Below are 56,869 nucleotides of genomic sequence, written 5' to 3'. Positions count from 1 at the left end.
GCCATTTTACAGGCCCTATAGCTTTGCGTCCCAGACTTTCATCTGGTTTGCCGATCATCCTTATTAAGCTTTTATACGTATCCTAAAAAACTGGTTTTATTATACTACAGCGCTCTACTTTACACAAGAAAAAACATTACCGTTTTAACGCTTGAAAACACAAAAAAAGAGATTGCTCCAAAACAGAGAAAAATACTTTATCCCCACGAAAAAAAATCCCCGCTGTCTGACTGAAATCAGACAACAGGGATTTTTTATCAGATCATCCGATCGCTGCGATCACTTCTACCTCGCAGAGAACGTTCTTTGGCAGTGTCTTGACTGCAACACAGGAACGTGCAGGTTTATTTACGAAATATTTGGCATATACTTCATTAAATGCCGCAAAATCGTTCATATCTGCAAGGAAGCATACTGTCTTGATCGCATTCTCATAGCTGGAACCGGCAGCTTCCAGAACTGCTCCGAGATTCTTCATAACACGGTCAGCCTGCTCCTCGATGGTTGTGCCAACTACCTCTCCAGTTGCCGGATCCACCGGGATCTGACCGGATGTGTAAAGTGTATCTCCATGGATGATAGCCTGGGAGTATGGTCCGATTGCTGCAGGTGCTTTGTCTGTATGTACTGTCTTCATAATAGAATTCCCCTTTCATGAACATTTCGGATACTTCTCTGGCGGAAATATCCATCAGGATCTTGCTCAGCTGTTTTTTATTCTAACTCACAGATCACCCCTGGTCAAGGTCCATATTCAGATAATTATAAACAATACCGGAAATATCCCGGATATGCGAAACTGCATCCCCAGGTTTACAGTCTTCTGACATCACACAGAGGATATATGTAGTCTTTTCTCCATATACAATGGCGATATCATGCTGGTCCGTATCCGTTTCTCCAGTCTTATTTGCAATTTCCACGGACACAGATATCCCGCTGGGGATCTTAGTAGTAACCTGCTGGTTCAGAAGCAGGTTCAGCATAGCCTCCGAAGCTTCTTTCGATACACATTCTCCTTTATAGATCCGGGAAAGAAGCTCTGCGCAGTCTTTTACGGAAGTGGTGTTCCTACCACCGAGGCCGACGTCCTTTGAAGAGGACGGGCTTAAGATGTGCTGTACGGAAGTATCTGCAAATTTCTGTTCCGCAAGAAATCCATTTACAGCCTGTGCTCCGTCCTTAAAAACACCCGATGCTGTCTGCAGACGTACCAGCTCATTAAAGGATTCATTGTCACTGACTGTGATCATATTCCAGAGAAGGTCATTGACCTTTGTGGATACGAACGGATCTGTAACATCTTTTTTCATTTTTGCCGCTTCGTTCTGAAGGACTGCATCCATGTTGGCATAGGTCTGAGCCATGACAAACACTTTGATCAGACTGGCTGAGTACAGTGATTGACTGTTCTGTTCAAACTCCTGATCACTGGTCAGATCCTTTACATAAACGCTCCATGTACCCTCATAGGTTCCAAGAAGATCCGCAAGCCGTTTCTCAAGGCCATCCATTCCCAGATCTTTCGTCTCGACTTTTCCGGATTTATCCACGGAAAATCCCTCCGGAGTCTCTCCCTCTTCCTGGCGCAGAACGCCGTTTTCTCCGCCAAAATAATAATATCCGTCAAACATCTGTCCTGCAGCATTCATTTCCAGATAATGGATACCTGGATCTGTGACCATTTTTCCATATTCATCAAAATAATACAGCCCGTTGTATGTTGTTTTGTCCACCACCAGCTCATCCATATAACGTACCTGTGGAGAGGCGCTGAGTTTTCCCAGATTGTTTACCATATAACAGCCGTCAAAAGAAACTTCCTCACCGCTACCGTCTTTTGCCGGAGCCTTCAGATCGGTGATCTGGACCATATGCGAGTTTCCCGCTGTAAATTTACCGCTTTCGTCGTGATAATAATATCCATCAAAAACCGTTCCGTCGATCTCAAAATGATCAAAATAATACACTGCCGGAGTATTTTCTTTGGTTCCATCTTCATTCAGGCAGTAAAAGCCATTGCTTTTCAGAATATATTTCCCGCTTTCACCGGGAATTGGAAGTATCTGGGACTCCTCCGTAACAGAACCAAGGCTTCCCTGTGCCGTCTGCTGCACTGTTGTCGCAAAAACCGGCTGTGCGAGCATCACTGTGCTCAGACAAAATGCCAATGCTTTATATATTTTTTTTCGTCTCATATACTTCTTTCACTTTTCTTATGATCCTATTTTACAGTTTCTTGTCCTGATCCGGCATCCACACATTCCTCCAGTAATTTTCCAGATAAAGACTCTATAAGTATATCGGATTTCTCCGTTCTGTCAAGTAAACCTCTTCCAGAACGTCTCCACTGCACCTTCTACCGTATCCAGCCTGCAGCCTGTACGGTCCTGCCATTCCCTGGGAAAGATTTCCTGGTAATCCCGATCCCAGAAGCGGTCATCCAGAAGCAATATCACTCCTTTATCCTCTTTTGTGCGGATCACGCGCCCGGCGGCCTGAAGCACCTTGTTCATACCCGGATAGCGATATGCATAATCAAAACCACAGTGATTCTTTTTATCGTAATACTCTTTCAAGATCTCACGCTGACTGCCGATCTGGGGAAGTCCGGTTCCTACGATCACTGCCCCGATCAGACTTTCCCCTGTCAGATCAACACCCTCAGAAAAAATCCCTCCAAGAACACAGAACCCTACCAGGGTACCTTCCCGTTCCTGAAATTCCTCCAAAAATCCTTCCCGTTCCTGTTCTGTCATATCCGGCGTCTGACACACGCAGCGCACCCAGTCTACGGAAAATTCTTCCTCATAAACCTGCAGTACGTCTTCCATAAGACGATACGACGGAAAAAACACCATATAATTTCCCTGCCTCTGCCAGACACATCTGGCAATATATCCGGCGATCTTCCGGTATTCTGCACGATTTCTCCGGGTATACCGGCTGCTTACGTCGCTGCCGATAAGAATCCTGCGGTTTTCTTTTGGGAAAGGAGACTGCACATAAATCCCATAGGCATCACGGTCTGTTGTCAAAAGCTCCCGGTAATAGAGCATGGGAAACATTGTAGCTGAAAAGAAAATTGCACTTTTTCCTTTTTTCAGGTATTCTCCCAGATTTTCTGCCGGATTCACACAGAACAGCATCAGACGAAATCCTTCTTCTGCGCTGTTTTCGGTATATACTACATAATTTTCATCTACCAGCTCTGAAACATTTAAAAAATCACGCACTATAAAATAAAATTCCAGTATTTCCCTGCGTAGTTCTTCTTCCAGTTCTTTTTCCTCCAGTATTTCTTCCAGCTCACCTGATATCGTAAGAAATGTGATCGGCAGTACTCCGGGATTGGGCAGCACCTGATACCCTTTTCCTGTTTCCGCAAGATTCTCTTCCAGTTCCATCATCTGGCGATTTGCTTTATCCAGTGCTCTGGCCAGTTTTGAAAACCTCTTTCTTATCTTCTTTCGAAGTGCTACCAGACTCTGACGGGAAATACCGGCACTGTACATCTCTCTGCCACGTTCTACCAGATTATGTGCCTCATCGATCAGAAAAATATGATCCCCGGAAATATTTTCCCCGAAAAAACGTTTCAGATGAACATTGGGATCAAACACGTAATTATAATCACAGATGATCCCGTCTACCCAGATTGAAAGATCCAGACACATTTCAAAAGGGCACACCTGCCATTTTTCTGCATGAGCACGGATCACTTCTCTGGAATATACCTCTTCAGTGGTCCAGAGCTCATAAACCGCATCATTTACCCGGTCAAAATGCCCCTTTGCATAAGGACATTTCTCCGGTGTACATTCCGGAGTATCCTGAAAACACAGTTTTTCCTTTGCCGTGATCGCCGTTACCTTGAATTTCAGACCTTTTTCCCGCAGGATGTGAAATGCCTCCTGCGCCACAGTTCCTGTGATGGTTTTTGCGGTAAGATAAAAAAGTGTTTCACCTTTTCCCTCACCGATGGCGCGCACGGACGGAAAAATGGCAGACATGGTTTTTCCCACACCGGTAGGCGCCTGAACAAATAAGGTCTTCCCGCTGGAAACCGTATGGTACACACCACTAACAATATCCCGCTGCCCTTCTCTGTATGGAAACGGAAACTGCAGATCCTTCATGGATGCATTTCTCTCTTTTTTCCAGTTAAGAGAATATGCGATCCATTTGTGATAGGCATCCAGAAGCTTCTGATACCAGCCTTTAAGCTCCTCTATGGAAAAATCCTCACGAAATCTCCTGGTTTCTTCCGTCTCAAGATGAGCGTAGGTCATCTGAATGTGGATTTCAGAAATCCCTTCTTTTTCTCCCCAGATCATTCCGTAACACATGGCCTGGGCACGGTGGACAGGTATTGGCATGTCCATTGCCTGGACATTTCCGTAAGTCCCCTTGATCTCATCAATATAAACGGCTCCGTCCTCTGTAAAGATCCCATCTGCACGGCCCTCGACCTGAATGACCACATCGTCGTATTCACTTTCTTTTTTCAGAGAAACCTCTGCCTGATAATCGCCCTTCATACTCCGCTGTATCTTGCGGTGAAGCCTTCCGCCTTTTAACATGGCTTCCTTATCTCCGGATGTCCCACTGCTGTTATCCAGATCTCCGCTCCTCAGTATAAATTCCACAAGATTTCTGACAGAAATCCGCACTCTTGGTTTTTCCATATTTTCACTCCCGGCAGCTGCCGGAATTCCAGTCCGGCAGCTATTCTTTTTCCATGCTATACCAGGATTATACCATAAAATATGATCCGAAAGCTTCCCATAATAAAAAGGACGCATGTTCTGCTTTTCTTCTCATGAACTGCGCCCTTTTATCACCGTTTTTCTTTATTCATATTTCTCAACCTGCTGCATACTTGGAAAGAACACGATTAAAATCCTCATCTTCTCCGTAACACTTTACTGTCAGAGTCTTTGTCAGATCCAGACTCAAAAGTCCGAGGATCGACTTTGCATCAATGATAATACGGTTATAAAATACATCAATATCAAAATTACATCTGCTGGCTGCACTGACAAACTCCTGTGCACTTTTTTCATCCAGTTTGATCTGTTTCTCCATAGCTGACCGCCTGCCTTTCTGATTTTTTCATATTTCAGTTTTACACAAAAGTTAAGTTTTTGTCAATACTGTTTATTTCATATCAAACTTTTTTCGACACAATGTACAATATCTTTGTCTTTCCTTTGGAAATCCTGTTGAATTTGATTGTATTATTTTTAGATAAATCTTGGATTTTTCCAAAAAAATCCGCCGCAGGACGGTATGTTACACGTACTGCGGCGGTTTTAAATAAATCGGATATTCGGAATCCGCTTTGCTACTTCCTCATAAACAAAATCCGTTTCCGGATTTATATCAATCGGATATTCGAAATCCGCTTCGCTACTTTCTCATAAACAAAATCCGTTTCCGGATTTATATCAATCGGATATTCGGAATCCGCTTCGCTACTTCCTCATAAACAAAATCCGTTTCCGGATTTTGTTTATATCCGTGTCAGAACAAAAATATCGTAGATTGCTCTGACTGCTTTTTCGAAATCACGATTCTCTACACCGATGATGATATTCAGTTCACTGGAACCCTGGTCGATCATTTTTACGTTTACATTTGCATGGGCAAGAGCAGAGAAGATCCTTCCTGCAGTGCCTCTCTGGGATTTCATTCCACGACCAACAACTGCGATCAGTGCAAGGTCAGATTCCATCTCCACAAAATCAGGCTGCACCAGACGGTGGATACCTGCGATAACCTGCTGCTCTTTCTCCTCAAATTCGTCCTGATGAACATATACAGTCATGGTATCGATTCCGGATGGTACATGCTCAAAGCTGATTCCCTGATCTTCAAATACCTGAAGTACCTTGCGTCCGAACCCGATCTCACTGTTCATCATGGATTTCTCGATATTAATAGAGCAGAAGCCTTTCTTTCCGGCGATACCGGTAATAGTGAATTTCGGCTTCTTACAGGTGCTCTCTACGATCAGAGTACCTTTATCCTCCGGGCTGTTTGTGTTACGGATATTGATCGGAATTCCCTCTTTACGAACCGGGAAAATGGCATCCTCATGAAGAACAGTAGCTCCCATGTAGGAAAGCTCACGAAGCTCTCTGTATGTGATTGCCTCGATAGGCTCCGGATTGTGAACGATACGCGGATCTGTTACAAGAAAACCGGAAACGTCCGTCCAGTTCTCATAAATATCTGCATGGATAGCCTTTGCAACCAGGGAACCTGTCACATCAGAACCACCTCTGGAAAATGTCTTTACCGTGCCATCTGCACATGCGCCGTAAAATCCCGGAATAACCGCATGCTGGGATTTGCTGAGCTTTTTGGAAAGGAGTTTATTGGTCTCCTCCGCTTCCAGATTACCAGCTTTATCAAAACGGATCACAGAAGCTGCATCCACGAAATCATATCCAAGATATGCAGCCATGATCTTACCATTGAGAAACTCTCCTCTGGATGCCGCATACTGGATTCCTGCCTGTGCACGGAAATCCTCATCGATCTTCTTGAACTCCTCCTCAAGAGAAAGGCTCAGTCCGAGTCCCTTGATGATCTCATAATATCGCGCCTTGATCGCATTGATCTTCTCAGTGATATCCTCCCCTTTGGATGCTGCGTCATAACATCCATAAAGCATATCCGTCACTTTGATATCCTCGTCAAATCTCTTTCCCGGAGCTGACGGAACTACATAACGGCGGCTCTCATCACTGCGGATGATATCGCCCACTTTCTGGAACTGCTCCGCATTTGCAAGAGAACTTCCACCGAATTTTACAACTTTTTTCATGATAACACCTCTCACCTGTAATTTCGACTTCCAGCGCCGCCTTTTCACCATTCACTGCAACGCTTTACCACAGAAACCTACGGCTATTTTATTGAATAATTTGTAATTTTGCAAGCATTTCCGTAACATTTCTGCAAAAAAGTCAAATTATACAAGAGAAAAGTATCTCCTGACCTGTTTCTTATGCACAGTACTGCTTCAGAATGTTCTCGAGAGCTGCAGCGCTGCTTGTGTGACAGCGGCATACCGGAATGGATTTTTTCTTTGCTTCTTCTACTGCGCAGTTTACCATTTTGTGGGAAACGGTACTGGTGAACAGGATCATCAGATCCGGCACCCCGATCTTTTTCTTCATGGCTCCTTTTTCCTTGGCAAAAACTTTCGCCTTGCATCCGAAGCCTTTGCAGATATCCTCATACTGACATACCATTCTTTCATTACCGCCTACAATTACAACGCTCATAATTCACTCTCCTTTGATCTCTGAACTTTTATATGACTGTTTCAAGGTTATTTTAAACTAACTTTACTTTTAAAATATTGAGTTAGCACTTGCTAACTCATTTATTATAATACCATCTCACAAAAAGTTTGTCAAAGGTAATTTTAAATTCTGTCTGATTTTTTATATCCTGTGATCTCGCATACTGTAAGTATGCCGTTTTTTACCTGAAAATGAACATCCATTCCTGCAAAAGGCATTCCGTATATCCTCTCCGGATCTTTCTGGTAGGCAGGCCTCGGATCCTCTCTGAGCACGCCTTCCAACGCAGTAAGCTTATCCTCCGGAATCCTTGCCTTCCATTCTTCCGGGATCTCTACCTGCAGAAAATGCTGCTCCACCTTCGTCGCAAAGCCGCCCAGCGCTTCCGGATGGCAGTCTGCCACAGGCAGATATGGCTTGATATCATAGATGGGGGTTCCGTCCATCAGGTCCGCACCGGATACGATCAGTACAGGAGCTTCTTTGCTTTCCAGATCGATTTTTTCAAGCTTCACACAGGATAAGCCTACTGGATTGGGACGGAAGGGCGATCTGGTGGCAAATACGCCCATCCTTTCATTTCCGCCCAGGCGTGGCGGACGTACTGTAGGGGACCAGTTCTCACGGATCGACTGTGAAAACTCCCACAGCAGCCAGATATGCGAAAAATCTTCCAGTCCTTTTACCGCTTCCCGTACCCGGTATTCCGGTTCAAAAACAATACAGGCTGTCAGTTCTTCCACTCGACCGCTCTGACGCGGGATTCCGAATTTTGTCGGAAAATCACTTCTGATCCTTGCGATTATCTTCATATCCCTATTCTCCCTTTCACTTGCCAGATATACACCTCATGCGCCTGTTACATAATTCTGCTTTCAATGACTGTCATGTCATTTCCGTCAGATCCTCTTGTAGGCAACACAGTTTTTTTGCCGCTTGGCCTGATAGAGAAGCCTGTCCGCTTCCATCACTCCATCTCTGACCTTACAGCTTCCATATACACCTCCCACGCTCATGGAAAGCCGGATTTCTTTGTATTCCGGCACATCTGCCATTGCGATCTCTTCCCGGATATCTTCCAGCTTCTGCTGAAATACCTTTTCCGGAATTTCTTCAAACATCAGAAGAAATTCGTCTCCTCCATAACGCAGTACCACGTCATCTGCCCGCACATGCTCAAAAATCGTTCTGACAATGGTACAAAGCGCCGCATCTCCAGCTACATGGCCATAGCTGTCATTGATCTGTTTAAAATTGTCCACGTCGATCATAGCTATAGCCCCCATCTTATCCAGGGATTTCAGCTGTTCCTCAAAATATCTCCGGTTTCTGGCACCAGTCAGCGGATCTTCATATAATTCCCGGTTGAATCTGCTGATCTTATCGATCAGAGATCCGCTTCCATAAGCTCCCAGAAAGATCTTATCCGTCATTTTAAAGACCATTTCCATGACAAGAGGTGTCCCGTCTATAACCACATATTTGGCGATTACCTGATAAATGTCATCATTGACGAACTCAAATTTCGTCATTTTGTTTTTACGGGCAAAAACTTTGGCAGAAATACAGTTCTCACATCTTCTGCCTTTATTCCACACTGCAAAGCATTTATGTTCTGCTTCATAAGAGCAATCGTCTGAGCCAATATTTACCGGAGCTGTACGGCTAACATCCACCAGTCTTACAATGTCAAAAACCGTCTTCAGCATTTCTATTTCCATATTTACTTCCCGGGCAGTCATAAATACACCCTTATCTTTATCCATAGTATTTTCCTGCGTTTCTGAAATATTATATACATTCATGATAACATATTGCACATCAATTCACAATTGTATTTCATCGTCGTTTATGCTATTGTATAGTGTATAAGAAGTAATATTTTTATCAGGAGGTTTCATATGGCACAGAGACGTACAAAGATAGAAGTACTCAATGAGAAAATTTCCAAAGTAGATTCCAAGATTGCTGCCTGCACCGAAAAGATAGCAGCGCTGGAGGATGAAAAAACTGCACTGGCAGCTCAGCTGGATGAGATCCGCAAAGCTGAAAAAAAGGCAAAGGAAGCTGCTGAACTGAAACGTCTGCTCAAGCTGATGCAAAAAAAAGACATTTCCGTAGAAGATCTAGAAGCCATGATCTCCAGGGAAGCCTGAAACAGATCCTCAGCAAACAAAAAACCGGTTTACGAAGAATTTTTTCTTCCAAACCGGTTTTTTTTGCGATCTTTCTATGATACGATCTGTATATTTCTGCAATCTTTATATTCTTTGGAACAGCTTTCCGTCAGGATCACTGCTCCGTCAAATGAAAAGAACGTCACCGCACTGATCTGTCCGAATTTGGAGCTGTCAGACACTACGTACTTTTCCAGACACTGCTCCATGGCGGTTCGCTTTACCAGTGCTTCATTGGATTCCGGCGTGGTAAAGCCTTCTCTCTGCGTCATCCCGTTGGTCCCGAAAAAGCCCTTTGTAAAATGATAATTCTTCAGCATCTGCATGGCCTGACTTCCGATCACAGCTTCCGTAGATCCCTTCAGTTCTCCGCCGATCAGAAGCACACGGACTCCCATCTGAGCCAGAGCCCTGGCATGGGAAACACCATTGGTGACAAAAGTCGCCCTGGAGCCTTCCAGATGCTCCAGCATATATCCGGTAGTCGTTCCCGCATCCAGATACACAAAATCTTCCGGACGGATCAGAGCTGCCGCATAGACTGCGATCTTCTTTTTTTCTTCAATATTCAGCTCAACTTTCTGGGCTACGGTAGGCTCATAGGCATTGACAGTATGTTCCAGTGCCACCGCACCGCCAAAAACCCTGGTCAGCTTCCCCGCCTTGTAAAGCGCCGTGATGTCTCTGCGGACCGTAGATTCCGATGCATCCAGGATATCTTTCAGTTCTGTTACCGTAACACTGTTTTTTTCTCTGAGAAGGCCGAGTATGATCTCGTATCTCTGCTCCGTCAGCATTCCTTTTCCTCCTTCAAAAAAGACATCCCGATCGACCGGACCGGGATGCCTTCTGTTCACTCATTCTGAGATTACAGGTTCTCCTGCATGAATTTGCTTACTGCCTCGTATGCTGCATCCTCATCTGCACCATCGAATGTAAAGGTAACCTCATGTCCCTTCTTTACGCCAAGTCCCATAAGTGCAAGAAGCTTTCTGCACTCTACAGTCTTGCCGTCCTTCTCGATAGTGATCTTGGACTCGAAACCTTTTACAAGCTTCACAAGCTCTCCGGCCGGACGTGCATGGATTCCTTCGTTATCTGTTACTACATACTTGAATTCTTTCATTTCTTTATCCTCCAGTTTTCATTTTAATTTAAAAAAATTTAAGCAACTTTTTTCTTCAGTACCCCGAGAAGTACAGCTGAGATCAGAGTTCCCACAACCAGTGCGACCAGATACATCATTGCATTACCTACAACCGGGAATACGAAGATTCCGCCATGTGGTGCCATCAGTGTACAGTTGAAGAACATGGAGATTGCTCCGGCTGCTGCGGAACCGACGATACAGGACGGAAGTACATGGACCGGGTCAGATGCCGCAAAAGGAATCGCACCTTCTGTGATAAATGCAAGTCCCATAATAAAATTGGTCGGTCCTGCCTCACGTTCTTCTTTTGTAAATTTGTCTTTAAACAGCAGGGATGCGAGTGCGATGGCACACGGAGGAGTCATACCTCCCACCATAACTGCTGCCATAATGTCATAGTTGCCTGCCGCAATAGCTGCTGTACCAAATACATATGCTGCTTTGTTGAACGGGCCGCCCATATCAATGGCCATCATACCACCAAGAACCAACCCTAAAATTACTTTACTTGAATTTCCCATGCCTGTCAAGGCATTATTTAATCCTGTATTGATACCGCCCATGATCGGCTCTACAACGAAGGTCATACAGAGTCCCATAAGAAGTACACCAACAACCGGATAGATCAGTACAGGCGCTATTTTTTCCAGTGCTTCCGGAAGCTTATCACAAACCTTACGAAGTCCAAGGATCAGATATCCTGCAAGGAAGCCTGCAAGAAGTGCTCCGAGGAAACCAGATTTTCCGTTTGCCGCGATCATACCGCCCACAAGTCCAACTGCAAGTGCCGGTCTGTCACCGATGGCCATTGCAATAAATCCGGCCAGGATCGGAAGCATGAAACCAAATGCGGTTCCACCAATGTTTTTCAGAACAGCCGCTACCGGTGTGATGGTACCAAAGTTTGCTCTCTGGTCTGCAGGAAGGGAACTCAAATCTACACTTAAACCATCGATCAGGAATGCAAGAGCGATCAGAATACCACCGCCTACAACCAGTGGAAGCATATGAGATACCCCGTTCATCAGCTGCATATAGATCTTGTGGCCTGCTCCGCCGCCTGCTTTTGCATTTGAGGAAGAGCTCTGACTGCCTGCTGCTGCATGATATACCGGAACATCTCCGGAAATCGCACGTTCAACAAGCCGGTCCGCTTTGCTGATTCCATCTGAAACCTGACATTCGATGACTTTCTTTCCATCGAAACGATCCATGGGAACCTTGGCATCTGCAGCTACAATGATGCAGTCTGCCTCCCGGATCTCCTGATCCGTAAGTACATTTTTTGCTCCACCGGAGCCTCGTGTCTCTATTTTAATGAAACAGTCTTTCGCCTTTGCTGCTTTTTCCAGTCCCTCTGCTGCCATGTAGGTGTGGGCAATACCTGTGGGGCAGGAGGTAACTGCCAGCAGTTTAGCTCTGGCTCCTTCGGAACTTCCTGTATCTGCCAGTCTTTCATCAATATCTTTTTTCTCCTCATCGGCCTTGTCGATGATCTCCATAAATTCATCTACAGAACCTGCATTACGTAAGGATTCTGTAAAATTATCATCCATCAGCATTACGGAAAGCTTGCTGAGTACATCCAGATGAATGTTATCTTCTGTATTCGGTGCTGCGATCAGGAAAAGAAGGGTAACCGGCTCATCATCCAGTGCCTCAAATTCCACGCCGTTTTTTACTACCATGGCAGCAAGTCCCGGTTTCTTTACCGCATCACATTTTCCATGAGGAATAGCGATTCCCTCACCGATTCCTGTCGTACTTTCTTCCTCTCTTAAATACACCTGTTTCCGATAAGCTTCCCTGTCGCTGATCTTTTCACTTTTTACCATAAGATCTACGGCCATGTCCAGAGCTTCAGATTTCGTCTTCGGTGCAGCATCCAGTGATATGCTTCGTTTGTCAAGCAGATCTGTGATTCTCATCTTCCCTTCTCCTTTCTTCTTTACCCCTCTGTTACCTGTTCATATACTGCCTGAACTTCTTCCCTTGTGGCAAGATTTTCAGAAAATGCACTTGCACTTCCTGCGGAAATTCCCATATGGAATGCATATTCGTGATCCTGTTTTTCCATCCAGCCTGCCATAAAGCCTGCTACCATGGAATCTCCGGCTCCTACGCCGTTTACCAGTGTTCCTTTCGGCGCCGGTTTCTCAAACACCTGACCGTTTTCCGCTACCAGGACAGCTCCCTCACCGGCCATTGAGATCAGCACGTTTCTGGCTCCTTTTTCCTGGAGCTTCTTTCCGTAAGGGATCACATCCTGACGGTTCTTAAGCTCTACGCCGAAGATTTCTCCAAGCTCATGGTTATTGGGCTTCACCAGGAACGGATGATACTTCAGGACATTTACAAGAAGATCTCTCGTTGCATCCACAACGATCATCACGCCTTTTCCGTCCAGTCTCGCCATGATCTTCTCATACATATCATCCGGCATAGATGAAGGAATACTTCCTGCCAGAAAAAGCACATCTCCCTCTTTCAGTGTGTCAAGCTTCTTCATCAGCTCCTGAACCTTTTCAGCGCTGATCTCCGGTCCCATTCCGTTGATCTCAGTTCCATCAATAGATTTCAGCTTCAGGTTGATCCTTGAAACGCCTTCCGGGATCCTGATAAAATCAGATCTCACTCCCATCTCCTCAAGCTTTCTTACAATCTCATCTCCGACGAATCCTGCCATGAAACCAAGTGCTGTATTCTCGATCCCAAGATTCATCAGCACGGTGGAAACGTTGATTCCCTTTCCGCCCGGAAGCATCAGCTCAGAGCTTGTCCGGTTGGTAAGTCCGAGTTTAAAATCCTCCACGGAAACGATATAGTCCAGAGACGGATTAAAAGTAACTGTACAGATCATTTTTTCTCCTCCCATATCTTTTATCCTGCGGTTTTTGACCGCTTTTTGTTGTTTTTCATTTGTTGAACTCAGTATACTTCCAAAGTCATTCAAAGTCAATCAAATTATTTCGCAAAATTCATGAACGTTTTTGGTTGAGTTTGCACAAAAAACGTGCATCAACCTTAGCTCTCCCTGGTTAATGCACGTTTATCCCTGACTGTATTGGTCACTTTCATTCAAATTCCATCACCTTTCCTGAATGTGATAGTTTCGCAATAACATTTATCTGATTTGTTTCTTATTCGCAGTATCTCTGACCATCTTCCGATATCTTCTCATCAGCTCCCTTGTCACTTTGTCTTCCTCAAACCGGATTCCTCCGATCTGACGCACCGGCATGATTCCCATCAGGGAATTGGTGACAAAGCATTCCTCATACCATTTAAGATCCTGAACATAGATATAGGTTTCTTCCACCGCTTCCGTATCACAGAGATATTCACGGAGGATTCCCGGAAGAAGTCCGCAGCTGACTTTTGGTGTATAGATCACGCCTTTTCGCACAAAGAATACATTACTTACTGTCCCTTCCGATATCTGTTTCTTTGTATTCAGAAACAACCGTTCATCCATTCCTGCTGCTGTAGCATTTCGTTTTTCCAGGATACAATCTCCGTAATTCATGGTTTTGTGATATACAAGAGGTGATGTTTCATTTCGTTTTACCTTGCTGACATCCATGATAAAGCCTTTTTCATAATTCTCCGGCGTATAATGATTGGCACGAAGAGAATACACTGCATTTTCCTTTGTAAGCATAAGCTTCAGCGCACAGTGTTCCAGTCCGTCAAATTCTTTCTGCACCTCCGGGCGTTTTTTTTGTTCTTCCAGATATTCTTCGATCCTCCCGGCTGTGATCCCACGTACTGCCGGATCACCCAGCTTCAGGAAATCTGCCGCTCGTTCCAGTCTTTTCAGATGCTTTTCCAAAAGTATGGGGATTCCCTGCTCTATTCCTATGGTCTCAAACGCTCCCAGACCGAACTGAAAACATTCGTCTAAGGTTATGTTGTTCATTTCCTTTGACCTCCTTATGAAGTGTCCCTGTCAGATTCTCTGATCTGTCCACAGAGCCTTTCACTTTTACCGTTCTGTATGTTTCTCTACTGCAGTGCATCCAGGATTGCTTTCGCCTTCTGCAGAGTTTCCTCGTACTCAAATTCCAGATCTGACTCTGCTGTGATCCCGCCGCCAACGCCAAGGTGATATTTTCCGTTTTTATGAAGAGCTGTACGGATCACGATGTTGAAATCACAGCTTCCGTCCAGTGTCAGGTAGCCGATAGAGCCTGTATAAAGATTTCTCTTTCCGTGTTCCAGCTCGTCAATGATCTCCATGGCACGGTATTTCGGCGCACCGGTAATAGAACCGCCGGGGAATGCAGCCTCCAGAAGATCCATAACATTTTTTCCTTCTTCCAGTTTTCCTTCAATATCCGATACCAGATGAAAAACCGTAGCGTATGCTTCCACTGTAAAAAGCTCGGTTACCTTCACGCTTCCCGGTGTACATACCCGGTTCAGATCATTTCGCTCCAGGTCTACGATCATAAGAAGTTCACTCTTATCTTTTCCGGAATCCTGAAGCTCCCGACGGAGCATTTCATCTTCCTCAGATGTTACGCCACGTTTTCTTGTTCCCTTTATAGGACGGGTATTTACATGACGGTCTTTCATCTTCAGAAAACGTTCCGGAGATGCACAGACGATCTGATAATCTCCGAAATCCAGATATCCGCCGAAAGGAGACGGATTATTTTTCCGAAGATCATAAAAAACATCCAGAGGTGGTTTTTCGCTTTCAATGGTCAGCTGCTGCGTCATATTGGCAATATAGATATCGCCCTCTATAATATAGCGGATCATCCGATCTACTGCCTGTTTGTATTCTTCTTTCTCAAAGTTGGGATGAACCTGGATCCTGAATTTCTCACGGTGAGAATTTTCCGTGACCATCTTGTTTCCGGATTCCTTTTTTTTCCCTGTTTCCGATCCTTCCTGTTTCCCCGCCTCTGTAAATTCCCGGATTGCTTTTTCCATCGCTCTGATTTCTGCTGCAGCGTCTGCACTGATTCCGTTTGACACAAGATAGGTTCTTTTTTCCTGACAGTCTTCTATGATAAAACAGTCATAAAACGTCAGAACTGCCTCCGGAACAGTCACAAGATCCTTTTCTCCGGATGGTACTCCCATCTGTTTTCTTCCGTAATCATAGGAAAAATATCCTACTGCACCGGATACGATGGGAAGTCCGCTGTTATTTTTGTCTTCATGGGTATTTAAATATTCCCGCATATAGTCTTCAAAGGTTGTTTCTGTTTCCGGCCTTCCGTTGATAGTAAAGTTCTCTCCGTCCTTTACCAGCTTCAGATACGGACATCTTCCGATCACAGAATAATGTCCCAGCTCATTGACAAGGGAGGAATCCAGAAACGCTGCTCCGGGTTCTCCCTCGTAGATCCGAAAAATGTCCACTGCCGGGATATATGGGGTCAGTTCTTTTATTCTTCGCTGATTTTTGTACATATTTTTACTCCTCCTTCTGAAAATTCTCCGCGATCCTGCAAAAATTCTCAAGAAGCTCATGTCCATATTCCGTAAGAACGGCTTCCGGATGGAATTGCACACCATAGATAGGCAATGCTTTATGGGAAATTCCCATAACAGCACCATCATCAGAAAGCGCATCCACCTGATACTCCTCCGGAATGCTGTCTTCCCGCACGATCAGGGAATGGTATCTTGTCACCTTGTATTTCTCAGGCAGGCCTGCAAACACTCCTGTTCCATGGTTGTGGATCTCTGTTACTTTTCCGTGCATGGGACACACGCCCTTTTCCACTACTGCTCTCGCGCAGTGGCCGATCACCTGATGGCCCAGACAGACACCAAGAACAGGAATCCTTCCCTGAAATCTTTTTACGGTATCTACGCAGAGCTTCGCATCCCAGGGACGCTTCGGTCCCGGAGAAAGGATGATTCCTTCCGGGTTCAGCTCCTCCAGCTCCTCCAGGGTGATCTCGTCGCAGCGTCTGACCAGGATCTCTCTTCCAAGTTCCTGAAAATATGCCTTGAGATTATAAACAAATGAATCGAAATTATCGATCATCACATACATGCTTTTTTCCTCCATATCAAGCAGATATTTAAGACTCTCTTTATCGTCTGCTCACAAAAAAAGGGATAACGACGGCATGCCAAAAAGACATGCACAGTCGTTATCCCCTTGCGGTCCGTAATCTGTACGTTCTAATATAAATTGTACTGCTGATTATTTCTGTTTCTTGGTTTCCTCATAATGATGGATGTCTGCCAGTACAGCGTTTACATCAAGTCCGTGTACCATACATGCCTCCTCAAGAGACTCACCGATAGAAGACGGACAGCCGATACAGTGCATTCCTTCCTGCATAAGAATGTATGCAATCTTCTCATCGTATGCAAGCATCTCGCCCATTGTTGTTTCCTTTGTGATTTCCATGATCTATATTCTCCCTTCTGGATCTGTAATCTTACCCGGAATCCCGGTTTCCTGGTTTTTTCCACAGTTATAATATCATTATAACTGTATCTTCCATAATTGCAAGCCTAAATTTATTCTTTTCATTTTCTGTATTATACCCACTCAGGCAGCAGTTTCCTTTTTTCCCCTGCTCCACTTTTTCATCACATAAATATAATACGGGATCAGAGGGATCAGCGCTGCAATCCATGCGGCAGGATCTGCCAGACATACACCTGCAAAACTTGTTTTTCCTGCAACAAACATAACGATCGCACTTCTTGCCGCCAGTTCAAACACACCGCCCAGCATGGGAACCAAGCCATATCCCAGTCCCTGAAGTCCGTTTCTGTAGAGGAAGATACTTCCAAGGAACGGATATGCCCAGAATACCGTATGAAAATAAGTAACAGAAACATTAATAACATCCGTCTGGGATTTGTCAATAAATAACCAAGTCATGTACTTTCCGAAAAAGAACATAATGATCATAGTGATCACACTCCAGATCAGGATCATGATCTGGGTATATTTCATTCCTGCTTTTACACGGTCCATCTTTCCGGCGCCCCGGTTCTGTCCTACATAGGTTGCCATCGTCGCACCAAAAGCTACAAATACAGTTGCAATGATATTCTGTATTTTTCCCGCAGCGGAAAATCCTGCCATATATACAGAACCGTAAATATTTACCGCACCCTGCACAATAATGGTTCCGATCGCTGTGATGGAAAACTGAAGTCCCATGGGAATACCAAGGGCCAGCAGATAACGGAAGCTGGTAAAAGAAACTTCAAAGTTTTCTTTCTTCAGATGCAGGATCGGGAACTTTTTGATAATATAGATCAGGCAGCAGACTGCGGAAATTGCCTGCGCGATAACCGTAGCATAGGCACAGCCTTCCACTCCCATCCCGATTTTTACAATAAACAGAATATCCAGGAACACATTGATCACTGCCGAAATGATCAGAAAATACAGCGGAGATTTTGAATCTCCAAGTGCACGGAGAAACGCTGCCAGTGAATTATATGCCGCTGTTACGATCAGGCCTGCATAAATAATTCCCATATATCCCTTCACAGATCCCATCAGATCCTCCGGTGAATTCATCAGCCGCAGAATCGGTTCATTCAAAGCCTCAAAGCCAATGGTCATCACAATGGCAAAGGCTGCTGCCAGATAAATGGACATAGCTACGTAATGACGCATCTTATCATATTGCTTCGCCCCGAACCACTGGGATACCAGAATGGCAAAGCCACTGCTCAGTCCGTTAAGCCATCCGGTAACAAAAAACATCAGTGAACCGGTGCTTCCGATTGCAGCCAGCGCATCTACTCCCAGGAACTGACCCGCAACAATGGAATCCGCAATGTTATAAAACTGCTGAAAAATATTTCCGAGACACATGGGAATCATAAAGCGGATGATCAGGCTCACCGGATTTCCCACGGTCATATCATTGGTCTTGTCCTTTGTCAATTTCAGTCCAACTCCTTTTCCACAAATATAACTATCTTTTATTTTTTAAAAACAATCAATTTACTGATCACATAATTCAATACGATCACAACCACCTGAGCAACAAGTTTCACTGCCATGCTGTTAAATCCAAGCCAGGTGATAAATACCGCAAGGATTGCTTCCTCCACAATCAGCGTAAAGAGCCGGCCTCCGAAAAACGAAGCCATCTGCTTTAAAAATCCGGCGGCGGAATCCACCTGCCCGTCGAATACCCATGTCCTGTTTGTAAAATACTGGAACAGTACGCAGACCACCCAGCAGATCACATTGGCGATCAGCGCATTCATGCCCAGGCCCTTATCCAGCCATGCATACAACGCAATGTTCAGAAAAAATGTGAGCCCTCCAAAGAACAGATACATCAGAACTTCCTTATGTTTCTTATAAAAAGGTTCAAATATATTCAGCACCGGAAGATGCATCAGTTTATCAAAAATGTCCTTCTTTTCCTCCACATCCATATCCTTTCTCCTATTCAGTTTAAGCCGTAGCTTTATCATATGTAAACTTATATAACATAGCAAAAAAAATCCCGAATGTCAACGCATTCCAGGATTTTTCTGTTTCTGTATTTGTATCAGAACTGCTCTTTCACTCTTCACTCAGGCCTTCACAGCCCAGCGCATCTTCGTGGATCTGGCGCGCCCATTCTGTGCACATTCCTGTGCGGAAGGACGGATCACATCTTTTGAATAGTCGGAATAGATGCCGTCTTTATAACCCTGCTTTAAGGCTTTCTTTACCAGCTTGTCCTCTCCGGAATGGAAGGTAAGGATTGCTACACGGCCGCCTGGCTTCAGCGCTCCGGGAAGTTTTTCCATAAAATCATAGAGAACCTCGAATTCCCGGTTCACGTCAATACGCAGTGCCTGGAAAACTCTCTGGCATGTTTTTTTCACCGTGTCTTTCCTCTCTTTTTCAGGAAGGAAAGACAATGTCTTCTCAATGACTTCACGAAGCTTCGTAGTGGTATCTATGTGGTTTCCTCTTCGGATCTCATCTGTGATGGCCTTCGCGATCTCCTCACAGTACGGCTCATCGGAATTCTCATCCAGCATTCCGGCAAGCTCTTCTCTTGAAATGGTATCCAGACGCTGTGCTGCGCTGATCCCGGTTTCCTGGTTCAGCCTTAAATCCAGAGGACCATCCACCTTAAAGGAAAACCCTCTCTTGGGATTGTCGATCTGCATAGAAGACACCCCAAGATCCGCAAGGATAAAATCAAAGCCTCCAACTTCCTCTGCGATCTCATCAATGGTGCAGAAATTCTGGAGTTTAATTGTCAGGATATCTTCTCCGAATCCCTGCTCTGCCAGACGTTTTCTTGTCTTGGCAGATTCTTCCGGGTCCACATCCGTGGCGTACATGTGTCCCTGACCTCTCAGACATTCCAGCATGGCCTTTGTATGCCCACCGTAACCAAGTGTAGCATCAAATCCAACCTGTCCCGGCCTGATCTCCAAAAAATCAATGATCTCTTTTACCATAATGGAAATATGCATTCCAGCCGGTGTGTTTCCCTTGCTGATCACATGTTCAATGGTATCCTTATACTTTTCAGGCTGAAGCTCTTTATATTTCTCCTCGAATTTCTTCGGATATTTTCCTTTATATCGTACACGTCTCTTATGAGGTGTCTGTGATTCCTGATTCATAAAATTCTCCTTATCCTCCGGCTTTATCTGCCCTGTTTCTTTCATGATACCATGAATCCCATTTTTCGTAAACCGTCGGAATACTTCAAAAAATATCATAAAGAAAAAAAGCCTCTGACAATCTGTATTTCTACAGACTGCCAGAAGCTTTATATATGCTCAGACTGAAACTTCAGCCTGAAATGTATTCTTACTTATGCGTTCTTCTTAGCGATTGCTGCCTGTGCTGCTGCAAGACGAGCGATCGGTACACGGAACGGTGAGCAGGATACATAGTCAAGTCCGATCTCGTTACAGAACTCTACGGAAGACGGATCTCCACCGTGCTCACCGCAGATACCTACGTGAAGTTTCGGGTTAACCGGTTTTCCAAGCTCGATAGCCATCTTCATAAGTTTGCCGACACCTGTCTGGTCAAGCTTAGCAAATGGATCGTTCTCGAAGATCTTAGCATCATAGTATGCGTTAAGGAACTTACCAGCATCATCACGGGAGAATCCGTATGTCATCTGTGTAAGGTCGTTTGTACCGAAGCAGAAGAAGTCAGCCTCTTTAGCGATATCATCAGCTGTAAGAGCTGCTCTCGGGATCTCGATCATAGTACCAACCTCGTACTCAAGGTCAGAACCTGCTGCTTTGATCTCAGCATCTGCTGTCTCTACAACGAATTTCTTAACATATTTAAGCTCTTTGATGTCACCAACAAGCGGAATCATGATCTCCGGTTTGATGTTCCAATCCGGATGATTCTTCTTAACGTTGATAGCTGCGCGGATAACAGCGCTTGTCTGCATCTTAGCAATCTCTGGATAAGTAACAGCAAGACGGCATCCACGATGTCCCATCATCGGGTTGAACTCGTGAAGGGAAGCGATGATTGTCTTGATCTGCTCTACAGTCTTGCCCTGAGCATCAGCCAGTTTCTTGATGTCCTCTTCCTCTGTAGGAACGAACTCATGAAGTGGCGGATCAAGGAAACGAATTGTTACAGGATTTCCTTCAAGTGCCTCATAGAGTTTCTCGAAGTCTCCCTGCTGCTCCGGAAGGATCTTAGCAAGTGCTGCTTCTCTCTCCTCTACTGTCTCAGAGCAGATCATCTCACGGAATGCATCGATTCTGTTGCCCTCAAAGAACATATGCTCTGTACGGCAAAGACCAATTCCCTCTGCACCAAGCTCACGAGCTTTCTTAGCATCAGCAGGAGTATCAGCGTTTGTACGAACTTTCATTGTTCTGTACTTGTCAGCCCATCCCATGATACGTCCGAACTCACCAGCGATCTTAGCATCTACAGTCGGGATAAGTCCATCATAGATGTTACCTGTTGTACCATCAATGGAGATTGCATCTCCTTCATGGAACTCTTTACCAGCAAGTGTGAATTTCTTGTTCTCCTCATCCATAGCGATATCGCCGCATCCGGATACACAGCAGGATCCCATACCACGAGCAACTACAGCTGCGTGAGATGTCATACCACCACGAACTGTCAGGATACCCTGAGCAGCTTTCATACCTGTGATATCCTCTGGGGATGTCTCAAGACGAACAAGAACAACTTTCTCTCCTCTTGCAGCCCACTCAACAGCGTCCTCTGCAGAGAATACGATCTTACCGCAAGCAGCTCCTGGAGAAGCACCAAGACCTTTACCCATCGGTGTAGCAGCTTTAAGAGCAGCTGCATCGAACTGCGGATGAAGAAGTGTATCAAGGTTACGAGGATCGATCATTGCAACAGCCTCTTCCTCAGTTCTCATTCCCTCATCAACGAGGTCACAAGCGATCTTAAGAGCAGCCTGTGCAGTTCTCTTACCATTACGTGTCTGAAGCATATACAGTTTACCATGCTCTACAGTAAACTCCATATCCTGCATGTCTCTGTAATGTTTCTCAAGAGTCTCGCAAACCTGTTTGAACTGTACGAATGCTTCCGGGAACTTCTGCTCCATCTCGGAGATGTGCATAGGTGTACGAACACCAGCAACTACGTCCTCGCCCTGTGCATTGGTAAGGAACTCACCGAACAGACCGTTAGCACCTGTAGCAGGGTCACGTGTGAAGGCAACACCTGTACCACAGTCATCACCCATGTTACCGAATGCCATCATCTGTACGTTAACAGCTGTACCCCAGGAATATGGGATATCGTTGTCACGACGATATACGTTCGCACGTGGGTTGTCCCAGGAACGGAATACGGCTTTGATTGCGCCTACCAGCTGCTCCTTCGGATCAGTTGGGAAATCAGAACCGATTTTGGATTTATACTCAGCTTTGAACTGGTCAGCAAGCTCATGCAGGTCAGCAGCTGTAAGCTCAACGTCCTGCTTAACACCTCTCTTAGCTTTCATCTCATCGATGAGCTCCTCGAAGTATTTCTTACCAACTTCCATAACTACATCAGAGTACATCTGGATGAATCTTCTGTAGCAGTCCCAAGCCCAACGCTCATTGCCTGATTTCTCAGCAAGAGTGTTAACAACTTCTTCATTTAAACCAAGGTTGAGGATTGTGTCCATCATACCTGGCATAGATGCTCTCGCACCAGAACGAACGGATACAAGCAGAGGATTTTCTTTGTCGCCGAATTTCTTACCGGTAACTCCTTCCATCTTGGTAATTGCTTCCATGATCTGAGCCATGATCTCATCGTTGATGGATCTGCCATCCTCGTAGTACTGTGTGCAGGCCTCTGTTGTGATTGTGAAGCCCTGCGGTACAGGAAGACCGAGGTTTGTCATCTCAGCAAGGTTGGCACCTTTGCCGCCCAGAAGATTTCTCATAGTAGCATTACCTTCTGTAAACATGTAAACCCATTTTGCCATTTTACATTTTCCTCCTAATTATTGTTCTTTAAAACATAAAAAATGTATGTTTTCTACGCACATAATTATTTTATAGATTTATCCTTCATTAGTCAAGGTTATTCTTCCAAAAAACAGCAATTTCTCTTGTGAAATATGACAGATTTTCCAGTTATATTTTTCACAGATTGTATTTTTCTCGTTATCATCTGAAAAATGTGCTAAAATAGAAAAAAACATGCAGCAATTCCGAGGTAATATTACCCGAATGCTGTCATACAGGAGGTTTATCATGACACGAACGATTGAAAATAGCTTTCTTAAGATTTCCGTTTCCGATCACGGTGCTGAACTCACCGGCATCTATGACAAGACTAATGACAGGGAGATCCTCTGGCAGGCAGATCCGGCTTACTGGAAACGCCATGCGCCTGTACTTTTTCCCAACGTGGGACGTAACTACAAAGATATCTGGCGTCTGAACGGAAAGGAATATCCTTCCAGCCAGCACGGCTTTGCAAGAGACAGCGATTTTATCTGCACGGATATCACCGATACTTCCCTTTCCTTTGTCCTTAAGTCCTCTGAAGAAACCCTGAAGGTTTATCCGTTTGCTTTCGCTCTGAAGATCACCTACACTCTGAAGAAGCACGACCTGGAAGTATGCTGGGAAGTAGTTAATAATGATTCTGAAACTATGTATTTTACCATCGGCGGCCATCCGGCATTCCGTGTTCCGGTACGTGAAGGCGAATCCCAGAGTGATTACCGTCTTGCTTTTGAAGGCCTGGACACTCTTACCTATCTCCTTATCGATACGTCTGTAGGAACAGTCCTTGCTGACGAGCCACATACACTTTCCCTTGAAAACGGAACCTGTTCCATTGCTCCTCACATGTTTGATAAAGACGCTCTTGTTTTTGATAACGGCCAGATCCAAAAGGCCGGTATCCTCTTCCCGGACGGAACTCCATATCTGACACTTACCAGTGAGGGCTTCCCGAATTTCGGTATCTGGTCCGTACCCGGTGCTCCCTTCGTATGCCTGGAGCCGTGGATGGGACGCTGTGATGACTGTGGTTTTGAAAAGCCTCTTTCCGAAAAAGCAAATATCAATGTGCTGAAACCGGATGAGGAATTTATCAAGAGCTATCAGATCACCGTACACTGAGCTATGATAAAAAAAGATCCGCCATACATCGGCTTTTTCAGCTGTCTGTATGACGGATCCTTTTATTTATCTTACTGTCTCAATACGCTCTTATTCTCTCACAAAATGATACTGATAAGCTCTGTACTCCCCAAACTCTGCAGGAAGCGGCATTCCACCATGCATCAGAGCAGCTCCGGAATAGATCCTGCCGGTAGTCTGTTCCTTATAAAGTGCACTCTCATCAAGGCCGCGAAGCTGCACATAATTCACAGTCATATTTCCATGGATCTCCTCCATGACAACATTGAGCAGAACTTCTTCCTGAGAATTTCCAACGATCTCCCATGCACAGACCTCACTCTTAAACGGATCTGTCAGGCGATAGTACCGTCCGTTCTGGAGCAGTGGCGCATATTTACGGAATTCCCCGATCTGGCTGCGGACCTCGTCTTTTTCTTCCTCAGTCAGCTTCAGAAGATCCAGCTCGTAGCCGAAGGTTCCGGACATAGCAACCACACCTCTGGTATGTAACGGAGTGATCCTTCCTGTCTGATGGTTCGGCACTGCAGATACATGTGCTCCCATGGCCGATACCGGATATCCGAAGGAAGTGCCATACTGGATCCGAAGCCTGTCAATAGCATCGGAGTTGTCGCTGCACCAGATCTGCGGTGTGTAATACAGCATACCTGCGTCAAATCTTCCGCCGCCGCCGCTACAGCCCTCGATCAGAAGATCCGGATAACGGTTCACCATACGGTCCAGAAAATCGTACAATCCCAGGACATAATCATACATTACACGTCCCTGATCCTTGGTCATTACGGAAAAAACATCCATCAGGCTTCGATTCATATCCCATTTAACGTACTCAATATTGGCATTATCCAATACCGCACTGATCTGTCCGAAGATTCCATCAACAACTTCTTTTCTGGAAAAATCAAGTACCAGCTGATTTCTGGATCTCACTGGTTTTCTTCCCGGAATCGTAAGTGCCCAGTCCGGATGCTCACGGTAAAGATCACTGTCCTCAGAGATCATCTCAGGCTCGATCCAGATACCGAATTTCACTCCGAGGTCATTGACTCTTTTTACCAGTCCGCCGAGAGTCTCTCCAAGCTTCTTCTCATTGACATACCAGTCCCCAAGACCACTGTTGTCATCGTCACGTTTTCCAAACCAGCCGTCATCCAGAACCAGCATATCGATACCAAGGCTCCTTGCCTCTTTTGCCAGATTATATAAAGTCTCCCCTGTAAAATCAAAATATGCTGCCTCCCAGCTGTTTACCAGCACCGGACGAACCTCTGTCTTATATTTACCACGGCAGATATGATGACGGATGCAACTGTGCAGATTCTGAGAAAGACGGTTCATTCCCTGATCTGTGTAGCTTAAGATCACCTCAGGTGCATAGAAGGTCTCCCCGGCTTCCAGCGGATACCGGAAGCACTCCTCCTGTACACCAAGGAGCATTCTTGTCTGATTGTACTGATCTTTAAGAACCTCACCCTGGAAATTTCCACTATATACAAAGGACATAGCATAGCAGCCTCCATGATCCTCTGTTGTGTCCTTCTCCGCCAGGATCATCATCGGATTATACTGATGGCTGGATGTGCCACGGACACTGCCGATCATCTGACTTCCATGAGCCACCGGTACTCTCTGCAGATTCCGCTCCATGGCATGTCTTCCGTAAAAAGTAAGCAGGTCATAATCTCCGTAAAGAAAATCCAGTTCTGCGGACATCACCTTGTTCACATAGATCTTCTCACTGCTCTGATTGCGGATATAGACACTTCTTGTAATGATATCCAGTTCCGGAAGTACACCGTAAAGAAGCATGGCCTCCACGCCGGTAGCCGGATCCTCCAGTACGATCTCCAGAGTCTGTGCCTCATCATTATCTGCATAAACCGCCGGAAGCCCCGGAAGGCTGTATTTACCGTCACGGATAGTATAATTCTTGTAACGCATATCACAGCTCATGCTTCCGTCACCGTTTTCCAGCATCAGTGATGCACTGCGGAAATCTCCGTTTCCGTAGCAGGAAAGCTCCTGTGGAAGAGAGTCCATGGAATAGGTTCTGTCTGTTCCCGCATCATAGGGATTTCCGGAAAATCCTCTGTCATAGTAGGTCAGAAGATAATCCATGCAGCCTTCTGCCTTTTTACCATAATAGAGATGAAGAAGAAATCCGTACTGATCCACCTGCATCTGATATGTAGTCTCTTTTGTCTGTAGGGTAAACGTTCTGTCTTTCTCGCAGTAGATGATTCCCATATGTGAATCCTCCTTTTTCTTGTGTTTTTATTTTACGGCACCGTTTACAACACCATTTAAAATGTGCTTCTGGCAGATCAGATAAAACAGAAGGATCGGAAGCAGTGCCAGCAGATAAGAGGCAAACGCAAGGTTATAGTTTGTTCCGAACTGAGTCTGGAAATTCAGCTGTGCCAGGGGCAATGTGGTTCCACCCGTAGATCCGGACATGATAACCAGTGGAGTCATAACATCATTCCAGGTTCCAAGTGCTGTCAGAACTGCCACTGTGGCATGCATCGGCTTCATGATCGGAAAGATGATCTTCCAATATGTTTTCCAGGTGCTGGCTCCATCCACACAGGCAGCCTCCTCAAGGGCCATTGGAATGTTTGTCAGATATCCGGAATAAAGAAGCACGTTCATAGGCATATAAAATACCGTGTAAAGAATGATCACACCGACTTTGTTATCAAGGCCCATCTCAGCAGTCTGCTTTACAAGCGGCATCATCAGGATAGCAAACGGAACAAACATACCGCTCACTACATAGAGATAGATAAATTTATAAAATTTACTTCTCTTGTTTCTGGCTATAGCATAACCTAAAAGTGAATGAATTACAATAGCAAGAACCACTGTGATCACAGTGATCAATACACTGTTTCCAAGAGAATGCCAGAAGTCTGTTACCTCCATAGCTTCCCTGAAATTGGCAAGACTGAATTTCTCTGGCAGAGACAGGATCCCGGCTACACTGTTGGTCATCTCTGTCGGCTGCTTGAATGCGATCACAATTGTCATATAAAGCGGAAATACCACTGTGATAAGGCCAAGGATCAGAAGGATCGTTACCGGCCAGTTCGCTTTTTCTCTTACTTTCGTTTTCATTACAGCTGCTCCTCCTTTTTCCCTGTGATAGTCAACTGCACTGCAGAAATGATCACGATCACAATAAAGAATATAACCGCATTGGCACTCTGGAATCCAAACTGTCCTCCACTCATACCATTGTTATAGATCAGGTAAGAAATAGATTCTGTACTCTGTGCAGGACCACCCTTTGTCAAAGCCATGATCTGATCAAATACCATCAGGAAGTTTTTCACACAGAGAACCATGTTGATGCTGAAAAACGGAACGATCAGCGGGAATGTCAGGTAACGGAACTTACTGAATCCGGTAGCACCGTCAATAGCGCCTGCCTCGTATACATCCTCCGGCACTGTCTGAAGACCGGAAATGTAGATGATCGTATTCATTGCAATGGACTGCCATGCACACACGATCACGATGGCAACCCATGCCAGGCTCGTACTGGAAAGCATGCTGGAAGACAATGTTTTATTTCCGACCATCTTTCCGAATGCAGGCAGGATATATGTAAAGAAATAATTGAAAATATATCCTACGACCAGTGCGCCAAGTACATTAGGAATAAAATAAGCTCCACGCAGTGCACTCTTGAAACGGATCTTGCTGTTCAGTCCAAGTGCCAGGATCAGGCTGAGTACATTCGTTACGATAGTTGCCACGATGGCCAGCTTAAAGGTAAACAGATAGGAACCGCCAACACGGCTGTCTGTAAAAAGATCCTTATAGTTTCGAAGTCCTACCCAGTCATAGCTTCCATAGCCTTTAAAGTTCGTAAAGCTGTAGATCACACCCTTGATCAGAGGCAGTGTGTTAAAGCAGAAAAATAATGCCACGATCGGAATGGTGATCAGAAGAAAGGTCAGCTTTCTTCCACTCATAGATTTTTTTCCCATGATCAGTTCTCTCCTTCCCCGTTCTTCTCCTCATAGTCCTGTACTTTACGGATAATGTCACGGTTATATCTTGTCCAGTCTGTATCAAATTTTTTCAGGAATGCATCTTTATCCTTTTTCATCAGGAAGGTCTGGATCTGTGCATCCACAGCCATCTCTGTAGGATAATAATGATCCTGGTAGTCGGCCATCCTTCCCTCTTCTATGTATTCCTTCATACCATCCAGCGTAGAGGGAAGTGTGAAATCACCCTCTTTACAGGGAACTGCCTTCTGGTCATCCAGATATGTCTGTATATTCTCATCCTCAAGAAGGAAATCCAGCACTTCATATGCAGCTTCCTTATTCTCACAGTCATCCATCACACAGAACTGAAGGTCAACTCCGGAATTCAGTTTGTTTTCTGACGGATCATTGCTTGCCGGTGTTACAAAAGAATCAATATCCATATCCGGATTTACACTCTGGATCTGCGGGATCGCATAGCTTCCGATGGGATACATGGCAGCCTCCCCTTTTGCAAAAGCGGTGCAGGCTCCATTGTAATCATAGGCAAAGGGATCATCCGGTCCATACTGGATAAGCTCCAGCATACGGTCTGCTACTTCCTTATACTCTTTTGCAAAAGTAGTGTTTCCCTGGTTTACCTGGCGGCATACATCGGCTGGTGCAAGATCTACCGCAATAGAATTCCACGGTGCAAGACAGGTCCAGGTATCTTTAAATCCGAAATAAAGCGGCTGGATACCTGCATCCTGAATTTCCTGGCAAAGGCTCATAAATTCATCCCATGTAGTCGGGATCTGCCAGCCATGCTCCTTGAAAAGCTCACGATTGTAAAGGATTCCGGCGGCATTGGCCACGTAAGGAACCGCATAGACTCCGTCTTCCGGAACGAATTCCAGCGCTTTATCAATTTCTTTATATGCATCTTTGATCGAATCCAGTCCCTGATAATCGGAAATATCCATCAGCATATCAGAATCAATAAAATTGGAAAAGTTAACATCGCCTCCGATTCCAATGATATCCGGATTATCCTCACGGATAAATCTTGTCTTCAATACAGTCATAGCATCGTTTGGTGATTCGATGGTAAGATGGATATCATCATGAGTGGCATTGAATTTTTCTTCCAGTTTTTCAAATGCCTTAACCGCTTCCGGTTTATACTGCACAAGTTCGATCTCTGTCTTTCCGCTGTCCTTTTTACCTGTGCCGCATCCGCTCAATGTAACGGAAGCTGCCATGGTAAAGGCAAGTCCCATACAGAGGATCCATTTACTTCTGTTGCGCATCTTGTAATGCTCCTTCCTTTTCCTTTTATTTGATAAGTCGGATATCACCCATTTAACTGATATGGCTATCCGGGCTCTCCAATACTTATTCTCTGGTTTCTTTTTTCTGAAAGCTATTTTAACATAGCTTTATGCTTGCATAAATAGCAGTGTTTTTCTTGTTTTATACCAAAATGCAATTTTTCTCTGTCTTCATTAAAGTCATCTAGCATTTTGATATATTTTACGCCTATATCACTACTTTTATCTAAAATTAGTATATTCCGAATTTATCGAAAATCAACAAGTTTCTCGAGAAACTTAATTTTCTCACAAAGTTTTATCGATTATCCTCCTCTTTTTAGTATATTTTACAGGCTGTTTTTGTAATTGCATTTTTATACATATGTTGAAGTTCCCTGCTGTTTTAATATATAATGTTACTGAAACCAGACAAAATCATACGCCTAAAGGATAAAAATATGAATGACCTTCTCTTCTCCGTTTTTCCAAATGAAAACTTTGTTGATATCGGACTATACCAATACGGCTGGGAGCACTGCGCTCCGGCACATTCATTCGGCCCGGCCGCACGAAACCATTATATTTTTCATTATGTGATCTCCGGTACCGGAACTCTGATGGCAGACAATTCCGCAGGAGAGACCATCACCTATCAGGTAAAAAGCGGCCAGGGTTTCATGCTTTTTCCCGGTCAGATCAACACCTACATTGCAGATACCGACTTTCCATGGGAGTACACCTGGGTGGAATTTGACGGGCTCCGGGCAAAAGAGATCGTGGAAACTGCAGGTTTAAGTCCGGACCATCCGGTCTATCACAGCCACTCTGCAGATCTCCGCCAGAAAATGATGGAGGAAATGCTTTATATCAGCCATAATTCCCAGGAATCACCCTTTCATCTTATCGGACATACCTGGCTTTTTCTGGATTACTTTATGCGCTCTACTGAAACTGTCCGCATGAAACAGGATGGAAGTATCCGTGATTTTTATATCAAGGAGGCGCTCTCTTTTATTGAACAGAATTTCCAAAATGATATTTCCATTGAGGATATCGCAGCCTGCTGCGGCCTGAACCGAAGCTACTTCGGTAAGATCTTCCACGACACCATCGGACGTTCTCCCCAGGAATTCCTGATCAGCTATCGCATGACCAAAGCTGCAGAACTTCTTAAGATCACAGCCCTGTCTATCGCAGATATCGGAAATGCAGTCGGATATCCCAATCAGCTGCATTTTTCCCGGGCTTTCAAAAATGTATACGGAATGTCGCCAAGAAACTGGCGGATGAAAAACAGACTTATTGAAAAAAAGCCTCCGGCCAGAAAATAGCCGGAGGTTTTTTATTAAAAAATGTATTTACTTAAAATGTAAATTTATCAGCAAAGTATGCATCAAGCTCATCGATCTTCACACGTACCTGCTCCATAGTGTCACGGTCACGGACTGTAACTGCACCGTCATTCTCAGACTCGAAGTCATAAGTGATACAGAACGGAGTACCGATCTCATCCTGTCTGCGGTAACGTTTACCGATATTTCCACGGTCATCGTACTCACAGTTGTACTTCTTGGAAAGCTGCTGGTAGATCTTCTCAGCACCCTCGTTAAGCTTCTTGGAAAGCGGAAGCACACCGATCTTAACCGGTGCAAGTACCGGATGGAAATGAAGGACTGTACGGACATCGTTCTTCTCTTCATCCAGAACTTCCTCATCGTAAGCGCTGCAGAGGAAAGCAAGTACCATACGGTCTGCTCCAAGTGATGGCTCGATAACGTATGGGATATATTTCTGTTTCTTCTCATCATCAAAGTATGTGAGATCCTGGCCGGATACATTCTGATGCTGTGTCAGGTCATAATCTGTTCTGTCAGCGATTCCCCAGAGCTCACCCCATCCGAATGGAAAAAGGAATTCCACATCTGTGGTAGCCTTGCTGTAGAAGCTCAGCTCTTCCTTATCATGGTCACGGTAACGAACCTCATCATCCTTAAGTCCGAGAGCACTCAGCCAGTCAAGGCAGAACTTCTTCCAGTATGCAAACCACTCAAGATCTGTATCCGGCTCGCAGAAGAACTCAAGCTCCATCTGCTCGAACTCACGGGTACGGAATGTGAAGTTACCCGGTGTGATCTCGTTACGGAAGGATTTACCGATCTGGCCGATACCAAACGGGATCTTTTTACGAGATGTTCTCTGTACGTTCTTGAAGTTTACGAAAATACCCTGTGCAGTCTCCGGTCTTAAATATACAGTATTCTTGGCATCTTCGGTAACACCCTGGAATGTCTTGAACATCAGGTTGAACTGACGGATATCTGTGAAGTTGTGTTTACCACAGCTCGGACATCCTACCTCGTGTTCTTTGATGAAGTCCATCATCTTCTCCTGGGACCATGCATCTACGCTTCCCTCAATGGCAATGTCATGCTCTGCACAAAAGTCCTCAATGAGCTTATCTGCACGGAAACGCTCGTGGCACTCTTTACAGTCCATAAGAGGATCAGAAAATCCGCCAAGATGTCCGGAAGCGATCCATGTCTGCGGGTTCATAAGGATCGCACAGTCAACACCTACATTGTACGGAGACTCCTGAATGAATTTCTGCCACCATGCACGTTTTACGTTATTTTTAAGCTCTACACCGAGATTTCCATAATCCCATGTGTTTGCCAGGCCGCCGTAGATCTCGGAACCCGGGTAAACAAATCCTCTGGCTTTTGCAAGAGCTACGATCTTTTCCATTGTCTTTTCCATGATTTCTCTCCTCTTGACTTGCAGCTGTTTCGCCAAATGCGTCCGGAAAGCTCCGGAAAAAGCTGCTTTTTTACATTTTTGGTCTTATTATACTAGTATCCTCATGATTTTTCAAGGATATTTCCATTTGCATTGCATCCTGTCCTGCTTTTGAAAAATAAATCGTTACGGTTATTCCGCAGCCGGCAGTGATCTATCTCATCAATTCCAGGATCTCCAGACTTTTAAACCGCTTGTCTGTATTCAGCTCCGTATACCGGTAAATGTGGCGTTCCAGTTCCCGCAGCACATCATCCCGCACTGTAAACGTATACAGCTTTGCCAGGGGGGACACGGCTATGTAGCGCATGGCATACAGGGCAGCCGCTGAGATTCGTTTCCTGTCCATGGCCATCCTGCTGCAGTCCGCACACAGGATCCCATGCTCGCCCTGGGAGAAAAAAAGTTCTCCGGTTTCTTCCTCCGTAAGCTCTCTCCCGCAGCCCGCACACTGGAACAGCTGCGGCATCACGCCCTGGATCACCATAGTCCGCAGTTCATAGATACAGCGCACCAGCCGGTCTTCTATATGAGGATTCAAAATGGCTTTGATGGTCACATAGAGAAGATTCATCATCTCCTTCTCATCCGTTCCCTCTTTGCCAAAATAATCTGCCAGCTCCAGAAAATAATATCCATAGTAAACCCCCGGCTGCCGGGTGGCCAGCTCCACAAAATGATGCTGTACGCTGACCTGATTGAGATTATAACTTGTCCTTCCCTCATAAAGAGTAAAGCTTCCAAATACAAACGGGTTAGCTGCTGCCATGAACGGACTGTTCTGCCGTCTCGCTCCCTTGGCAAAAGCGGAGATCTTCCCCCTCTCTCTTGTGAGAAGGACGATCCGCTTGTCATAATCCCCTACCGGCATGGCAGAAAGTACCACTCCCTGTACGATAATCAGATCACTCATTTTCAGATTTCTTTCTTATCATATCCAAAGTTCTTGATCAGGAAATCACTGTCTCTCCAGTTCTTAGTCACCTTGACCCAGAGCTTTAGGTTTACCTTTGCTTCCAGCATACGCTCCAGCTCATAGCGGGCATTGCTTCCGATCTTTTTCAGCATGGCACCCTGTTTTCCGATGATGATGCCTTTATGGGAATTACGCTCGCAGATGATGGTCGCATCAATATCTATGATGTTGCTTCTTCCCGGACGTTTCTTCATCCGGTCGATGGCAACGGCGATACCGTGAGGGATCTCCTCATCCAGTGCATGCAGAGCCTTCTCACGGATGATCTCTGCGGCGATCTGGCGCTGAGGCTGGTCGGTAACTGTATCTTCATCATAGAACATCGGTCCGTACGGAAGATATTTGAAAATACTTGGAATGATATCCTGTGTGTTTTTTCCGCGGAGGGCAGAGCAAGGAATGATCTCTGCAAAATCACAGATCTTACGGTAGGTATCGATCGCAGGAAGAAGCTCTTCTTTTTTTACCGTATCGATCTTGTTGATGATGAGAATCACTGGAACTCCAACCTTCTGCAGCTGCTCGGCAATGTGGCGCTCTCCCGCACCTACGAATGTGGATGGCTCCACCAGCCACATAATGGCATCTACTTCCTTCAGGGTTCTCTCCGCAACCTGTACCATGTATTCTCCAAGCTTGTTTTTTGCCTTGTGGATACCCGGTGTGTCCAAAAATACGATCTGTCCCTCATCACAGGTATACACAGTCTGTATCTTGTTTCTGGTTGTCTGTGGCTTGTTTGATGTGATGGCGATCTTCTGTCCGATAAGATGGTTCATCAGCGTGGATTTTCCAACATTCGGTCTTCCGATGATCGCAACAAAGCCTGATCTAAAATTATTATCCATTCTTTATCCTCTCATAATCCTTTCACAGCCTGCTATCCCATTTAACGGACAGCAGGCTTTGTTTCTCATCAGCCGATCAGTGGCTTCACTTCCATGAATACATCTTCCGCCTTCTCTATTGCAGTCTCACTTCCTACTACGCAGATCTGATCATCGGAAAGTACTGCTTCTACAAGAGCTGCCAGTTTCTGGATATCCTCCTTCTGCGCTCCGAGGATCTGATTTCTTTCCTTCTGGAGCATATCCTCTGTAACATTGGAGAAATATGCGGTTTTTGAGATACTTCCCTGCATCTGCGGAGTTCTCGGCACATCCTTGTTGCTGATCGTTCCGATAATATATTTTGTCATCTCACGCTCGTCTGCCTCAAAGGCACGGATATAATCCGGCACTCCTTGGTATACTTCCAGGGTTCTCTTTAGATGGGGATCACGGTAGGATACCAGGAAGCTCTCTCCGTTTCTCTTAAAGCCGCTCATGCAGCCATACGCTCCACCCTTTACACGAAGGTTGATCCAGAGATAATCGTAGCTTAAGATCACTTTCAGGATCTCCAGTGCACCGGTATACTCCAGGCCTTTTTTGCGGAAGTTTCCGTTCTGTGCCACATACTGGACCTGGCCGGAGGTCTTGAAGGCTTCGTTTTTCTTTATGCAGGGGGCCTGCTTCACAGACTCCGGCTTCTGTCCGTTAAACAAAACTTTTTTGATCCCGGCAGCCTGTGCTTTTACTACATCCAGAGATTCTCTCTCTCCGGTATAGCTTACACAGAAATTCTCCGGACGAAGGACCTCTTCCATCACCTTACGGAGATTTTTCACGATCTCATCCTTGCAGCTGTCAAAATCCTTCTCCAGTTTTTCGATAAACTGATAATATCCGATTCCTGCCATCTCATCCTGGAATGCCGCCATCGGAGATGCGTAGGAAGCACCACGGAGAACGGCGGTGGAATGGCCTGCACTTGCAAGGCTGGCCTGGGCTCTGGATCTCACTCTGGCAATGATCTCGTAGAGACGTTTGGTGTCATCCAGCTTCGAAGTTGTAAGAACCTCCCGGATCATGGAAAACATGAAATCCATCTCCGGATATAACGCTTTTCCTCTTACGGCAAACATGGCACGGAATGCATCGGTATCCTGGGCATCATCAAAAACCTCTATCCCATAGGCAATACCGCCGGTTCTCGCATTCACTTCATTAAACAGCTCGCCATAAGTGTAATTCTCCGTATCCACTGCACCAAGCACAGATTTCAGAAGTCCCAGATAATGGACTGTATCAACATCAAAGTCATGGATCTCAAAAAGAAGATCCGCATAACCGATACCATTGGTGCACACATCATGATACAGAAACAAGCTGTCCTCCACATGGTGCTCCTCGTTTGTCAGCCCTGTGATCTCTTTTTTGATGTCTTCTCTGGAAAGCATGGGGATGCAGGTCAGCGCTTCCGGAGCTTCCTCCGCTTCCTGATAAGCCTCCAGCGCTTTGGTATTCTCTACCATCCGGGTAAGCTCTTCATCAGAAAGGCTCTTTCTGTAATTCTCCAGCTTTTCTTCCAGTTCCTTATCCCTCTTTGCTGCAAGGCCCTTCTCCGGTACCAGGGAAAGGATCGCACCATGAGTGTTGCCCAGAAGATATTTTCGGATCAGCTCCTCAAAATATCCCTCTTCCAGGGCTTTCTTAAGGAACTCAAAGCCCTCCAGAAGCTGCACCTCACAGAACGGCTTCGTATCATCATAAAGCCAGCTGCTTAAAATATCCAGGCCATACATCAGCCCCTTCGGATAGGAAGAAAAATCTGCTTCGCGGAAACGGAATTCATAGTAATTGATCCCGGCTGTTACTGCCTTTTTATCAATTCCCTCCTCTGCGATCTTTGTGAGAGTGTCGCGGATCACCTTTATAAATTCCTCTTTCCGACTTAAGTTTGCTCCCTTTGCCACGATGGAGAAATAGGTCTGTTTGATGCCATCCTCAAAAGAACCATAGATATCTTTGCCGATCTTTGCATCCAGAAGTGCCTGCTTCAGCGGTGCACCCGGTGCGCTTAAGAGAGCATAATCCAAAACCTCGAAAGCAAGACTTAAGTTGATATCTGCCGCTTCACCCACAACCATATTGTAGGAAAGATAGGTGTTATCCTCTTCTCCCTCATCCTCTGATACCGGATAAGGCTTCTGAATGTCCTTTACCTGAGCAAAGGCTTCCTGATCCCGGATCTCGGAATCAATGACAAGAGAATCAAAGGCAGACAGATAATGGCTGTCAAGAAATTCCAGCTTCTCCTCCATATCCATGTTTCCGTAGAGATAGATAAAGCTGTTGGACGGATGATAGTACCGTCTGTGGAAATCCAGAAATTCCTCATAGCTGAGATCCGGAATATTTACAGGATCTCCGCCGGACTCACAGCCATAGGTTGTATCCGGGAACAGCGAATTCATGATCTCTCTCTCCAGAACATCATCCGGTGAGGAAAAAGCACCCTTCATTTCATTGTAAACGACACCGTTGTATTTCAGCGGGCCTTCTTTTTTCTCCAGATGGTAGTTCCAGCCTTCCTGACGGAAGATCTCTTCTTTTTTGTAAATATTCGGATAGAATACCGCATCCAGATATACATGCATCAGATTCTGGAAATCCCGGTCATTACAGCTTGCTACCGGGTAGCAAGTCTTATCCGGATAGGTCATGGCATTAAGGAAGGTATTAAGAGAACCTTTTACCAGCTCCACAAAAGGATCCTTAAGCGGAAATTCCCTGGAGCCGCACAGTACGCTGTGTTCCAATATATGAGCAACACCTGTGCTGTTTTTCGGCGGTGTACGGAATGCAATGTTAAAAACCTTATTCTCATCACTATTCTCGATGAGCATCACTCTGGCTCCTGTTTTTTTGTGTCTCAGAAGCCATCCTTTTGAATGAATATCCTGAAGCTCCTCTTCCTTCAGGACTTCATATGCGTTCAGATGATTGGGATTCATAAAATAGTAACCTCCTGAATGTTTCTCTTCACACCCGACATGGATCTTCGTTCAAAAAATCTCAGAATATTTTATCGGATGCATGGCAACAAAAGGCTGCCTGAGTAGTCAGACAGCCTGAAACGGAAGCTCTCCGGCCTCCTAAATGTTTCCTTCGTTGGGATAATACTGCCTGTAGATCTCTCTGGCAGCTCTTGTGATGATTCCAAGCTCAGCTTCCATTCCAAGATTAGCCGGAAGCTCCACAGCTGTTTCCCTGATGTCTCTCTGGACCTTGGCCTTCGCACTGTCCTCCTTGATGTGGATCAGGCCGAAAATCGTTGTGTTATAGGATTTATCTGTCTGACAGAGATCCATGTAGACCAGAACCAGATGACAGCATTCCCGGTAAAGAAGCTCCTCATAAAGACCGCCCTTTTCCTGGAACTCCTGAAATTTCAGCTTCTTAAGATACTTGCCTATCTCTTTCTTCGCACTTCTTGTACCAAAGAATCTGGAAGCGGAATTCCGGTTAAACTCCATGGTCATCCAGAGACCGAGATAACCGTCTGCCCTGGTATCACCAGTCTCAGCTTTATCGCTGTAACGGATCTCCCAGAGTTCCTTGCGGATCCTGTTCTCTTCCGGTTCTTCTCCTGCTGCAATGGACTGCTCCAGAAGCTTCAGACGCTCCATGGGATCTTTCTCTCTATAGTATTTCGCAATTGTTGGTGTATCCATTCATTCTTCCTCCTGATATCTGAATATTATATCAGACAACCTGCCAAAAATACACCCCTATCTGTGATTTCGAAGCTTTTTCCCAGGGCTTTTCACTTTTTTTCCGCGGTTATCACATAGATATACATTGCGGATATACCACAGGGTCTTATCCTCTCCGTATTTATCCAGGATCCGGAGAAGTCCCTCCAGCTCTTTCTTTGTCTGTGGGTGGATAAACCACAGCTTCTCCTTGCTTTTCAGAAAATACTGCAATGGTTCATGATAGGTATATTCCTCTCCCAGATAGTTTCTGGATGCACTGATCCGGTCCATGACCATTTCCGCCACATATTTTCTGGGCATTCTGGCTCCCATGATCACATGCTCACCGTCAAGGGAATAGTCTACCCAATGTTCAAAATGGTGTCTGTTTCTTCCCTTATGGTGCAGCCAGGACATGGATACGCCGGTTGCCTCACGTTCTGCGTTGTTGGGGCTTCTTGTCCCCTGATAATATTTACAGCCTACCAGAAATTCCGTCGGGGAATATTTGGACAGGTCATGAAGCAACCCCTGCTTATATAACCCGATACGAAAACAATATTTCATCACCAGAAGCTTATGCCTCGTGATGGTCCTGAAGTGCAGCCACGGGTGCCATGATCGCATCTTTTTCCGCCTCCTGTCTGCCCAGCAATACCACAATGGCGCGGGGGCCTATTTCGATTGATTTTTTATATTCTTCTTCCTCCTCCAGACAGAATCCTGTTCCGTGAAGAGAGGTATCTGCGATTTTTTTCCAGCACATGCCTTCCGGGAGATTGGGCAGAGCAAGGCTCCGGTTTTCCCAGTGGAAATTATAGCCGATGTAAATAAAATCATCCTCTGCAGCCTCCAGATCCTCTTTTTCCCTTGCATAGGCTCCGTAGTACATCATACCAAGAAGCCTGCTGGTATTCTCATAGCTCAGATACCAGGCACGTTCCCCGTGAAGAGACACATCCGGGAACCCCTTGGTCAGATAATCTACCCCTTTCAGTTCCACCGGCATATGAAGAACGGGATGGGCCTTACGAAAAACAATGGCATCCTTTACAAATTCCCTCAGTCCCTGGTTTCTGGAAAGGCCCTTCCAGTCTGTCCAGCCGGTAGCATTATCCTGACAGTAGGCATTATTGTTTCCGCTCTGGGAATTGCCGAATTCATCGCCGTGATAGATCATGGGAACACCCTGACTCAGCAGCATCATCAGAAAGGCATTTTTGATCTGGCGTTCCCTCATCTGGCGGACGGAAACCTTACGGGTAGGGCCTTCCACACCGCAGTTCCAGGAATAATTATAGCTGCTTCCGTCCTGATTGCCTTCGCCATTGGCCTCGTTATGTTTATAATTGTAGCTCACCAGGTCATTCATGGTAAATCCGTCCTGGCAGACCATGTAATTGATCACTCCATGATTCTCGCTGTTATGACGGATATGCCATGCTGCAGCCTCCACCATACCTTCATCGCTTTTCAGAAAACGGCGCATATCCTGGAGAAAATTCATATTGCTCTCCGCTCCGCAACGTCTGGCCGGAAGCTTTCCTCTGTAAAAATGATCAAAATCAAAGCCCTGGAAGATCAGTTTTGCTCCGGAAAGGATTCCATCCCGAAGAAGCATCTCCCGGTTAAAGCCCTCTCCCAGCACATGAAATCCATCTACATGGTAAAAATCTCTCCAGAACTGCAAAGCTCGAAGAGCCATCAGGCTGTCTGTTTCCTCTGGAAAATAGAATTCCATGATACAGGCAATGCCGTTCTTGTGCAGCTCCCGGATCATATACCGAAATTCCTGCTCCGGTTCTCTGGTGCTGCAGTAAGCACTCTTCGGGCTGAAATAAAAGCCGGATGCATAGCCCCAGTAATTCACTACATTTTCTTTTCGGCGGGTCTTGATGTGTTCACTACCTTCCTTCGGTTTATTGATCGGAACCTCACAGAATTCATAGGCAGGCATCAGTTCAATGGCATTGATCCCAAGTTCTTTCCAGTAAGGGATCATCTCTGTCAGGCCAAGAAAAGTCCCCTTATGGGAAACCATCTTTCTGGCAAGCTTCGTATAACCACGGACATGAAGCTTGTACAGGATCATATTTTCATATTCTACTGCCGGTGCAGTTTCATTTTCCCAGCCGGAAACATTCTCATTAAGGAAGCGACAGCGGACCTCCTTTTCCGGATCGTAAGGTACTCCGAAATGCTCTCTCCCGTGAAGTCCGTATGCATACGGATCCTGCACGATCTCACCGTCTATTTTATAATTATATTCAAACTCCTTCAGAGAAGCACTGCACAGCTTCAGTGCCCACACACGTCCTGTATGGAAATCCTTTGGAAAAACAATCTCCACCGGTGCGGCAGCTCCTCTTTTTTTATATAAAAGCAGGGACACTTCGGAATCCTCCGATGCCTCCACTGCAAAATTATAACCGCCCTCCATTCTGTTGGCTCCAAGTATCAGCGGCTGACCTTTTTCCACTCGACCTAATCTGCGGCTTGCCAAGGCAACTCCTCCTTTTCTCTTTTTATTATTCAAATCCATGGAAATCCGTTTCACCGGATCCGTCACAGATCAATATCCAGCTCAACCGGGCAATGATCAGATCCCATGATCTCTCCGTGGATCTTCGCATCCTGAAGCTTTTCTTTCAGGGAAGGGGAAACAAGGAAATAGTCGATACGCCAGCCGGCGTTCTTCTCTCGTGCACGGAAACGGTAGGACCACCAGGAGTAAACGCCCTCTTTATCCGGGTAAAAATAGCGGAATGTATCAATAAAGCCACTCTCAAGAGCTCTGGTAAAGCAGGCTCTCTCTTCATCCGTAAAGCCTGCATTTTTGCGGTTGGTCTTCGGGTTCTTGAGATCGATCTCCTGATGTGCCACATTAAGATCGCCACAGCAGATCACCGGTTTCTTCTCCTGCAGTTTCAGAAGATAAGCCAAAAAATCCTCTTCCCATTTCATACGGTATTCCAGACGGCGGAGCTCGCTCTGGGAGTTGGGAGTATATACAGTCACAAAATAATACTCATCGAATTCCAGCGTGATGACACGTCCTTCTTTATCATGCTCCTCTATCCCGATCCCGTAAGCCGCAGACAATGGCTCCCTCTTCGTAAAAATGGCTGTACCTGAATAGCCTCTGCGGTTTGCGTAGTTCCAGTACTGATGATATCCGGGAAGTTCCAGCTTCACCTGTCCCTGCTGGCATTTCGTCTCCTGCAGACAGAAAATATCCGCATCCAGCTCATGAAAGCGTTCCTCAAAGCCCTTGGTGATACAGGCCCGGATCCCATTTACATTCCAGGAAATAAATTTCATATTTTTATATTTTCTCCTCATTTTTTCGTCATATTTTTATTATATCTCACATTGTCGGATTAAGCAAAAAATATTTTGAAAGTTTTCTCAGGCTCTCAAATATTTTGTTGCTGTTCTACGTCATATCTGTTAAAATGTTCTCTATATCATGCAGAGTTGCCCCCTTATTTACAGGCAGCAGCAGAACGGAGGATTTTTTTATGAGTGATGAATTTAACAAAAGCGGATGTGCACCAAGCGACTGCGCTTCCTGCACAGCTAACTGTGAAAGCAAGGTAGATGAGGCACATCATACCATCACCCTGACTATGGATGATGATACTGAGGTAGAATGTGCCATCCTTACTATTTTCCCTGTAGAAAACAAAGAATATATCGCACTTCTCCCACTGGATGAGAACGGCCAGAATGAGACCGGTGAGGTTTATCTCTACAGTTTCTCCCGCACAGCAGACGGCGATCCGATGCTGGCAAACATTGAAGATGATGAAGAGTACGACGCTGCCGCAAATGCCTTTAACGCAGTCGTGGAAAAAGCACGTGCAGACGAGGAGGCAGACGCACCTCTCAGCTAAACAGTGCATTTATCGGAAAGCAGTAACTACACAAAACAAGCCCGGAAAATCGGATGTATGTGGTCTTCACACCTCCGCCTTCCGGGCTTTTGTTTTATTTTGTGGTACTTCCGAAGCCGCCGTTTCTTACTGCATCTGCATCGTCATCCACGGTGATTCCATATTCCACAAAGATCCCCTGCATAAAACCGGTTCCTGCCGGGATCTGGATCGTTTTATCTTCTCTTGTATCGTTAGTCAGCTTGGCAAAGATATGACCTTCGTTGTCGGAAAAGAAATAATCGCTGTCAATGATTCCCACTGTGTTATTCAACTGCAGCCGGAATTTAAATCCCAGTCCGCTTCTCGGATAACATTTCAGAACCCAGCCCTCTTCCATCTCTACACGGATACCGGTTGGTATCTTTACGATCTCACCTGGCTTCATGGTCACATCCACAGGTGCATAAAAATCATATCCTGCACTTCCGGTCGTAGCTCTCTTCGGAAGCTTCAGACTGTCGTAGATATTCCGGATCTCCTCTTCTGAATACTGTTCAAAGGTATCCTTCCAGTCCTTTGCAAACTGTTCAAAACTTACCTTGTGAAATTTCGCAATTCTTTTCATTTTTCGTTCCACTCCCAATAGGTAATTTCAAAAAAACCTCTGATCACTCCGTGTACAGAACCACACGGTTCTCACGAAGTGACGCCTGTACATCGATCACCCTCTGATTTGAGGAGCCTTTCCATTTCAGACGAACCTCTTTCTTGTCCACCTGAAATTCCCCGTCCACGCATACATCCAGATAATGGATGATCTCGTACTGCTGGATTTCTTCCCAGAGAGAACCCGTATACAGCCAGATCGTCTTATCCGAATACTTCTCTCTGATCTCTCTTGCAAGAGCTGTTACCTCAGCGATATTGGAAGGATGCAGAGGATCGCCTCCCGAGAAGGTGATCCCGCTGATATAATCCTTGTCCAGCTCTGCAAATATCTCAGCTCGCTCGCTGTCCGTAAAAGGCAGACCTCCATTCGGATCCCAGGTAATGGGATTCTGGCACTCCCGGCAGCCGTGTGAACAGCCGGCTACCCAGAGCACTACACGAAGTCCGTCTCCGTTTAACATATCGTCCTTGGTAATATTGTGGTATCTCATCATTTATGCTTCTTCCGGTACATCCTTCATGCTGAAGCTGATTCTTCCCATCTTGTCCTTGCCAAGGCAGATAACCTTAACTTTGTCGCCAAGTGTAAGAACATCCTCAACACGGTTGATCCTCTGTTTGGAGATCTTGGAAATGTGTACCATTCCCTCCTTGCCCGGTGCAAACTCAAGGAATGCGCCAAACTCTTTGATGCTGACTACGCGTCCTGTAAAGATCTGTCCTGCCTCAAACTCGGTAGTGATGATCTCGATCATACGTTTTGCTTCATCCATACCCTTCTGGTCTGTTCCGCAAATAGAAACTGCGCCGTCATCTGTGATGTCGATCTTCACACCTGTACGCTCGATGATCGTGTTGATAGTCTTTCCTCTCTGTCCGACTACATCACCGATCTTCTGCGGGTCGATCTGGATCTGGATGATCTTCGGAGCAAACTCCCCAACAGTTGTACGAGGCTTGTCGATACATTTCTCCATAACTTCTGTCAGGATATATTCTCTTGCCTCTTTTGTTCTGCGGATCGCTTCCTCAACGATCGGTCTTGTAAGACCATGGATCTTGATATCCATCTGGATCGCTGTGATTCCGTCATGTGTTCCGGCTACCTTGAAGTCCATATCTCCGAAGAAGTCCTCAAGGCCCTGGATATCTGTAAGAACGATGTAATCATCGTCTGTTTCACCTGTAACAAGTCCGCAGGAAATACCTGCAACCGGTTTTCTGATCGGTACACCGGCAGCCATCAGTGACATGGTAGATGCACAGATACTTGCCTGGGATGTGGAGCCGTTGGACTCAAATGTCTCAGATACGGTACGGATCGCATATGGGAATTCTTCCTCTGTAGGAAGTACCGGTACCAGTGCTCTCTCAGCAAGTGCTCCGTGACCGATCTCACGACGTCCCGGTCCTCTGGAAGGCTTGGTCTCACCTACAGAGTAGGACGGGAAGTTGTAGTGGTGCATATATCTCTTGGATGTCTCAAACTCATCCAGTCCGTCAAGACGCTGTGCCTCTGTAAGAGGAGCAAGTGTAGTAACGGTACAGATCTGAGTCTGTCCTCTTGTGAACATGGCAGAACCATGAACTCTCGGGATGATATCTGTCTCTGCAGCCAGCGGGCGGATCTGTCTGATCTCACGTCCATCCGGACGTTTATGATCTTTGAGGATCATCTTGCGGACAGTCTTCTTCTGGTACTGATATACAGCCTCACCGAGAACGGCAAGCCATTCCTCATTGTCTGCAAAAGCTTCTTTCAGCTTATCAGTGATCTCGCTGATGTTATTCTCACGTGTCTGCTTGTCGTCAGAGAATACGGCAACCTCCATCTCTTCCGGAGGAACGATCTTCTTGATCTCATCAAAAAGCTCCTGAGGTACTGCACAGGACTCGTAGGAATGTTTCTCTTTTCCGCACTCTGCTACGATCTGGTCGATGAATTTGATGATCTCCTGGTTCACTTCATGAGCCTTGTAGATAGCCTCGATCATCTTATCTTCCGGAATCTCATTAGCTCCGGCCTCGATCATGATAACCTTCTCTCTTGTAGAAGCAACCGTAAGCTGAAGATCAGAAACTGCCTTCTGTGCAAGTGTCGGGTTGATGATAAACTCGCCGTCGATCATACCAACCTGTGTGGTTGCGCATGGACCGTCAAATGGGATATCAGAAATACAGGTTGCAATGGAAGAACCAAGCATAGCCGGGATCTCCGGATTGCATTCCGGATCAACAGACATAACCATATCTACCAGAGTTACGTCATTTCTGTAATCCTTTGGAAACAGCGGACGCATCGGACGGTCGATAACACGGGATGTAAGGATTGCATGCTCGCTTGCCTTACCCTCTCTCTTGTTGAAGCCTCCCGGGATCTTTCCTACTGCATACATCTTCTCCTCATACTCAACGCTTAACGGGAAGAAATCGATCCCTTCTCTCGGCTCTTTGGATGCGGTAGCAGTAGCAAGGACTGTAGTATCACCATAGTGCATAAGAGCAGCACCATTGGCCTGTTTTGCTACACGTCCGATATCTACAGTCAGTGTTCTTCCTGCAAGTTCCATGGAATAACTTTTGTACATATTCGTTCTCCTTTTCTTATTATATTAATATCTGACAGGAGCCCGAAACAACTGAAAAGACCACTTCCTTTGAAAAAGATCTCGACCGGAAATGGGCTTTTCAGTAGTCTCGGAAATCACTCCTGCGGTAATTCCGTCTGTGTTTATCACACATGTTAAAATGGGGCGGATGGAATCATCCGCCCCTCCCGTAGCAATTATTTTCTTAAACCTAATTTCTCAATCAGTGCACGGTATCTTTCGATGTCTGTTTTCTTAAGATAAGCAAGAAGGCCACGTCTCTGACCTACCATTTTCAGAAGACCTCTTCTGGAATGATGATCTTTGTGATGTGTTTTAAGATGCTCTGTGAGCTCCTGGATTCTTGCTGTAAGAACTGCAACCTGAACCTCCGGTGAACCTGTGTCACCCTCTGTTCTTGCATACTCTTTCATGATCGCTGTTTTCTTCTCTTTAGAAATCATTGTTGTTTCCTCCTTGAAATTTTAATTAAACGCCGGGTATTAAGAAGTGGTCGGAGTCTCCGGCTTCTGAATACTGGCTTTTTTCACCTCGAACAGTATAGCACACGGTTTCTGACCTGTAAACTGTTTTTTCGAAAAGTTTTTCCCGAAAGTTTTTATTTTTCGAGACTGCGGAAATAAGCCTTTCCCTTTTCTGCATCCTTCAGGAGCTGCTGCTTTAGTGCTTCTATGGACGAAAAGCGCTTCTCCGGTCTGGAATAATGAAAGAATTCCACTCTGCAGGGCTCTCCGTACAGATCCTCCTCACAGTCAAAAAGATAGGTCTCAACACCCAGGAATTTCTCTCCGATGGTTGGCTTATATCCTACGTTTGTGATCCCGCAAAGGGTTCTGTCCTTAAAATGGGACACTGTATCATAAACGCCATTTGGCGGCATCAGCTTTTCTTTTGCAGGAACGATATTGGTAGTGGGAAGAAGGACCTTATGTCCCATTCCTCTTCCATGTTCGATCACACCGTCCACAAAAAAGGGGATTCCCAGCAGATCATTAACCTTTTCCATATTTCCCTTTTTCAGTTCCTCACGGATAAATGTACTGCTGATCTTTCTGCGGCCTTCCATTTCTTTCGGAACAACATCCACAGTAAAGCCAAGCTTCCTTCCCATAGTCTCCAGAAGCTGTGGTGTTCCCTTGCGTTCATACCCGAACCTGAAATCTTCTCCCACTGCAACATGCTCCGCCTGAAGATCTCCCACCAGGATCTCTTTAACAAAGGTTTCTGCCTTCATATGACGGATCCGGTTATCCAGCGGACATTCGATCAGCACATCCACGCCTGCTTTCTCAAGAAGCTGACATCGTTCCTCTTTTGTAAAGATCATCTGACTGCCGATGCCAAGAGAAAAAAGGACTGTCTGCAGACCTTTTTCTTTCTGTTCCAGGATCTTCTCCACCAGTTTCTGGTGTCCACGGTGTATGCCGTCAAATTTTCCAAGTGTCACCGCACTCTTTGAAAGGCGCGGAAATTCTCCGTCGATCTTCAAGTATTCCATATCTTCTGCTGCTCCTGCAAGTTTTTATAAAGTGTCATACAAAAAACATGCGGATGGGTACGTATTTCTGTTTTCTTTCATCCCAGCCGTATATTCCTGTGAAATTTCCGCTGCTTTTATACATCCGGACTTTTTCTTCCCTGCTGCCTCCCTGTACCAGTTCCTCCGGAAGCGGGTTTCCATTATTTAGAAGCCTGTCTCCCTCCGGTGTACAGGTAAGGACCGGATACATGGAAAGTACATCCTCGATGGAAACAAGCTTTTCCCCGATGGTCCCATCGGCAACCGCCTCCTCCACCTGGGAAAGTGTCATGCTCTCTTCCAGAGTGAAATTTCCGGACCTGGTCCGAAGCAGCTCTTCCATGGCTCCGCCGCAGCCTAATTTTTCTCCGATGTCATTGCAAAGTGTACGGATATAGGTGCCCTTGCTACAGGTAACGCTTATGCGTACCAGCGGAAGCTCCATATCCAGTATCCTTATCTCATAAAAAACCACAGGGCGCGGCTTACGCTCTATGGTTTTTCCTTCTCTGGCCAGTTCGTAAAGCTTCTTTCCGTTTACCTTCAGGGCCGAATACATAGGAGGAACCTGCTGCTGTTCTCCCACAAAGGATCCCACTGCCTCACGGACTTCCTCTTCCGTGACGGTAACAGGTTTCTCAGAAAGAACAGCTCCGGTCATGTCCTGGGTATCTGTGGAAACTCCCAGCCTTAAAACCGCCTCATATGTTTTTTCTTTTTCTGTAAGAAGCTCCACCAACCGGGTCCCCTTGCCCAGTGCAACAGGAAGTACTCCCTCTGCTGCCGGATCCAGAGTCCCGGTATGGCCGATCTTTTTCATGTGGAGAATCCCACGCAGCTTTGCAACAACATCATGAGAGGTATAACCTTTTTCCTTTCGGATCACAAGTATTCCGTCCATGATCTTATCTTTACTCCTCTGCAAGCTGTTTTTCAATTTCAGCGGTAAGGTTGTTGATCACATCGTACATGGAGCCCTGCATATCACAGCCGGCTGCACGCACATGTCCGCCGCCTCCGAAAAATACGGCAATCTTGCTTACATCCACCTTACCATTGGAACGGAGAGATACCTTAAAGAACTGCGTCTGCATCTCATAGATAAAGATCGCAACCTCCACACCAGCAGTCAGACGGAGCTGGCTCACGATTCCCTCCAGATCCTTTCCTTCCACACTGTAGAAATCCATCTCCCGTTTTTTCAGATATCCGACCACACACTTACCGCCCTGAAGGAGAATACTCTCTGCCAGGACACGTCCCATGACCTGATTCTGAAGATATGTTTTCTGGTAAAAGGACTCATCGATGATCCTGCTGAAATCAAATCCTGTTTTCATCAGTTCTCCGGCGATCCTCATGGTTTCCGGTGTTGTGGAAGAATACTGGAACACGCCGGTATCATGTGCCATTCCTGTATAAATAGGAACCGCAATGGAACGATCGATCTTGTCTGAATCCAGAAGTCCGTAAAGAACTTCGCTGGCAGAGCTGATCTCGCCTCTTACATGATTGACATCCGCAAATCCGTTATTGCTCACATGATGATCAATGCAGGCTGTCTTTTTTGCTGCATCGAAATATTTCCGGGCAACAGCAAGCCTGTCCAGTGCGCTGACATCACAGGTGATAAAAAGATCATACACCTTATCTTCTTCTGCTTCTGTCTTAACCTCATCCATTCTGTCAATGTAATCAAATACAGGTTTCCGGTCTTCCAGATAAACATCTGCTTCTATATCAGGAAAATATTTCCGGATATAGAGATACAGAGCCATACAGGAACCAATGCAGTCCCCATCCGGACGGATGTGACCGCCAATGCCAACGGTTTTTACATTTTCCAGTATTTCTGAAATGTTTTTCATTTTTTCCACCTATTCCTCTGTTTCCATCCCACTCATTACGTCATTGATCTTCTTTGACATATTTACACCATATTCAATAGACTCATCCAGAACAAAACGGATCTCCGGTGTATTGCGGAGATTCAGTCTTCTGGCCAGTTCTCTCCGAACATAGCCCTCTGCATTCTTTAAGCCCCGGAGGGTGGAATCCTTGGCCTGTTTCTCGCCCAGCACACTGATGTAAGCTTTGCAGGTCTTAAGATCCGGTGCCACCTCAACAGCTGTCACAGAAGTCATCGGATGAATTCTGGGGTCCTTGATCTCGCTGTGTATGATGGTGCTGAGTTCTTTTTGAACTGCACCATTCACACGTGTATTTTTAATGCTGTTTTTTCTCATTACGAATCACTCCTATCTTGGTACCTCTACCATGATATATGCTTCGACTTTATCTTCTTCTTTGACATCATTAAAGTCATTAAATACAAGACCGCACTCATATCCGGCACGAACTTCCTTGACATCATCCTTAAATCTCTTCAAGGATGCAAGCTCACCCTCAAAGATCTGGTCCTCACCTCGTGTGATACGAACCTTACAGTTACGCTGGAATGTACCATCCAGCACATAGCTTCCTGCGATGGTTCCGACACCGGATGCCTTGAACAGCTGACGAACTTCTGCGTGACCGATAACCTTCTCCTCGAATACAGGATCCAGCATACCCTTCATAGCTGCCTCTACATCCTCGATCGCCTGATAAATGACTTTATAAAGTCGAAGGTCAACGCCCTCCTGCTCAGCAAGCTGTTTTGCTGTAGTATCCGGACGTACATTAAAGCCGATGATGATCGCATTGGATGTTGCAGCAAGGCTGACATCAGACTCATTGATGGCACCTACACCACCATGGATCACCTTAACGATAACTTCCTCGTTGGAAAGCTTGGTAAGGCTCTGTTTAACAGCCTCAACAGATCCCTGTACATCGGCCTTGACGATGATCGGAAGCTCCTTAAGATCGCTGGCCTGGATCTGGTCAAACAGGTTATCCAGAGAAAGCTTGCCTTTGGTCTCCTCGAGAAGACGGCTCTTGTTCTCTGTAACGAATGCGCCTGCAAAGTTCTTGGCTTCTTTATCGCTCTCAAAGGACATCAGGATCTCACCTGCATTAGGAACATCACCAAGTCCGAGGATCTCAACCGGAGTAGACGGACCTGCCTCTTTTACACGACGTCCCTTATCATCCATCATTGCACGTACCTTACCATTGCATGCACCTGCGGCAATAAAGTCTCCCACATGAAGAGTACCCTTCTGAACAAGGATGGTAGCAACCGGTCCTTTACCTTTATCAAGCTGAGCCTCAATAACAAGACCTCTTGCCTCACGGTTCGGATTGGCTTTGAGCTCGGAAACCTCAGCAGTAAGAAGAATCATCTCAAGAAGATTCTCAATTCCTTCTCCTGTATGTGCGGATACCGGAACAAAGATGGTGCTTCCGCCCCAGTCCTCAGGAATCAGTTCATACTCGGAAAGCTCCTGTTTTACACGCTCTACATTTGCACTTGGTTTATCGATCTTATTGATGGCAACGATGATCTCAACACCGGCTGCCTTTGCATGGCTGATCGCCTCTACTGTCTGCGGCATTACACCATCGTCTGCGGCAACGACCAGAACTGCGATATCTGTAGCGTTGGCACCACGCATACGCATAGCTGTGAACGCCTCATGTCCCGGTGTATCCAGGAATGTGATCTTCTGACCTTTGATATTTACCACGTAAGCACCGATGTGCTGTGTGATTCCGCCGGCCTCGCCTCTGGTTACGTTTGTATTACGGATGGCATCCAGAAGAGATGTTTTACCATGGTCAACGTGACCCATAACACAGACTACCGGAGGTCTCGGAACCATATCATCCTCATCCTCTTCGTCCTCTTTGAGGAGCTCTGCGATCACATCCACCTTTTCTTCCTTCTCAGCAATGATATCAAAGCCAAGTGCGATCTCCTCTGCCTTTTCAAAATCGATCTCCTGGTTTACGGTTACCATGACACCTTCCATGAAAAGCTTCTTAACGATCACTGACGGCTGCATCTTCATCGCGTCCGCAAGCTCACGGATAGTAAGCTTCTCCGGAATGGTGATCTCCTTGATCTCCGGTTTCTTCTCTTCCTGCTTCGGCTGTGGATTCGGTTTCTGAAGTGCTTTCGGGATTCTGGAATTCGGTCTGCGTCCGCCCTGATTTGGTCTGCGTCCGCCCTGGGTACCTTTCTCGAATTCTTTCTTCTTGTTCTTATTCTCTCTGTCACGCTCACGCTTGCTGTCCTTGGATGTCTTGGTCAGCTCCGGAGTGAATACAGCATCTGAAGAGCCACCGCTTCTTCTCTGTCCCGGACGCTGTCCGCCGCCCTGGCCACCACGGTTTGCTCCGCTGAAACGGTTGTCTCCGCTTCTTCCGCCTTCGGAACGTCCGCCCTGGCCTCCCTGGCCACGGTTTGCTCCACCGCCGAAACGATTTCCTCCGTCTCTTCTTCCTTCAAAGCTTCCGCCCTGACCTCCCTGGCCACGGTTTGCTCCACCGCCGAAACGGCTTCCGCCTCTTCCGTCATTCTGACGTGTGCCTCTGTTTCCCTCGCCCTGTCTTGCCGGACGTCCCTCACCATTCTGGGAACGGTTTCCGCCAAAACGATTTCCGCCGTCTCTTCTTCCCTCGAAGGTTCTTCCGTCACGATTTCCGTCTCTTCTTCCTTCCGGACGGTTGCCCTGCGGTCTTCCGCCCTGAGTACGATTCTGACCACTCTGACCGTTTCTCTGCTCACCGGACTCACCATTTCTTGTGTTTGCTCCTGCGCTTCTCTGACCGCCGTTCTGTGGACGTGCCGGTCCCTTTCTCTCGCCTGCTGCCGGTTTTCTTCTTCCTTTACCGCCATCGCTGGCATTCTGTGCATGAAATACACGGATGATATTTTTTTTCTTTTTCGGTGCTTCAGATTTGTTACCCTCTGTATTCACCGTTGTTGTCTTTTCTTCTGTTTTTGGAGTATCCAATTGTCTATATTGCTCCTTTCCCGATCTGTTGAATTTATCTTTTATCATTTCTATCGTCAAACCTCCTTACAGACGCCTGTATCATGCAGGTTATCTGCCGGATTCTTTTTCCAGCGCCTTCATGATCGCCTTTGCAAAATTTTCGTCCTGCACGGCAAGGCTGGCACGGAATTCTTTGCCCATTGCTCTGCCCAGGCTCTCTTTGTCTGAAAGGAAATATAACGGAACTTCATAATAGGTACACATATTCCGAAATTTCTTTTTTGTGTTTTCGGAGGCATCATCTGCCACCAGTGCCAGGAAACCTTTTCCTGTTTTTACGGATTTCTCTGTGGAAAATTCTCCGCTCACTGTTTTTCCTGCTTTTGTCGCAAGTCCGATGAGTGATAAAACCTTATTGTTTTTCAATTGATCCAAACTCCTTTTTGAGGTTCTGATACACTTCATCCGGAACTGCCATTTTCAAGGAACGCTCCAGGCCATGGTTTTTGATAGCCTTTTCCAGGCATTCCTCTGAGAAACAAAGGTATGCGCCGCGTCCGTTTTTCTTACCTGTAGCGTCCAGGATGATCTCATTCTCTGATGTCCTGAGAACTCGTATCATTTCCTTTTTGCTTTTCATTTCCCTGCAGCCGGTACACTGACGCATGGGAATCTTGGTTCTCGTTTTCATTATTCTTCGGCATCTCCATCTGCTGTTTCTTCAGCTTCTGTTTCTGTCTCTTCTGTATCTTCCTCTGTTTCTTCAAGCTCTTCGGAAACAGCCTCTTCTGTCATTTCTTCCTCTGCTTCCTCGTGTTCCTCATCGTAATCATCGTAGAAGTCACCGGACTCTCTTGCCTGTGTCTCGCTCTTGATGTCGATCTTGAAGCCTGTAAGTCTTGCAGCAAGACGTGCGTTCTGTCCTTCCTTACCGATAGCAAGGGAAAGCTGGTAATCCGGAACTACGACCAGTGCGGTCTTTTCATCCGGGTCAGCCATAACTGCGATAACCTTTGCAGGACTTAATGCATTCTCGATAAGGATCGCCGGGTTCTCATCCCAGTTGATGATATCGATCTTCTCACCGTGAAGCTCGTTAACAACTGCACCTACACGTGCACCGTTCATACCAACGCATGCTCCCACAGCATCTACATCCGGATCGTTGCTCCATACAGCGATCTTGGTACGGGAGCCTGCCTCACGGGCAATGCTCTTGATCTCAACGGTACCGTCTCTTACCTCTGCAACCTCGGACTCGAAAAGTCTCTTTACAAGACCGGGATGTGTTCTGGAAACCAGGATACGCGGTCCCTTCGGTGTATCCTTAACTTCAAGAATGTAAACTTTTACTCGCTCAGTTGGCTGGAAGGTCTCACCCTTTACCTGTTCGTTCTCTGTAAGTACTGCGTCTGCCTTACCAAGGTTGATGCTGACATTTTTGCCCATTACTCTCTGAACAATACCGGTTACCACTTCTTTTTCGATTCCATAATACTGATCGTAAAGAACTTTACGCTCTTCCTCACGGATTTTCTGAAGAATGACATTCTTTGCATTCTGGGTTGCGATACGTCCGAATTCCTTGGACTGGATCTCAACCTTCATAACATCACCGATCTCTGCGTTCGTGTTTGTTTTCTGTGCATCCACCAGAGAAATCTCCAGCGCCGGATCCTCCACATGCTCTACAACAGTTCTGTCAGCGTAAACACTGAAGTCACAGGTCTCCGGATCGATCATAACGTGAACGTTATCTGCCTTTCCGAAATGGTTCTTACATGCCTGGATCAGTGACTGCTCAATTGCCTCCAGCAGTGTATCCTTACTGATGTTTTTCTCTTTTTCGAGAACGTCCAGCGCATCTCTTAAATCTCTGCTCATTTTTCTTTTTTCCTCCTGAATTTTACAGATTCGATTCTCTTTTAGAATTCGATCGCAAGACGAATCAGGGCAATATCTTTTTTATCAAAGGTACGTTCTGTGCCGTCTTCATCGATTGTCACACTGTTACTATCATATGCATTTAAAATACCGCAGAATTCTTTCTGTTTCTCGATGGGCCGGTAGGTACGGATCTCCACCAGCTTGCCAAGGCTTCTCTTAAAGTCTTTTTCTTTTTTAAGAGGCCGGTCAAGTCCCGGAGAACTGATCTCCATAATGTAGCTGTCCTCGATGAAATCCTGCTCATCCAGTATATCGCTGAATGCACGGCTTACGTCCTCGCAGTCATTGACTGTGATTCCGCCCGGTTTGTCGATATAGCCTCTGAGATACCAGGTTCCGGCTTCCTTGACATACTCCACATCTACCAGTTCAAAGCCCCTGGACTCCACGATCGGTGTAAGGATCGCCTCTGTCTTCTGTTCATATTCTTCCCGTCTGCTCATGCTTCCCACCTGCCTTTCCTATTTCTGCCTATTTCTGAACAAATTCCTTCTCAACAAATAGGAGCGGGCTCTCGCCCACTCCTATGCCAACAAGTTCTTAGTTTCGTTCATTGTAACACCAATGTCTGTTAAATGCAAGTATTAATTGCGATTTGAATTTCTGTTTATCTTTTACAGGATTTCTCCCGCTTTATAGCATGCTGCTATATAATCTCTCGGCTGATAATAAAAATCTGTATTATAGTCCGAAATATGTGCATCAATCCAGGAATGATAAATATCCCATATTCCTTTTTCGATTTCCGCATCATCATATATGTCTTCTATTAATCGCTCATATACTTCTCCAATATCCCAGTAATCCGGAACCGTATATCTGCACATGGATACATTGTCAAATTTTCCTTCTGGAATATTGCATTGCTCCATAAACTCTGCTGCAACTTTTTGTATTGGCTCACAGTGAAATACATCCGCATAATCGTATATTCTCTTTATGTTTTCTCTGCCAAGATAATCTGTGATTTCCCGCCGATGTTGTTTTCTGTTTCGTCCTATATACTCAATCAGGCTACAGGTAAAAAATAAATTGTTATTATTTTTTTTCGCCATATACGACCTCACTTCCTGCAAATTCCAAAGTATCCAATGCCGAAACTGTATGAAAACTGATCTGATGTGTGGGGTACTTAAATTTTACCAGTTCCCAGAAAGCAGATCTTGAGATCTTACCATCCAGATAGTTTTGCAGGTAATTGTAGATCGTATCATCTGCCATCGGTCCTTCCACAATATCATACTGATGTGCTTGTCCACTTCGACAGGAAATAATAAAGTCCAGCCATTCTTCTGTCATTTTCTCAAATCTAAGAATTTTTAATTCTGTATTTTCTGTATACTCGTACCTGTTAATGTATCCCTTTTCTCCATACCTTGTCGCCCACCGTTCTGCCTGTTTTTCGATGTTCGTACAATAGAAGCCAAAGTAGAAATCTTTGTTAAATCGGGCTTTTCTGATTTCCGGATACTCTACTATATCTTTACTTCCATGATATAAAGTCATATGCACTCCTTTTCAGATTGGACTTAACACAATAGTTTCCTGGAGCTATTATAACAAATGTGTATCGAAAATCGCAATATATTTTACTCTCACAAGAGCATCTATATCACGACACTCTCCCATTCTCCATCTCATACACCACATCCGCTACTTTCATCGTAGAAGTTCTGTGTGACACCAGCACGACGGTACGGTTGGCTTTATCTTCCTTCAGGGATTTCAGGATGATGCCTTCGTTCAGGGAATCCAGATTGGAGGTTGGCTCGTCCAGAAGAAGGCTACCAGCGCGGTTCCTTCCACTACGGGGTCCTGATGCCGGATAAAGTATTCAAAAACGCCGGTTGGGATCCGGGGATTTCCGTTTTCTTCTTCGGCTTTTACCCAGCCGGTTTCTGGGTCCACATACCAGAGAACAGTTTTTTTCCTCCGGTGCTGTGCAGAACAGTTCAAAATAGCTGTCCTCTTTTTTTACATGAAGGCGGATCTGTTCTTTATAATTCTTAAATTCACCGGCCAGTCTTCTTGGACAGGTTTTTTCCATGTAGTAGATTCCCATGAGAAAGGAGTATTCCCCCGGCTCATAGCGGTATCTGAGGTCTGTGTTCCGAAGAGCATGCTCAAAGGTGCTTCCGTAATTTACAAAATTGCAGATCTGCTGCACGGTCTCATCGCTTACCACGTGCTCCATGCGGCAGGCATCTTCTTCTGCAATGCGGCTTTCTACTCCTACATATTCCAGAAGCTGGGTGAAGGTTTCATGGCGATGGCGGCATTCCTCGCCCCGGATCCGTCCCAGCTCTGTGAGGCAGACGCAGATGTTTTTTTCTTCGATTTTTACGTAGCCCTGGGCGGTCAACTGTTTCAGACAGGCCAGAACCTCCCGTCTGCTCATCTTCATCCGCCCGCAAATCTCGGAGATTCCGATCAGGGCGTCCTTTTTTGCAAGAGAGCAAAGCTCCTCCAGTATGTCTTCCTCGATTTCTCTTTTGGATAAGGGTATGCTGTGGCCAGCTCTTCTGTGGATTCATATGTTATTTTTGTCATTGTTTTTTTCTGAACCTGTTTTATATTTGCGGCTGTGTTAGTTCAGTCTAACTCATTATAAAAGATGGCTCATATTTCTGTCAAGAGGGCAAAAAAATCCCCACCGGTCGGGTTAATTGTACCTGATCGGTGGGAAGTATATATTCTGTAAAATTGTATTCTCTTTATTTACGTCCAGTCGCTCTCCGCTTCTGCCAGCTTCTCCCTCAATGTTTTCTCAAGAGCCACAAAAGCCGGAATAAAGCTGTCGCGGATGAGCAGGATCATCTCATCTACTTCCTGCTCATTATATATATGGACAGATGTGTTACGCTTTTTCAGCATGAGCAGCCACACTGCTGAATCGTTTACGAAGCCCAGCTTATAGCCAAGCTGCAGGATTTCTCTCGGTGAACCGGTGTCTGCTCCTTCTGCCCCGTGGAGTCGCAGGATCTCCTGAAGAGCTTTCCAGGCAAGCTCGAAAGTCAGGTTGAACTGTCCGATCACGCCGGTTCTGTAAATATCGTTGTTATCCGCAAGTTTGAAATCTGCATTTCTTAATATAGTAAGACAATTAGAAAAATTATCAAGCTTTTTCATAGATCACAACTCCATCCTTTTTAATTTCTTTTTTGAGTTCTTCGGAAATTGAAGCATCTGCATTAATTACATCAAACATCAGAAGTGAATGGATATTTTCTTTGATATCCCAGTAAAAGGAATCAAAATCTCCTCCATATACAGCAATATCTACATCACTTCTTTCTGTATTGTTTCCTCTTGCACGGGACCCAAAGAGGATGATCTTTCTGACAGAATGTTTTGTGGCAAATGAAAATAGTTCTCTTATAACTCTTTCCGGAAGATCATATCGCATTTTTAACGCCTCCCATTTTCATATAACCCTATCATATCCTATCTGCCAGTTATCCGCAATCCTCTTCGCGTCTTT

The 56,869-nt window shown here is 45.6% G+C and carries 55 protein-coding genes, 1 pseudogene and 1 riboswitch (1 of these 57 only partly in view); of the genes and pseudogenes, 4 read left to right on the top strand and 52 right to left on the bottom strand.

What is annotated here, in order from left to right; all coding sequences use genetic code 11:
• Positions 1–62: riboswitch (cyclic di-GMP riboswitch) on the bottom strand. This riboswitch is flagged as partial in the annotation.
• Positions 63–262: 200 nt separating this feature from the next.
• The 8 genes from NE671_RS02235 to NE671_RS02200 all read right to left on the bottom strand — a co-directional run bounded on the left by NE671_RS02235 (position 263) and on the right by NE671_RS02200 (position 9,085).
• A complete protein-coding gene (locus tag NE671_RS02235) occupies positions 263–637 on the bottom strand; it encodes a RidA family protein (RefSeq protein ID WP_015525839.1) in 375 nt (124 codons plus the stop codon).
• A gap of 94 nt (positions 638–731) precedes the next feature.
• Positions 732–2,198: a serine hydrolase gene (locus NE671_RS02230; protein WP_244095998.1), complete on the bottom strand. Its 1,467-nt coding sequence runs from the start codon at positions 2,196–2,198 to the stop codon at positions 732–734.
• 123 nt (positions 2,199–2,321) lie between these two features.
• Positions 2,322–4,688, bottom strand: a complete 2,367-nt coding sequence (locus NE671_RS02225; protein WP_173740823.1) for an ATP-dependent DNA helicase — start codon at positions 4,686–4,688, stop codon at positions 2,322–2,324.
• Between the two features lie 178 nt (positions 4,689–4,866).
• Positions 4,867–5,088 (bottom strand): HPr family phosphocarrier protein, encoded by a 222-nt coding sequence (locus NE671_RS02220; RefSeq protein WP_015525837.1) that lies wholly within the window; start codon positions 5,086–5,088, stop codon positions 4,867–4,869.
• A gap of 427 nt (positions 5,089–5,515) precedes the next feature.
• Entirely contained in the window at positions 5,516–6,835 is a 1,320-nt protein-coding gene (locus NE671_RS02215; protein WP_015525836.1) for an aspartate kinase, read from the bottom strand.
• A gap of 181 nt (positions 6,836–7,016) precedes the next feature.
• Positions 7,017–7,298, bottom strand: a complete 282-nt coding sequence (locus NE671_RS02210; RefSeq protein ID WP_015525835.1) for a DUF2325 domain-containing protein — start codon at positions 7,296–7,298, stop codon at positions 7,017–7,019.
• Between the two features lie 143 nt (positions 7,299–7,441).
• Complete coding sequence (tsaA, locus tag NE671_RS02205) at positions 7,442–8,131, bottom strand: tRNA (N6-threonylcarbamoyladenosine(37)-N6)-methyltransferase TrmO (protein WP_021650988.1); 690 nt, start codon at positions 8,129–8,131, stop codon at positions 7,442–7,444.
• 87 nt (positions 8,132–8,218) lie between these two features.
• Positions 8,219–9,085, bottom strand: a complete 867-nt coding sequence (locus NE671_RS02200; protein ID WP_022426089.1) for a GGDEF domain-containing protein — start codon at positions 9,083–9,085, stop codon at positions 8,219–8,221.
• A 135-nt stretch (positions 9,086–9,220) separates the two neighbouring features.
• Here NE671_RS02200 and NE671_RS02195 point away from each other — a divergent pair, with 135 nt between their 5' ends.
• Positions 9,221–9,475: a hypothetical protein gene (locus NE671_RS02195; protein ID WP_022426090.1), complete on the top strand. Its 255-nt coding sequence runs from the start codon at positions 9,221–9,223 to the stop codon at positions 9,473–9,475.
• A gap of 74 nt (positions 9,476–9,549) precedes the next feature.
• Here the strand turns inward: NE671_RS02195 and NE671_RS02190 are convergent, their stop codons facing one another.
• The 12 genes from NE671_RS02190 to ppdK form a co-directional block, all read right to left on the bottom strand.
• A complete protein-coding gene (locus NE671_RS02190; protein WP_022426091.1) occupies positions 9,550–10,293 on the bottom strand; it encodes a DeoR/GlpR family DNA-binding transcription regulator in 744 nt (247 codons plus the stop codon).
• Positions 10,294–10,364: 71 nt separating this feature from the next.
• Positions 10,365–10,622, bottom strand: a complete 258-nt coding sequence (locus tag NE671_RS02185) for an HPr family phosphocarrier protein (protein ID WP_015525831.1) — start codon at positions 10,620–10,622, stop codon at positions 10,365–10,367.
• A 38-nt stretch (positions 10,623–10,660) separates the two neighbouring features.
• Positions 10,661–12,574, bottom strand: a complete 1,914-nt coding sequence (locus NE671_RS02180; protein WP_022426092.1) for a PTS fructose transporter subunit IIABC — start codon at positions 12,572–12,574, stop codon at positions 10,661–10,663.
• A gap of 20 nt (positions 12,575–12,594) precedes the next feature.
• The gene (gene pfkB, locus NE671_RS02175; RefSeq protein WP_022426093.1) at positions 12,595–13,506 is read right to left on the bottom strand and encodes a 1-phosphofructokinase; all 912 of its coding nucleotides are present in this window, start codon (positions 13,504–13,506) and stop codon (positions 12,595–12,597) included.
• A 264-nt stretch (positions 13,507–13,770) separates the two neighbouring features.
• Positions 13,771–14,565 (bottom strand): aminotransferase class IV, encoded by a 795-nt coding sequence (locus NE671_RS02170; RefSeq protein ID WP_173740824.1) that lies wholly within the window; start codon positions 14,563–14,565, stop codon positions 13,771–13,773.
• Between the two features lie 86 nt (positions 14,566–14,651).
• Entirely contained in the window at positions 14,652–16,073 is a 1,422-nt protein-coding gene (pabB, locus tag NE671_RS02165) for an aminodeoxychorismate synthase component I (protein ID WP_256163592.1), read from the bottom strand.
• 4 nt (positions 16,074–16,077) lie between these two features.
• A complete protein-coding gene (locus NE671_RS02160; RefSeq protein WP_256163591.1) occupies positions 16,078–16,665 on the bottom strand; it encodes an anthranilate synthase component II in 588 nt (195 codons plus the stop codon).
• A gap of 153 nt (positions 16,666–16,818) precedes the next feature.
• Positions 16,819–17,028, bottom strand: coding sequence for a DUF1858 domain-containing protein (locus NE671_RS02155; RefSeq protein ID WP_021650997.1), 210 nt, complete (start codon positions 17,026–17,028; stop codon positions 16,819–16,821).
• 144 nt (positions 17,029–17,172) lie between these two features.
• Positions 17,173–18,510 (bottom strand): MATE family efflux transporter, encoded by a 1,338-nt coding sequence (locus NE671_RS02150; RefSeq protein WP_021650998.1) that lies wholly within the window; start codon positions 18,508–18,510, stop codon positions 17,173–17,175.
• Between the two features lie 62 nt (positions 18,511–18,572).
• Positions 18,573–19,037, bottom strand: coding sequence for a GtrA family protein (locus NE671_RS02145; protein WP_015525821.1), 465 nt, complete (start codon positions 19,035–19,037; stop codon positions 18,573–18,575).
• Positions 19,038–19,178: 141 nt separating this feature from the next.
• Positions 19,179–20,231 carry a 16S rRNA (cytosine(1402)-N(4))-methyltransferase RsmH gene (gene rsmH / locus NE671_RS02140; RefSeq protein ID WP_129974628.1) on the bottom strand — a complete coding sequence of 351 codons (1,053 nt, stop codon included), beginning with the start codon at positions 20,229–20,231 and terminating at the stop codon, positions 19,179–19,181.
• Positions 20,232–20,425: 194 nt separating this feature from the next.
• On the bottom strand, positions 20,426–23,056 hold the full coding sequence (ppdK, locus tag NE671_RS02135) for a pyruvate, phosphate dikinase (RefSeq protein ID WP_015525819.1): 2,631 nt from the start codon (positions 23,054–23,056) through the stop codon (positions 20,426–20,428).
• A gap of 271 nt (positions 23,057–23,327) precedes the next feature.
• On the opposite strand from ppdK, the gene NE671_RS02130 reads away from it, so the two are divergent.
• Positions 23,328–24,206 carry an aldose 1-epimerase family protein gene (locus tag NE671_RS02130; protein WP_022426297.1) on the top strand — a complete coding sequence of 293 codons (879 nt, stop codon included), beginning with the start codon at positions 23,328–23,330 and terminating at the stop codon, positions 24,204–24,206.
• A gap of 90 nt (positions 24,207–24,296) precedes the next feature.
• Here NE671_RS02130 and NE671_RS02125 read toward each other — a convergent pair whose 3' ends face one another.
• Genes NE671_RS02125 through NE671_RS02110 form a run of 4 tightly spaced genes read right to left on the bottom strand, consistent with a single transcriptional unit; the run spans position 24,297 to position 29,523 of the window.
• Positions 24,297–26,477, bottom strand: coding sequence for an alpha-galactosidase (locus NE671_RS02125; protein ID WP_022426298.1), 2,181 nt, complete (start codon positions 26,475–26,477; stop codon positions 24,297–24,299).
• A gap of 27 nt (positions 26,478–26,504) precedes the next feature.
• Positions 26,505–27,347 (bottom strand): carbohydrate ABC transporter permease, encoded by an 843-nt coding sequence (locus tag NE671_RS02120; protein WP_015525816.1) that lies wholly within the window; start codon positions 27,345–27,347, stop codon positions 26,505–26,507.
• The gene (locus tag NE671_RS02115; protein WP_022426299.1) at positions 27,347–28,225 is read right to left on the bottom strand and encodes a carbohydrate ABC transporter permease; all 879 of its coding nucleotides are present in this window, start codon (positions 28,223–28,225) and stop codon (positions 27,347–27,349) included. The genes NE671_RS02120 and NE671_RS02115 overlap by 1 nt, the downstream gene beginning before the upstream one ends.
• A gap of 2 nt (positions 28,226–28,227) precedes the next feature.
• On the bottom strand, positions 28,228–29,523 hold the full coding sequence (locus NE671_RS02110; RefSeq protein ID WP_015525814.1) for an ABC transporter substrate-binding protein: 1,296 nt from the start codon (positions 29,521–29,523) through the stop codon (positions 28,228–28,230).
• 461 nt (positions 29,524–29,984) lie between these two features.
• Between NE671_RS02110 and NE671_RS02105 the strand changes: the two genes are divergently transcribed.
• Positions 29,985–30,857: an AraC family transcriptional regulator gene (locus NE671_RS02105; protein ID WP_022426301.1), complete on the top strand. Its 873-nt coding sequence runs from the start codon at positions 29,985–29,987 to the stop codon at positions 30,855–30,857.
• A gap of 31 nt (positions 30,858–30,888) precedes the next feature.
• Here the strand turns inward: NE671_RS02105 and NE671_RS02100 are convergent, their stop codons facing one another.
• The 8 genes from NE671_RS02100 to NE671_RS02065 all read right to left on the bottom strand — a co-directional run bounded on the left by NE671_RS02100 (position 30,889) and on the right by NE671_RS02065 (position 41,201).
• Positions 30,889–32,283 (bottom strand): glycine--tRNA ligase, encoded by a 1,395-nt coding sequence (locus tag NE671_RS02100; protein ID WP_092069375.1) that lies wholly within the window; start codon positions 32,281–32,283, stop codon positions 30,889–30,891.
• Between the two features lie 193 nt (positions 32,284–32,476).
• Positions 32,477–33,235 carry a DNA repair protein RecO gene (gene recO / locus NE671_RS02095; RefSeq protein WP_173733042.1) on the bottom strand — a complete coding sequence of 253 codons (759 nt, stop codon included), beginning with the start codon at positions 33,233–33,235 and terminating at the stop codon, positions 32,477–32,479.
• 2 nt (positions 33,236–33,237) lie between these two features.
• Complete coding sequence (era, locus tag NE671_RS02090) at positions 33,238–34,146, bottom strand: GTPase Era (protein WP_015525809.1); 909 nt, start codon at positions 34,144–34,146, stop codon at positions 33,238–33,240.
• A gap of 68 nt (positions 34,147–34,214) precedes the next feature.
• Positions 34,215–37,136 carry an insulinase family protein gene (locus tag NE671_RS02085; RefSeq protein ID WP_173733043.1) on the bottom strand — a complete coding sequence of 974 codons (2,922 nt, stop codon included), beginning with the start codon at positions 37,134–37,136 and terminating at the stop codon, positions 34,215–34,217.
• A gap of 141 nt (positions 37,137–37,277) precedes the next feature.
• Positions 37,278–37,856 (bottom strand): DUF6553 family protein, encoded by a 579-nt coding sequence (locus tag NE671_RS02080; RefSeq protein WP_110102003.1) that lies wholly within the window; start codon positions 37,854–37,856, stop codon positions 37,278–37,280.
• 57 nt (positions 37,857–37,913) lie between these two features.
• Positions 37,914–38,507 (bottom strand): DUF5662 family protein, encoded by a 594-nt coding sequence (locus NE671_RS02075; RefSeq protein ID WP_021977109.1) that lies wholly within the window; start codon positions 38,505–38,507, stop codon positions 37,914–37,916.
• Positions 38,458–40,383, bottom strand: coding sequence for a hypothetical protein (locus NE671_RS02070; protein ID WP_022426622.1), 1,926 nt, complete (start codon positions 40,381–40,383; stop codon positions 38,458–38,460). The genes NE671_RS02075 and NE671_RS02070 overlap by 50 nt, the downstream gene beginning before the upstream one ends.
• A 62-nt stretch (positions 40,384–40,445) precedes the next feature.
• Positions 40,446–41,201 carry an exodeoxyribonuclease III gene (locus NE671_RS02065; protein WP_015525806.1) on the bottom strand — a complete coding sequence of 252 codons (756 nt, stop codon included), beginning with the start codon at positions 41,199–41,201 and terminating at the stop codon, positions 40,446–40,448.
• Positions 41,202–41,401: 200 nt separating this feature from the next.
• Between NE671_RS02065 and NE671_RS02060 the strand changes: the two genes are divergently transcribed.
• On the top strand, positions 41,402–41,776 hold the full coding sequence (locus tag NE671_RS02060) for a DUF1292 domain-containing protein (protein WP_015525805.1): 375 nt from the start codon (positions 41,402–41,404) through the stop codon (positions 41,774–41,776).
• A gap of 94 nt (positions 41,777–41,870) precedes the next feature.
• On the opposite strand, the gene NE671_RS02055 is transcribed toward NE671_RS02060, so the two are convergent.
• The 20 genes and pseudogenes from NE671_RS02055 to NE671_RS01960 form a co-directional block, all read right to left on the bottom strand.
• Positions 41,871–42,383: a deoxyuridine 5'-triphosphate nucleotidohydrolase gene (locus tag NE671_RS02055; protein WP_015525804.1), complete on the bottom strand. Its 513-nt coding sequence runs from the start codon at positions 42,381–42,383 to the stop codon at positions 41,871–41,873.
• Positions 42,384–42,426: 43 nt separating this feature from the next.
• Complete coding sequence (nrdG, locus tag NE671_RS02050) at positions 42,427–42,918, bottom strand: anaerobic ribonucleoside-triphosphate reductase activating protein (protein ID WP_256163597.1); 492 nt, start codon at positions 42,916–42,918, stop codon at positions 42,427–42,429.
• Between the two features lie 3 nt (positions 42,919–42,921).
• On the bottom strand, positions 42,922–45,015 hold the full coding sequence (locus tag NE671_RS02045; RefSeq protein ID WP_015525802.1) for a polyribonucleotide nucleotidyltransferase: 2,094 nt from the start codon (positions 45,013–45,015) through the stop codon (positions 42,922–42,924).
• A 197-nt stretch (positions 45,016–45,212) separates the two neighbouring features.
• Positions 45,213–45,479, bottom strand: coding sequence for a 30S ribosomal protein S15 (gene rpsO, locus NE671_RS02040; RefSeq protein WP_015525801.1), 267 nt, complete (start codon positions 45,477–45,479; stop codon positions 45,213–45,215).
• Between the two features lie 155 nt (positions 45,480–45,634).
• Positions 45,635–46,534 (bottom strand): bifunctional riboflavin kinase/FAD synthetase, encoded by a 900-nt coding sequence (locus tag NE671_RS02035; RefSeq protein WP_015525800.1) that lies wholly within the window; start codon positions 46,532–46,534, stop codon positions 45,635–45,637.
• Between the two features lie 34 nt (positions 46,535–46,568).
• Complete coding sequence (gene truB, locus NE671_RS02030; RefSeq protein WP_370816446.1) at positions 46,569–47,459, bottom strand: tRNA pseudouridine(55) synthase TruB; 891 nt, start codon at positions 47,457–47,459, stop codon at positions 46,569–46,571.
• Positions 47,460–47,466: 7 nt separating this feature from the next.
• Complete coding sequence (locus NE671_RS02025; protein WP_110102007.1) at positions 47,467–48,423, bottom strand: DHH family phosphoesterase; 957 nt, start codon at positions 48,421–48,423, stop codon at positions 47,467–47,469.
• A gap of 9 nt (positions 48,424–48,432) precedes the next feature.
• Positions 48,433–48,801 carry a 30S ribosome-binding factor RbfA gene (rbfA, locus tag NE671_RS02020; RefSeq protein ID WP_015525797.1) on the bottom strand — a complete coding sequence of 123 codons (369 nt, stop codon included), beginning with the start codon at positions 48,799–48,801 and terminating at the stop codon, positions 48,433–48,435.
• Between the two features lie 12 nt (positions 48,802–48,813).
• A complete protein-coding gene (gene infB / locus NE671_RS02015; protein ID WP_256163589.1) occupies positions 48,814–51,507 on the bottom strand; it encodes a translation initiation factor IF-2 in 2,694 nt (897 codons plus the stop codon).
• A 42-nt stretch (positions 51,508–51,549) separates the two neighbouring features.
• Positions 51,550–51,867 carry a L7Ae/L30e/S12e/Gadd45 family ribosomal protein gene (locus NE671_RS02010; protein WP_021650310.1) on the bottom strand — a complete coding sequence of 106 codons (318 nt, stop codon included), beginning with the start codon at positions 51,865–51,867 and terminating at the stop codon, positions 51,550–51,552.
• Entirely contained in the window at positions 51,854–52,132 is a 279-nt protein-coding gene (rnpM, locus tag NE671_RS02005) for an RNase P modulator RnpM (RefSeq protein WP_015525795.1), read from the bottom strand. Before rnpM ends, NE671_RS02010 begins: the two co-directional genes overlap by 14 nt.
• Positions 52,132–53,325 (bottom strand): transcription termination factor NusA, encoded by a 1,194-nt coding sequence (gene nusA, locus NE671_RS02000; RefSeq protein ID WP_110102010.1) that lies wholly within the window; start codon positions 53,323–53,325, stop codon positions 52,132–52,134. Before nusA ends, rnpM begins: the two co-directional genes overlap by 1 nt.
• A 41-nt stretch (positions 53,326–53,366) precedes the next feature.
• Positions 53,367–53,831 (bottom strand): ribosome maturation factor RimP, encoded by a 465-nt coding sequence (rimP, locus tag NE671_RS01995; protein WP_021650312.1) that lies wholly within the window; start codon positions 53,829–53,831, stop codon positions 53,367–53,369.
• A gap of 171 nt (positions 53,832–54,002) precedes the next feature.
• Positions 54,003–54,443: a hypothetical protein gene (locus tag NE671_RS01990; RefSeq protein WP_021650313.1), complete on the bottom strand. Its 441-nt coding sequence runs from the start codon at positions 54,441–54,443 to the stop codon at positions 54,003–54,005.
• Complete coding sequence (locus NE671_RS01985; protein WP_022426617.1) at positions 54,427–54,894, bottom strand: DUF3990 domain-containing protein; 468 nt, start codon at positions 54,892–54,894, stop codon at positions 54,427–54,429. The genes NE671_RS01990 and NE671_RS01985 overlap by 17 nt, the downstream gene beginning before the upstream one ends.
• A gap of 106 nt (positions 54,895–55,000) precedes the next feature.
• Positions 55,001–55,171, bottom strand: a pseudogene (locus NE671_RS15995) (ABC transporter ATP-binding protein); the annotation flags it as partial.
• A 51-nt stretch (positions 55,172–55,222) separates the two neighbouring features.
• Positions 55,223–55,786 carry a metal-dependent transcriptional regulator gene (locus NE671_RS01975; RefSeq protein WP_022426616.1) on the bottom strand — a complete coding sequence of 188 codons (564 nt, stop codon included), beginning with the start codon at positions 55,784–55,786 and terminating at the stop codon, positions 55,223–55,225.
• A 320-nt stretch (positions 55,787–56,106) separates the two neighbouring features.
• Positions 56,107–56,517, bottom strand: coding sequence for an HI0074 family nucleotidyltransferase substrate-binding subunit (locus NE671_RS01970; protein WP_022426615.1), 411 nt, complete (start codon positions 56,515–56,517; stop codon positions 56,107–56,109).
• On the bottom strand, positions 56,504–56,794 hold the full coding sequence (locus NE671_RS01965; RefSeq protein WP_021650318.1) for a nucleotidyltransferase family protein: 291 nt from the start codon (positions 56,792–56,794) through the stop codon (positions 56,504–56,506). The genes NE671_RS01970 and NE671_RS01965 overlap by 14 nt, the downstream gene beginning before the upstream one ends.
• 74 nt (positions 56,795–56,868) lie before the next feature.
• On the bottom strand, position 56,869 holds a 1-nt sliver of the coding sequence (locus NE671_RS01960) for a DNA gyrase/topoisomerase IV subunit A (protein ID WP_022426614.1). The gene runs 2,246 nt beyond the window's last position; a 1-nt sliver of its 2,247-nt coding sequence is all that appears in the window; its start codon lies off the right edge, out of view; only part of the stop codon is in view: it crosses the right edge, with 1 base visible at position 56,869.

The organism is Blautia sp. DFI.9.10, from assembly GCF_024461705.1.
Lineage (GTDB): Bacteria > Bacillota > Clostridia > Lachnospirales > Lachnospiraceae > Blautia_A > Blautia_A fusiformis.
The sequence above is the reverse complement of the archived record's forward strand: the minus strand, read 5'-3'. Positions and strand labels throughout refer to the sequence as shown.

What these genes read in the sequence shown, in the direction of transcription:
- NE671_RS02235 (WP_015525839.1), bottom strand. Translation starts at nt 637, where the DNA reads ATGAAGACAGTACATACAGACAAAGCACCTGCAGCAATCGGACCATAC.
- NE671_RS02230 (WP_244095998.1), bottom strand. Translation starts at nt 2,198, where the DNA reads ATGAGACGAAAAAAAATATATAAAGCATTGGCATTTTGTCTGAGCACA.
- NE671_RS02225 (WP_173740823.1), bottom strand. Translation starts at nt 4,688, where the DNA reads ATGGAAAAACCAAGAGTGCGGATTTCTGTCAGAAATCTTGTGGAATTT.
- NE671_RS02220 (WP_015525837.1), bottom strand. Translation starts at nt 5,088, where the DNA reads ATGGAGAAACAGATCAAACTGGATGAAAAAAGTGCACAGGAGTTTGTC.
- NE671_RS02215 (WP_015525836.1), bottom strand. Translation starts at nt 6,835, where the DNA reads ATGAAAAAAGTTGTAAAATTCGGTGGAAGTTCTCTTGCAAATGCGGAG.
- NE671_RS02210 (WP_015525835.1), bottom strand. Translation starts at nt 7,298, where the DNA reads ATGAGCGTTGTAATTGTAGGCGGTAATGAAAGAATGGTATGTCAGTAT.
- tsaA (WP_021650988.1), bottom strand. Translation starts at nt 8,131, where the DNA reads ATGAAGATAATCGCAAGGATCAGAAGTGATTTTCCGACAAAATTCGGA.
- NE671_RS02200 (WP_022426089.1), bottom strand. Translation starts at nt 9,085, where the DNA reads ATGGATAAAGATAAGGGTGTATTTATGACTGCCCGGGAAGTAAATATG.
- NE671_RS02195 (WP_022426090.1), top strand. Translation starts at nt 9,221, where the DNA reads ATGGCACAGAGACGTACAAAGATAGAAGTACTCAATGAGAAAATTTCC.
- NE671_RS02190 (WP_022426091.1), bottom strand. Translation starts at nt 10,293, where the DNA reads ATGCTGACGGAGCAGAGATACGAGATCATACTCGGCCTTCTCAGAGAA.
- NE671_RS02185 (WP_015525831.1), bottom strand. Translation starts at nt 10,622, where the DNA reads ATGAAAGAATTCAAGTATGTAGTAACAGATAACGAAGGAATCCATGCA.
- NE671_RS02180 (WP_022426092.1), bottom strand. Translation starts at nt 12,574, where the DNA reads ATGAGAATCACAGATCTGCTTGACAAACGAAGCATATCACTGGATGCT.
- pfkB (WP_022426093.1), bottom strand. Translation starts at nt 13,506, where the DNA reads ATGATCTGTACAGTTACTTTTAATCCGTCTCTGGACTATATCGTTTCC.
- NE671_RS02170 (WP_173740824.1), bottom strand. Translation starts at nt 14,565, where the DNA reads ATGAACAACATAACCTTAGACGAATGTTTTCAGTTCGGTCTGGGAGCG.
- pabB (WP_256163592.1), bottom strand. Translation starts at nt 16,073, where the DNA reads ATGTACAAAAATCAGCGAAGAATAAAAGAACTGACCCCATATATCCCG.
- NE671_RS02160 (WP_256163591.1), bottom strand. Translation starts at nt 16,665, where the DNA reads ATGTATGTGATGATCGATAATTTCGATTCATTTGTTTATAATCTCAAG.
- NE671_RS02155 (WP_021650997.1), bottom strand. Translation starts at nt 17,028, where the DNA reads ATGGAAATCACAAAGGAAACAACAATGGGCGAGATGCTTGCATACGAT.
- NE671_RS02150 (WP_021650998.1), bottom strand. Translation starts at nt 18,510, where the DNA reads ATGACCGTGGGAAATCCGGTGAGCCTGATCATCCGCTTTATGATTCCC.
- NE671_RS02145 (WP_015525821.1), bottom strand. Translation starts at nt 19,037, where the DNA reads ATGGATGTGGAGGAAAAGAAGGACATTTTTGATAAACTGATGCATCTT.
- rsmH (WP_129974628.1), bottom strand. Translation starts at nt 20,231, where the DNA reads ATGAATCAGGAATCACAGACACCTCATAAGAGACGTGTACGATATAAA.
- ppdK (WP_015525819.1), bottom strand. Translation starts at nt 23,056, where the DNA reads ATGGCAAAATGGGTTTACATGTTTACAGAAGGTAATGCTACTATGAGA.
- NE671_RS02130 (WP_022426297.1), top strand. Translation starts at nt 23,328, where the DNA reads ATGACACGAACGATTGAAAATAGCTTTCTTAAGATTTCCGTTTCCGAT.
- NE671_RS02125 (WP_022426298.1), bottom strand. Translation starts at nt 26,477, where the DNA reads ATGGGAATCATCTACTGCGAGAAAGACAGAACGTTTACCCTACAGACA.
- NE671_RS02120 (WP_015525816.1), bottom strand. Translation starts at nt 27,347, where the DNA reads ATGAAAACGAAAGTAAGAGAAAAAGCGAACTGGCCGGTAACGATCCTT.
- NE671_RS02115 (WP_022426299.1), bottom strand. Translation starts at nt 28,225, where the DNA reads ATGGGAAAAAAATCTATGAGTGGAAGAAAGCTGACCTTTCTTCTGATC.
- NE671_RS02110 (WP_015525814.1), bottom strand. Translation starts at nt 29,523, where the DNA reads ATGCGCAACAGAAGTAAATGGATCCTCTGTATGGGACTTGCCTTTACC.
- NE671_RS02105 (WP_022426301.1), top strand. Translation starts at nt 29,985, where the DNA reads ATGAATGACCTTCTCTTCTCCGTTTTTCCAAATGAAAACTTTGTTGAT.
- NE671_RS02100 (WP_092069375.1), bottom strand. Translation starts at nt 32,283, where the DNA reads ATGGAAAAGACAATGGAAAAGATCGTAGCTCTTGCAAAAGCCAGAGGA.
- recO (WP_173733042.1), bottom strand. Translation starts at nt 33,235, where the DNA reads ATGAGTGATCTGATTATCGTACAGGGAGTGGTACTTTCTGCCATGCCG.
- era (WP_015525809.1), bottom strand. Translation starts at nt 34,146, where the DNA reads ATGGATAATAATTTTAGATCAGGCTTTGTTGCGATCATCGGAAGACCG.
- NE671_RS02085 (WP_173733043.1), bottom strand. Translation starts at nt 37,136, where the DNA reads ATGAATCCCAATCATCTGAACGCATATGAAGTCCTGAAGGAAGAGGAG.
- NE671_RS02080 (WP_110102003.1), bottom strand. Translation starts at nt 37,856, where the DNA reads ATGGATACACCAACAATTGCGAAATACTATAGAGAGAAAGATCCCATG.
- NE671_RS02075 (WP_021977109.1), bottom strand. Translation starts at nt 38,507, where the DNA reads ATGCGATCATGGCACCCGTGGCTGCACTTCAGGACCATCACGAGGCAT.
- NE671_RS02065 (WP_015525806.1), bottom strand. Translation starts at nt 41,201, where the DNA reads ATGAAATTTATTTCCTGGAATGTAAATGGGATCCGGGCCTGTATCACC.
- NE671_RS02060 (WP_015525805.1), top strand. Translation starts at nt 41,402, where the DNA reads ATGAGTGATGAATTTAACAAAAGCGGATGTGCACCAAGCGACTGCGCT.
- NE671_RS02055 (WP_015525804.1), bottom strand. Translation starts at nt 42,383, where the DNA reads ATGAAAAGAATTGCGAAATTTCACAAGGTAAGTTTTGAACAGTTTGCA.
- nrdG (WP_256163597.1), bottom strand. Translation starts at nt 42,918, where the DNA reads ATGAGATACCACAATATTACCAAGGACGATATGTTAAACGGAGACGGA.
- NE671_RS02045 (WP_015525802.1), bottom strand. Translation starts at nt 45,015, where the DNA reads ATGTACAAAAGTTATTCCATGGAACTTGCAGGAAGAACACTGACTGTA.
- rpsO (WP_015525801.1), bottom strand. Translation starts at nt 45,479, where the DNA reads ATGATTTCTAAAGAGAAGAAAACAGCGATCATGAAAGAGTATGCAAGA.
- NE671_RS02035 (WP_015525800.1), bottom strand. Translation starts at nt 46,534, where the DNA reads ATGGAATACTTGAAGATCGACGGAGAATTTCCGCGCCTTTCAAAGAGT.
- NE671_RS02025 (WP_110102007.1), bottom strand. Translation starts at nt 48,423, where the DNA reads ATGAAAAACATTTCAGAAATACTGGAAAATGTAAAAACCGTTGGCATT.
- rbfA (WP_015525797.1), bottom strand. Translation starts at nt 48,801, where the DNA reads ATGAGAAAAAACAGCATTAAAAATACACGTGTGAATGGTGCAGTTCAA.
- infB (WP_256163589.1), bottom strand. Translation starts at nt 51,507, where the DNA reads ATGATAAAAGATAAATTCAACAGATCGGGAAAGGAGCAATATAGACAA.
- rnpM (WP_015525795.1), bottom strand. Translation starts at nt 52,132, where the DNA reads ATGAAAACGAGAACCAAGATTCCCATGCGTCAGTGTACCGGCTGCAGG.
- nusA (WP_110102010.1), bottom strand. Translation starts at nt 53,325, where the DNA reads ATGAGCAGAGATTTAAGAGATGCGCTGGACGTTCTCGAAAAAGAGAAA.
- rimP (WP_021650312.1), bottom strand. Translation starts at nt 53,831, where the DNA reads ATGAGCAGACGGGAAGAATATGAACAGAAGACAGAGGCGATCCTTACA.
- NE671_RS01990 (WP_021650313.1), bottom strand. Translation starts at nt 54,443, where the DNA reads ATGGCGAAAAAAAATAATAACAATTTATTTTTTACCTGTAGCCTGATT.
- NE671_RS01985 (WP_022426617.1), bottom strand. Translation starts at nt 54,894, where the DNA reads ATGACTTTATATCATGGAAGTAAAGATATAGTAGAGTATCCGGAAATC.
- NE671_RS01975 (WP_022426616.1), bottom strand. Translation starts at nt 55,786, where the DNA reads ATGAGCAGACGGGAGGTTCTGGCCTGTCTGAAACAGTTGACCGCCCAG.
- NE671_RS01970 (WP_022426615.1), bottom strand. Translation starts at nt 56,517, where the DNA reads ATGAAAAAGCTTGATAATTTTTCTAATTGTCTTACTATATTAAGAAAT.
- NE671_RS01965 (WP_021650318.1), bottom strand. Translation starts at nt 56,794, where the DNA reads ATGCGATATGATCTTCCGGAAAGAGTTATAAGAGAACTATTTTCATTT.